The organism is Pseudogemmobacter bohemicus (assembly GCF_003290025.1).
In the GTDB taxonomy this organism is placed as follows: Bacteria; Pseudomonadota; Alphaproteobacteria; order Rhodobacterales; family Rhodobacteraceae; genus Pseudogemmobacter; species Pseudogemmobacter bohemicus.
The window spans coordinates 362,451-417,864 of record NZ_QNHG01000001.1; the positions used below are offsets into that span (position 1 = coordinate 362,451).

57 protein-coding genes (2 of these 57 only partly in view) are annotated in these 55,414 nt (G+C 63.6%); 45 read left to right on the top strand and 12 right to left on the bottom strand.

Translation table 11 applies throughout. The features are described from left to right. Positions 1-376 carry the 3' end of an aspartate kinase gene (locus DRF71_RS01630; RefSeq protein WP_112309913.1) on the top strand. The gene continues 884 nt to the left of window position 1, outside the view, so 376 of the gene's 1,260 nt are visible here — the last part of the coding sequence; its start codon lies off the left edge, out of view; it ends in the stop codon at positions 374-376. Between the two features lie 119 nt (positions 377-495). Here the strand turns inward: DRF71_RS01630 and DRF71_RS01635 are convergent, their stop codons facing one another. Together DRF71_RS01635 and DRF71_RS27100 are read right to left on the bottom strand one after the other, a co-directional pair. Continuing rightward, positions 496-1,410, bottom strand: a complete 915-nt coding sequence (locus tag DRF71_RS01635) for a class I SAM-dependent methyltransferase (protein ID WP_112308883.1) — start codon at positions 1,408-1,410, stop codon at positions 496-498. A gap of 323 nt (positions 1,411-1,733) precedes the next feature. After that, positions 1,734-2,000, bottom strand: a complete 267-nt coding sequence (locus DRF71_RS27100) for a hypothetical protein (protein ID WP_157970867.1) — start codon at positions 1,998-2,000, stop codon at positions 1,734-1,736. 473 nt (positions 2,001-2,473) lie between these two features. Here DRF71_RS27100 and ptsP point away from each other — a divergent pair, with 473 nt between their 5' ends. After that, entirely contained in the window at positions 2,474-4,717 is a 2,244-nt protein-coding gene (gene ptsP / locus DRF71_RS01645; protein ID WP_112308885.1) for a phosphoenolpyruvate--protein phosphotransferase, read from the top strand. Between the two features lie 117 nt (positions 4,718-4,834). On the opposite strand, the gene DRF71_RS01650 is transcribed toward ptsP, so the two are convergent. Continuing rightward, a complete protein-coding gene (locus DRF71_RS01650) occupies positions 4,835-5,191 on the bottom strand; it encodes a hypothetical protein (protein ID WP_157970868.1) in 357 nt (118 codons plus the stop codon). 170 nt (positions 5,192-5,361) lie between these two features. Between DRF71_RS01650 and DRF71_RS01655 the strand changes: the two genes are divergently transcribed. Genes DRF71_RS01655 through DRF71_RS01665 form a run of 3 tightly spaced genes read left to right on the top strand, consistent with a single transcriptional unit; the run spans position 5,362 to position 8,398 of the window. Continuing rightward, positions 5,362-6,606: a TCR/Tet family MFS transporter gene (locus DRF71_RS01655; RefSeq protein ID WP_112308887.1), complete on the top strand. Its 1,245-nt coding sequence runs from the start codon at positions 5,362-5,364 to the stop codon at positions 6,604-6,606. After that, positions 6,606-7,838: a DegT/DnrJ/EryC1/StrS family aminotransferase gene (locus tag DRF71_RS01660; protein WP_112308888.1), complete on the top strand. Its 1,233-nt coding sequence runs from the start codon at positions 6,606-6,608 to the stop codon at positions 7,836-7,838. The genes DRF71_RS01655 and DRF71_RS01660 overlap by 1 nt, the downstream gene beginning before the upstream one ends. A 59-nt stretch (positions 7,839-7,897) precedes the next feature. Beyond that, the gene (locus tag DRF71_RS01665; protein ID WP_157970869.1) at positions 7,898-8,398 is read left to right on the top strand and encodes a lysozyme inhibitor LprI family protein; all 501 of its coding nucleotides are present in this window, start codon (positions 7,898-7,900) and stop codon (positions 8,396-8,398) included. A gap of 162 nt (positions 8,399-8,560) precedes the next feature. On the opposite strand, the gene DRF71_RS01670 is transcribed toward DRF71_RS01665, so the two are convergent. Then, positions 8,561-9,292, bottom strand: a complete 732-nt coding sequence (locus DRF71_RS01670) for a lysozyme inhibitor LprI family protein (RefSeq protein WP_157970870.1) — start codon at positions 9,290-9,292, stop codon at positions 8,561-8,563. A 198-nt stretch (positions 9,293-9,490) separates the two neighbouring features. On the opposite strand from DRF71_RS01670, the gene DRF71_RS01675 reads away from it, so the two are divergent. The 28 genes from DRF71_RS01675 (at position 9,491) to DRF71_RS01810 (ending at position 33,031) form a co-directional block, all read left to right on the top strand. Further along, the gene (locus tag DRF71_RS01675; RefSeq protein ID WP_092896257.1) at positions 9,491-9,856 is read left to right on the top strand and encodes an NADH-quinone oxidoreductase subunit A; all 366 of its coding nucleotides are present in this window, start codon (positions 9,491-9,493) and stop codon (positions 9,854-9,856) included. After that, the gene (locus DRF71_RS01680) at positions 9,847-10,380 is read left to right on the top strand and encodes a NuoB/complex I 20 kDa subunit family protein (RefSeq protein WP_092896259.1); all 534 of its coding nucleotides are present in this window, start codon (positions 9,847-9,849) and stop codon (positions 10,378-10,380) included. The genes DRF71_RS01675 and DRF71_RS01680 overlap by 10 nt, the downstream gene beginning before the upstream one ends. Before the next feature lie 5 nt (positions 10,381-10,385). After that, complete coding sequence (locus DRF71_RS01685; RefSeq protein WP_112308891.1) at positions 10,386-10,994, top strand: NADH-quinone oxidoreductase subunit C; 609 nt, start codon at positions 10,386-10,388, stop codon at positions 10,992-10,994. Further along, on the top strand, positions 10,991-12,247 hold the full coding sequence (locus DRF71_RS01690; protein WP_112308892.1) for an NADH-quinone oxidoreductase subunit D: 1,257 nt from the start codon (positions 10,991-10,993) through the stop codon (positions 12,245-12,247). Before DRF71_RS01685 ends, DRF71_RS01690 begins: the two co-directional genes overlap by 4 nt. Further along, a complete protein-coding gene (locus DRF71_RS01695) occupies positions 12,244-12,519 on the top strand; it encodes a hypothetical protein (protein ID WP_112308893.1) in 276 nt (91 codons plus the stop codon). Before DRF71_RS01690 ends, DRF71_RS01695 begins: the two co-directional genes overlap by 4 nt. Continuing rightward, complete coding sequence (locus DRF71_RS01700) at positions 12,519-12,800, top strand: hypothetical protein (RefSeq protein ID WP_112308894.1); 282 nt, start codon at positions 12,519-12,521, stop codon at positions 12,798-12,800. The genes DRF71_RS01695 and DRF71_RS01700 overlap by 1 nt, the downstream gene beginning before the upstream one ends. A gap of 111 nt (positions 12,801-12,911) precedes the next feature. Then, positions 12,912-14,060, top strand: a complete 1,149-nt coding sequence (locus tag DRF71_RS01705) for an NADH-quinone oxidoreductase subunit E (RefSeq protein WP_112308895.1) — start codon at positions 12,912-12,914, stop codon at positions 14,058-14,060. Positions 14,061-14,070: 10 nt separating this feature from the next. Further along, on the top strand, positions 14,071-14,304 hold the full coding sequence (locus DRF71_RS01710) for a DUF5337 domain-containing protein (RefSeq protein WP_112308896.1): 234 nt from the start codon (positions 14,071-14,073) through the stop codon (positions 14,302-14,304). Positions 14,305-14,315: 11 nt separating this feature from the next. Next, positions 14,316-15,614 carry an NADH-quinone oxidoreductase subunit NuoF gene (gene nuoF / locus DRF71_RS01715; RefSeq protein WP_112308897.1) on the top strand — a complete coding sequence of 433 codons (1,299 nt, stop codon included), beginning with the start codon at positions 14,316-14,318 and terminating at the stop codon, positions 15,612-15,614. A 2-nt stretch (positions 15,615-15,616) separates the two neighbouring features. Then, on the top strand, positions 15,617-16,009 hold the full coding sequence (locus tag DRF71_RS01720) for a hypothetical protein (protein WP_112308898.1): 393 nt from the start codon (positions 15,617-15,619) through the stop codon (positions 16,007-16,009). A 125-nt stretch (positions 16,010-16,134) separates the two neighbouring features. Further along, complete coding sequence (locus tag DRF71_RS01725; protein ID WP_157970871.1) at positions 16,135-16,545, top strand: DUF5333 domain-containing protein; 411 nt, start codon at positions 16,135-16,137, stop codon at positions 16,543-16,545. Next, the gene (locus tag DRF71_RS01730; RefSeq protein WP_112308900.1) at positions 16,542-17,327 is read left to right on the top strand and encodes a class I SAM-dependent methyltransferase; all 786 of its coding nucleotides are present in this window, start codon (positions 16,542-16,544) and stop codon (positions 17,325-17,327) included. Before DRF71_RS01725 ends, DRF71_RS01730 begins: the two co-directional genes overlap by 4 nt. Continuing rightward, a complete protein-coding gene (gene nuoG, locus DRF71_RS01735; protein ID WP_112308901.1) occupies positions 17,327-19,369 on the top strand; it encodes an NADH-quinone oxidoreductase subunit NuoG in 2,043 nt (680 codons plus the stop codon). Before DRF71_RS01730 ends, nuoG begins: the two co-directional genes overlap by 1 nt. Before the next feature lie 7 nt (positions 19,370-19,376). Continuing rightward, entirely contained in the window at positions 19,377-19,778 is a 402-nt protein-coding gene (locus DRF71_RS01740; protein ID WP_112308902.1) for a hypothetical protein, read from the top strand. A 67-nt stretch (positions 19,779-19,845) separates the two neighbouring features. Further along, entirely contained in the window at positions 19,846-20,883 is a 1,038-nt protein-coding gene (gene nuoH / locus DRF71_RS01745; RefSeq protein ID WP_112308903.1) for an NADH-quinone oxidoreductase subunit NuoH, read from the top strand. 5 nt (positions 20,884-20,888) lie between these two features. Further along, positions 20,889-21,383 (top strand): NADH-quinone oxidoreductase subunit NuoI, encoded by a 495-nt coding sequence (nuoI, locus tag DRF71_RS01750; protein WP_112309914.1) that lies wholly within the window; start codon positions 20,889-20,891, stop codon positions 21,381-21,383. Positions 21,384-21,418: 35 nt separating this feature from the next. Continuing rightward, positions 21,419-21,967 (top strand): hypothetical protein, encoded by a 549-nt coding sequence (locus tag DRF71_RS28940; protein ID WP_157970872.1) that lies wholly within the window; start codon positions 21,419-21,421, stop codon positions 21,965-21,967. After that, the gene (locus DRF71_RS01760; protein WP_112308905.1) at positions 21,964-22,434 is read left to right on the top strand and encodes a carboxymuconolactone decarboxylase family protein; all 471 of its coding nucleotides are present in this window, start codon (positions 21,964-21,966) and stop codon (positions 22,432-22,434) included. Before DRF71_RS28940 ends, DRF71_RS01760 begins: the two co-directional genes overlap by 4 nt. Next, positions 22,431-23,033 (top strand): NADH-quinone oxidoreductase subunit J, encoded by a 603-nt coding sequence (locus DRF71_RS01765; protein WP_112308906.1) that lies wholly within the window; start codon positions 22,431-22,433, stop codon positions 23,031-23,033. Before DRF71_RS01760 ends, DRF71_RS01765 begins: the two co-directional genes overlap by 4 nt. A gap of 3 nt (positions 23,034-23,036) precedes the next feature. Next, positions 23,037-23,567 (top strand): hypothetical protein, encoded by a 531-nt coding sequence (locus DRF71_RS01770; protein ID WP_112308907.1) that lies wholly within the window; start codon positions 23,037-23,039, stop codon positions 23,565-23,567. Further along, on the top strand, positions 23,564-24,076 hold the full coding sequence (locus tag DRF71_RS01775; protein WP_112308908.1) for a hypothetical protein: 513 nt from the start codon (positions 23,564-23,566) through the stop codon (positions 24,074-24,076). Before DRF71_RS01770 ends, DRF71_RS01775 begins: the two co-directional genes overlap by 4 nt. A 29-nt stretch (positions 24,077-24,105) precedes the next feature. Next, a complete protein-coding gene (gene nuoK, locus DRF71_RS01780) occupies positions 24,106-24,411 on the top strand; it encodes an NADH-quinone oxidoreductase subunit NuoK (protein WP_112308909.1) in 306 nt (101 codons plus the stop codon). 4 nt (positions 24,412-24,415) lie between these two features. Beyond that, on the top strand, positions 24,416-26,785 hold the full coding sequence (gene nuoL, locus DRF71_RS01785; protein ID WP_112308910.1) for an NADH-quinone oxidoreductase subunit L: 2,370 nt from the start codon (positions 24,416-24,418) through the stop codon (positions 26,783-26,785). 15 nt (positions 26,786-26,800) lie between these two features. Then, positions 26,801-28,360 (top strand): NADH-quinone oxidoreductase subunit M, encoded by a 1,560-nt coding sequence (locus DRF71_RS01790; protein ID WP_112308911.1) that lies wholly within the window; start codon positions 26,801-26,803, stop codon positions 28,358-28,360. Between the two features lie 12 nt (positions 28,361-28,372). Beyond that, entirely contained in the window at positions 28,373-29,830 is a 1,458-nt protein-coding gene (gene nuoN, locus DRF71_RS01795; protein WP_112308912.1) for an NADH-quinone oxidoreductase subunit NuoN, read from the top strand. Continuing rightward, positions 29,820-30,548 carry a biotin--[acetyl-CoA-carboxylase] ligase gene (locus DRF71_RS01800; RefSeq protein ID WP_232831246.1) on the top strand — a complete coding sequence of 243 codons (729 nt, stop codon included), beginning with the start codon at positions 29,820-29,822 and terminating at the stop codon, positions 30,546-30,548. Before nuoN ends, DRF71_RS01800 begins: the two co-directional genes overlap by 11 nt. 21 nt (positions 30,549-30,569) lie before the next feature. Beyond that, positions 30,570-31,358, top strand: a complete 789-nt coding sequence (locus DRF71_RS01805) for a type III pantothenate kinase (protein ID WP_112308913.1) — start codon at positions 30,570-30,572, stop codon at positions 31,356-31,358. Beyond that, a complete protein-coding gene (locus tag DRF71_RS01810; protein ID WP_112308914.1) occupies positions 31,355-33,031 on the top strand; it encodes a ribonuclease J in 1,677 nt (558 codons plus the stop codon). Before DRF71_RS01805 ends, DRF71_RS01810 begins: the two co-directional genes overlap by 4 nt. 514 nt (positions 33,032-33,545) lie before the next feature. On the opposite strand, the gene DRF71_RS01815 is transcribed toward DRF71_RS01810, so the two are convergent. The 3 genes from DRF71_RS01815 to DRF71_RS01825 form a co-directional block, all read right to left on the bottom strand. Continuing rightward, positions 33,546-35,372: a DEAD/DEAH box helicase gene (locus DRF71_RS01815; protein WP_112309916.1), complete on the bottom strand. Its 1,827-nt coding sequence runs from the start codon at positions 35,370-35,372 to the stop codon at positions 33,546-33,548. Positions 35,373-35,591: 219 nt separating this feature from the next. Beyond that, a complete protein-coding gene (locus DRF71_RS28335) occupies positions 35,592-36,746 on the bottom strand; it encodes a Hint domain-containing protein (protein ID WP_232831247.1) in 1,155 nt (384 codons plus the stop codon). Between the two features lie 165 nt (positions 36,747-36,911). Further along, the gene (locus tag DRF71_RS01825) at positions 36,912-38,510 is read right to left on the bottom strand and encodes a peptide chain release factor 3 (RefSeq protein ID WP_112308915.1); all 1,599 of its coding nucleotides are present in this window, start codon (positions 38,508-38,510) and stop codon (positions 36,912-36,914) included. A 164-nt stretch (positions 38,511-38,674) separates the two neighbouring features. Here DRF71_RS01825 and DRF71_RS01830 point away from each other — a divergent pair, with 164 nt between their 5' ends. Continuing rightward, the gene (locus DRF71_RS01830; protein ID WP_157970873.1) at positions 38,675-39,619 is read left to right on the top strand and encodes a hypothetical protein; all 945 of its coding nucleotides are present in this window, start codon (positions 38,675-38,677) and stop codon (positions 39,617-39,619) included. 59 nt (positions 39,620-39,678) lie between these two features. Here the strand turns inward: DRF71_RS01830 and DRF71_RS01835 are convergent, their stop codons facing one another. After that, the gene (locus tag DRF71_RS01835) at positions 39,679-40,749 is read right to left on the bottom strand and encodes a Hint domain-containing protein (protein ID WP_112308917.1); all 1,071 of its coding nucleotides are present in this window, start codon (positions 40,747-40,749) and stop codon (positions 39,679-39,681) included. A 344-nt stretch (positions 40,750-41,093) separates the two neighbouring features. On the opposite strand from DRF71_RS01835, the gene DRF71_RS01840 reads away from it, so the two are divergent. After that, a complete protein-coding gene (locus DRF71_RS01840) occupies positions 41,094-41,873 on the top strand; it encodes an SDR family oxidoreductase (protein WP_112308918.1) in 780 nt (259 codons plus the stop codon). Here the strand turns inward: DRF71_RS01840 and DRF71_RS01845 are convergent, their stop codons facing one another. Next, a complete protein-coding gene (locus DRF71_RS01845; protein ID WP_112308919.1) occupies positions 41,874-42,230 on the bottom strand; it encodes a helix-turn-helix transcriptional regulator in 357 nt (118 codons plus the stop codon). A 261-nt stretch (positions 42,231-42,491) separates the two neighbouring features. Here DRF71_RS01845 and DRF71_RS01850 point away from each other — a divergent pair, with 261 nt between their 5' ends. The 6 genes from DRF71_RS01850 to DRF71_RS01880 all read left to right on the top strand — a co-directional run bounded on the left by DRF71_RS01850 (position 42,492) and on the right by DRF71_RS01880 (position 47,783). Beyond that, positions 42,492-42,713, top strand: coding sequence for a twin-arginine translocase TatA/TatE family subunit (locus DRF71_RS01850; protein WP_112309918.1), 222 nt, complete (start codon positions 42,492-42,494; stop codon positions 42,711-42,713). Positions 42,714-42,824: 111 nt separating this feature from the next. Continuing rightward, positions 42,825-43,694, top strand: a complete 870-nt coding sequence (tatB, locus tag DRF71_RS29290) for a Sec-independent protein translocase protein TatB (protein ID WP_198672037.1) — start codon at positions 42,825-42,827, stop codon at positions 43,692-43,694. Then, entirely contained in the window at positions 43,691-44,596 is a 906-nt protein-coding gene (tatC, locus tag DRF71_RS01860) for a twin-arginine translocase subunit TatC (RefSeq protein ID WP_112308920.1), read from the top strand. Before tatB ends, tatC begins: the two co-directional genes overlap by 4 nt. Next, positions 44,593-45,465 (top strand): ATP-binding protein, encoded by an 873-nt coding sequence (locus DRF71_RS01865; RefSeq protein WP_408634511.1) that lies wholly within the window; start codon positions 44,593-44,595, stop codon positions 45,463-45,465. The genes tatC and DRF71_RS01865 overlap by 4 nt, the downstream gene beginning before the upstream one ends. Positions 45,466-45,520: 55 nt before the next feature. Beyond that, complete coding sequence (locus DRF71_RS01870; RefSeq protein ID WP_112308921.1) at positions 45,521-46,804, top strand: hemolysin family protein; 1,284 nt, start codon at positions 45,521-45,523, stop codon at positions 46,802-46,804. A 763-nt stretch (positions 46,805-47,567) separates the two neighbouring features. Further along, entirely contained in the window at positions 47,568-47,783 is a 216-nt protein-coding gene (locus tag DRF71_RS01880) for a hypothetical protein (RefSeq protein WP_112308923.1), read from the top strand. Between the two features lie 745 nt (positions 47,784-48,528). Here DRF71_RS01880 and DRF71_RS01885 read toward each other — a convergent pair. The 3 genes from DRF71_RS01885 to surE form a co-directional block, all read right to left on the bottom strand. Next, positions 48,529-49,674 carry a LysM peptidoglycan-binding domain-containing protein gene (locus DRF71_RS01885; protein WP_112308924.1) on the bottom strand — a complete coding sequence of 382 codons (1,146 nt, stop codon included), beginning with the start codon at positions 49,672-49,674 and terminating at the stop codon, positions 48,529-48,531. Between the two features lie 140 nt (positions 49,675-49,814). Next, complete coding sequence (locus tag DRF71_RS01890; protein ID WP_112308925.1) at positions 49,815-50,495, bottom strand: protein-L-isoaspartate(D-aspartate) O-methyltransferase; 681 nt, start codon at positions 50,493-50,495, stop codon at positions 49,815-49,817. Then, on the bottom strand, positions 50,492-51,277 hold the full coding sequence (surE, locus tag DRF71_RS01895; protein WP_112308926.1) for a 5'/3'-nucleotidase SurE: 786 nt from the start codon (positions 51,275-51,277) through the stop codon (positions 50,492-50,494). Before surE ends, DRF71_RS01890 begins: the two co-directional genes overlap by 4 nt. Before the next feature lie 199 nt (positions 51,278-51,476). On the opposite strand from surE, the gene DRF71_RS01900 reads away from it, so the two are divergent. From DRF71_RS01900 to uvrC, 4 genes are all read left to right on the top strand, one after another. Further along, positions 51,477-52,274 carry a S49 family peptidase gene (locus DRF71_RS01900; RefSeq protein ID WP_112308927.1) on the top strand — a complete coding sequence of 266 codons (798 nt, stop codon included), beginning with the start codon at positions 51,477-51,479 and terminating at the stop codon, positions 52,272-52,274. Between the two features lies 1 nt (position 52,275). Beyond that, complete coding sequence (locus DRF71_RS01905; RefSeq protein ID WP_112308928.1) at positions 52,276-52,458, top strand: hypothetical protein; 183 nt, start codon at positions 52,276-52,278, stop codon at positions 52,456-52,458. Further along, positions 52,455-53,303 carry an SDR family oxidoreductase gene (locus tag DRF71_RS01910; RefSeq protein ID WP_112308929.1) on the top strand — a complete coding sequence of 283 codons (849 nt, stop codon included), beginning with the start codon at positions 52,455-52,457 and terminating at the stop codon, positions 53,301-53,303. Before DRF71_RS01905 ends, DRF71_RS01910 begins: the two co-directional genes overlap by 4 nt. Positions 53,304-53,606: 303 nt before the next feature. Then, positions 53,607-55,414, top strand: partial view of an excinuclease ABC subunit UvrC gene (uvrC, locus tag DRF71_RS01915; RefSeq protein WP_112308930.1) — the 5' portion only. Its footprint extends 46 nt past the window's final position; only the first 1,808 of its 1,854 coding nucleotides appear in the window; its start codon is at positions 53,607-53,609; its stop codon lies off the right edge, out of view.

A 55,414-nucleotide genomic window follows, 5' to 3' on the forward strand; every position in this document is an offset into this window, starting at 1 on the left:
TATGATCGTCCAGAACATCTCGGAAAAGGATTATGACGAGCGCCACTCGGGTGCCGTCACCGACATGACCTTCTCCTGCCCGATCAACCAGGTCGAGCGCGCCAAAAAGGCGATGGAAGAGGCGAAGGCGCGCGGCGAGATCGCCTATGACGAGCTGATCATTGACACCGATGTGGCCAAGGTCTCGGTTGTGGGGATCGGCATGCGCTCCCATGCCGGGGTTGCGGCGCGCACCTTCAGGGCGCTGGCCGCCGAGAATATCAATATCAAGGTCATCGCGACCTCCGAGATCAAGATCTCGGTGCTGATCGACCGCAAATATATGGAGCTGGCCGTGCAGGCGCTGCATGACGCGTTCGAGCTGGAAAAGGCCTGAACAATATCTCGTTTCCTCAGAACGCCCCGCCTGTCGCGGGGCGTTTTGCATTTCGGGAAAGGTGATGCGGCGATGTCTGCTTTGCGGGACGGAGCAGTCATTCGACATGCACGGCAAAGTCACTGCCGGCGCAAGACGACAATGTCCTGATAATCCAGAATCGCCCCGGCTCGGTATTCCAGTACCTCGAATAGCGCCCCCCAGTGCATTTCGGTGTAGGCGCGGCTTTGGTATGTCGTCCGATAGTAGCCAGCAGGTGCGACGTTTTGCAAAGTCACATCCGGGATTTCGTCAATAATGCCTTCCTTCGATAGTCGCGTGGCCAGCCCATTGCGTGCGGCGGCCGCTTCGCCATGAACGGTCAGGGCAAGGACTGCGCCGGGCGCTGTCAGGCGGCGCAGCTCGGTCAGCCACCGAAGCTGAAGATGGCGTTCCAGATGGGTCATAACAGAGTAACCGATGACTGCGGTGAATGTCCCGGCTGCCAGAGCAACCGGTGGCTCCGGCGGGATCGTCAGAAATGTGCCGCCAGCCAGATGCGCGCGGCACCACTCTACGGCCTCGGTGTCAATGTCGCAGCCGGTATAGGTGGTGAAGCGCGGATCCCCGATAAGATGACGTGCCAGCCGCCCACAGCCGCAGCCCCAGTCCAGAAGATGCTGCACAGGCAAGATGAGATGCGGTGTCAACACCGGAAGCATCTCGAACAGATTGACCAGGCCACTGCCGATGAACTGATAGCCTGTGCGGGTATGCGCCACCCGATACATCAGGTCATGTGACGGCACACAGTCACGAGACCGCAGGGCATTGATGACGGCTTCAACTTCGCGATTTTCATCCACCAGCTCCAGCAGCGTTATCCTGTCACGGAGTTCGGTGGTGGTGCATTCCGGCTGTGTCGGGCATGTCTGGCAGGGCCGAGGCAGGGCGCCGGTCAGAAGGTTCCGACGCAAGGCGCGCAAACCGGCATCGCACTGAGGCAGGTCCTCTGCTGGCCATCCTTGCTCAAAATGCCTGCAGGGGGCGATCATCGGCGCCCCATCATTCCTGAGAACAAAGGTCTCCCATGGAAGGGAGCACAGTCGGGTAGTCTCTGGACCGGACGTCAATGATCAGCCCCCCGCACGAATGGCCAGCTTATATGGGGCAGACAGATACCATCTGCCCTTATCACGTCACCATAAATATGAAGGCGCGCAATGGGCTTTCTGTGTCGATCCCGGCGCGCGCGGTTTCTCCCCTGGCGCCGGACCGTGCCGGGGGTGGCGGCTATGTGGGATGCAGCGGACATTCACTCGCAATCAAATGCTCTCTCGTTACGGATGAGGCAGACGTGGCATGCCGGTGCCTTGCGCTATTTCAGCACCACTTCATAACCGTCGCCATTGCGAACGAACCTGACATCCAGGGCCGAACCGCGACCAGCAAGGGCAGCAGCGGTAACGGATTGCAAAGTCTGGACCTCAATCGGGTAGATCGGAGTGGTTCTGACGCGACAATCGCCTCTGCGGTCAATCCCGACCGAAACCGAGGAATCCCCGGCAAAGATCAGCGGATTGTCGATAGCAGCCCGATACCCGCCGCGCCACGCGACGAAGCCTTGCGCGGCAAGGCGTGACAAAGGCGCTCCTGTGGTCCTGGCATCGGCACAGGCGGCAACCGCCGTATGCGTTGCCCTCCGGAGCTCGGCCGTCATCAGGGGGGGCTGGCCGGGCGGTCCCGAGGCCACGCTGCCATCGGAACTGACGGTTCCACAGGATGCCGATCCGAAAAGCAGAAATACAAGACCGGACTTCCTGAACATCTTATACCCTTCTTTGTTGCTGAAACCCTGGCTGCGGCTTTTGCATGACCGGCGGCGCAGATCCCGGCGGGTAGCTGGTTCCTGAGGCAGCGGGGGGTTCAAAGCGTTGCCGCAAGTGCTCCGTCTTCACACTGATCCTGCTTCGTTATGACAATGACTGCCCAGGATCCGGGCATTGTGCCCGATTGCCGCGCTGCGGCGTGAGCGGGACGTTTCCCTCGTCGTCAAGCTGTGGTCTAAGGGGCGAAACATCCTCTGAGACGCCCATTGACGGAGGCCATACCGCGATCATGCCCGAACGGACCGAGAGTGAGAGCCGAAGGCTGCTACGGCGGTTGCGCGATGTGCTGGCCATGCCCGGCAAGGGCCAGGACCGGCTGGACCGCATCACCCATCTGATCGCCGATTCCATGGCGACCGAGGTTTGTTCGATCTATCTCTTCCGCGATGAGGAAACGCTTGAGCTGTTCGCCACCGAGGGGCTGAAGAAATCGGCTGTCCACAAGACCCGCATGCGGCTGGGCGAGGGGCTTGTCGGGCGGGTCGCGCGCACCGGTCTGCCGGTGAACACCGCCGATGCGCCCTCGGAAAAAGGGTTCCGCTTTATGCCCGAGACGGGGGAGGAGATTTTTTCTTCCTTCCTTGGGGTGCCTTTGCAGCGGGTGGGCGAGAAGCTGGGTGTGCTGGTCGTGCAGTCGAAAGAGGCGCGGGTCTTCTCCGAGGATGAGCTGGACGCGCTGGAAGTCGTGGCGATGGTGCTGGCCGAGATGACCGAGCTGGGCGCTTTTGCCGGCGATGACGGCACCGGGCGCCCGATCCACCGCCAGGCGCTGATGTTTCGCGGCACCTCGGGCCAGGAGGGGGCCTCGGAGGGCAAGGTCTGGCTGCATGAGCCGCGCGTCGTCGTCACCAACCCGGTCGCCGATGACCCGCTGACCGAGATCGACCGCATTCGCGATGCGGTGGGGCAGCTCAGGATCTCGATCGACGATCTGCTGGCGGCAGAGCAGCTGGACAAGGATCAGAAACAGGTCCTCGAAGCCTATCGCATGTTCGCCCATTCGCGCGGCTGGCTGAAGCGGATGGAGGAAGATATCCAGCTGGGCCTTTCGGCCGAGGCGGCGGTGGAGAAAGAGCAATCGGCGGCGCGGGCGCGGCTGGAACAGGTGCCGGATGCCTATCTGCGCGAGAGGCTGCAGGATCTGGACGATCTGTCGAACCGGCTCTTGCGGATCCTGACCGGGCAGGGCGCCGATACCGGCGCGGCGATGCCGGAAAACCCGATCCTGATTGCGAGGAATATCGGCCCGGCGGAGCTTTTGGAATATGGCCGCCGGCTGAAAGGCGTGGTGCTGGAGGAGGGGTCGGTCGGGTCGCATGCCGCAATTGTGGCGCGGGCGCTGGCGATCCCGCTGGTGATCCATGCCGAGCGGATTACGGCCGAGGCGCTGAACGGCGACAATATCCTTGTGGATGGCGATCAGGGCATCGTGCATCTGCGCCCCGATGAGACCGTCTCGCGCGCCTTTCGCGACAAGATCGCGATGCAGGCCGAAGCCCAGAAACGCTATGCCTCGCTGAAAGGGCTGCCGGCGCAGTCGAAATGCGGCGCGGTGATCTCATTGCATATGAATGCGGGGCTGATGGCCGATCTGCCAAGCCTTGAGGGATCGGGCGCCGAAGGGGTGGGGCTGTTCCGCACGGAACTGCAATTCCTGATCCGCAACAAGATGCCGAAACGGGCCGAGCTGGCCTCGCTTTATACCCGTGTGCTGGAGGCGGCGGGCGGGCGCAGAGTGGCGTTCCGCACGCTTGATATCGGGTCGGACAAGGTGCTGCCCTATATGAAACCGAATGACGAGCCGAACCCGGCGATGGGCTGGCGCGCCATCCGGGTGGGGCTCGACAAGCCGGGTGTGCTGCGCATGCAGATGCAGGCGCTGATCCGGGCGGCGGCAGGGCGGCCTTTGACGGTGATGTTCCCCTTTGTCGCGGAATATGGCGAATTCATCGAGGCGCGGTCACAGGCGCTGCGCGAGATCCATCGCGAGAAATCGCTGGGCCATCCGGTGCCGGCGACGCTGGAGATCGGCGCCATGTGCGAGACGCCCTCGCTGGCCTTCGCGCCCCAGGCATTTTTCGATGCGGTGGATTTCGTCTCGGTCGGCGGCAATGACCTGAAGCAGTTCTTCTTTGCGGCGGATCGCGAGAATGAACGGGTCAGGCGGCGCTATGATACGCTGAATGTCAGCTTTCTGAGTTTTCTGGAGCAGATCATCGCGCGGTGTGCGGCCTCGGGGACACCTTTGTCGTTTTGCGGCGAGGATGCCGGGCGGCCCATCGAGGCGCTGGTGCTGGCGGCGCTTGGGTTTCGGGCGCTGTCGATGCGGCCGGCCTCGGTCGGGCCGGTGAAGGCGCTGATCCGCAATGTGGATCTGACCGAGGTGCGGGCGGTGATCGAAGAGGGACGCGCGGCGGGGGATGAGACGGTCCGGCCGCGGCTGATGGAATGGCTTGCCCGCCTGCCGGGCTGAGGTGAACCGGCGGTGCGGGGCGCGCGGTCAAAGCCCGGGAAGGTGAGGGGGGCCAGCCCCCCTCGCGGCCAAAGCCGCTCACCCCCCGGGATATTTATGGACAGATGAAAAGGGCTTTCAGAGGAAAGTCTTGCCGCACCAGGGCGCGGTTTCGTCGAATTCCTGCATCAAAGCGGGCAGGGATTTGCGGCTGAGGAGCTTTTCAAAGCGCTGGCCCATGGCCTGGATTTTCTGGTTTTTGGTGCCGGGAACATAATCGAGCATCCGGACCGAGGCCGACTGGGCGCCATTGTAATCGGCGCGGCTGATATAGCCGGCCTGGTAGAGTTCTTCCGAGGCGATGAAGAGCAGTGCGGCGCAATGCAGCGCCTGGGCGGCGCGGCCCTGGATCACCAGATCGGCCTTGACCGGCAGGGCGAAGCCGAGGGTCAGCGAGGCGGCGGTGGCAAGGGCAAGGAGACGGGGGAAGCGCATCGGGGGGAACCTTTCGTGATCCGTTGCCACAGGTTTCGCATGCAGGGCGGCCAGCGGTCCAATGACGAAAGCTGTCATCTTGCGGTGATTTGACAACGGCCTGGCGGGAATGCAGGTTGCCGCCTCCGGAGGAGGCTTCGCTTCCCCACCCTTCATGCTTCTGGTGCGATATGGCAGCCGACAGCCCGCCCGCCCCGGCCTCGCGCCATGCGGTGACCTTTGTTCTGATCACGGTTTTTCTGGATATGGTGGGCTTTGGCATCATCATGCCGGTGCTGCCCGCGCTGATAGAGGAGGTTGGCCATGTCGGGCTGGACCGAGCCTCCGAGATCGGCGGCTGGATGTTCGCGGCCTTTGCGGTGTCGCAGTTTCTGTGCGCGCCGCTGGCGGGGAACCTGTCGGACCGCTTTGGCCGGCGGCCGCTGTTGCTGCTGGCGATTTTCGGGTTGGGGGCGGATTTCCTGCTTTCGGCCTGGGCGCCGACTTTGTTCTGGCTGTTTGTCGGGCGGGTGCTGGCCGGGATCTGCGGATCGAGCTGGGTGATCGCCAATGCCTATATCGCCGATGTCACCGCCCCCGAAGACCGCGCCCGCGCTTTCGCCCTGATGGGGGCGGCTTTTGGCGTCGGTTTCGTGATCGGGCCGGCGATTGGCGGCCTTCTGGGCGAGATCGGCACCCGCATCCCCTTTATCGTGGCGGCCTGCGTCTCATTCTTGAATTTCATCTATGGCTGGTTCGTGCTGCCCGAAAGCCTGAGCCCCGGAAGCCGGCGCCGCTTTGAGCTGGCCCGCGCCAATCCCTTCGGCGCGTTCCGCGTCTTTCGCAGCTATCCCGGCGTGTTGCCGCTTTGCCTTGTGCTGTTTGTCTTCTTCTTCGCCTCATCGGTCTATCCTGCGATCTGGACCTTCTGGGGCATGGCGAAATTCGGCTGGTCCGAGGGCATGGTCGGGCTGACGCTGGCGGTGTTCGGCCTGGTGATGGCCGGGTTCCAGGGCGGGCTGACCGGGATTTTCGTCACCCGCTTTGGTGAGCATCGCACCGCGCTGATCGGCCTGGTCTGCGCCACCATCGCCGCGACCGGCTATGGGCTGGCGGGCGGGCTCTGGCTGGTGGTTATCCTCATGTTCATCCATGGGCCCGAGGGATTTATCCATCCGATGATCATGGCGATCATGTCGCGATCAGTCCCGGAGAATGCGCAGGGCGAGCTGCAGGGCGGCATCTCGGCCATCACCAATGTCGCCATGCTGTTCGGCACCGTCTTTTTCTCGCAGATCTTCGGGTATTTCATGGCCGCGGGGCGCGCCTGGCAATCGCCGGATGTGGCCTATTGGGTCGCGGGCGGCTGCCTCGCGCTTGCGCTCGTGCTGTTCCTGTGGCTGACAGGGGGAGACAACAGGAAGGCGGCAGAGTGATGAGCGAGCGGTTCGGCGGCAGTTTCACCCAGCAGGAGCCGATCCCCGAAGCAGGGATCGAGGCGGCGCTGGCGGTTTTGCGCCATGGAAGGCTGCATCGCTACAATACGCAAGGCGATGAGATCGCCGAGGCGGCGGCCCTGGAAGAGGAATTCGCCGGTTTTACCGGCGCGCGCTATTGCCTTGGGGTTGCCTCGGGCGGCTATGCGATGGGCTGCGCGCTCAGGGCGGTGGGGGTGCAGCCCGGCGATCCGGTGCTGACCAATGCCTTCACGCTTGCGCCGGTGCCGGGCGCCATTGCGGCGCTTGGCGGGCGGCCGGTCTTTGTCGAGATCACCGACGACCTCGTGCTGGATTTCGACGATCTGGCGGCAAAGGCGGCGGCCAGTGGCGCGCGGGTGCTTTTGCTGTCGCATATGCGCGGCCATAGCTGCGATATGGAGGCGCTGATGGCGCTCTGCACCCGCCTGGGCCTCACGGTGATCGAGGATTGCGCCCATACGATGGGGGCGGAATGGAACGGGGTTGCCTCGGGCCGGCATGGGCTGGTGGGCTGCTATTCGACCCAGACCTATAAGCATATGAATTCGGGCGAGGGTGGGCTCCTGGTCACCGATGATGCGGTGATGGCTGCGAAAATGATCCTGCTTTCCGGGAGTTACATGCTTTATACCCGCCACCGCGCGGCGCCCGCTCCCGAGGTGTTCCGGGATCTGCGGCTGGATATCCCGAATGTCTCGGGGCGGATGGACAATCTGCGCGCGGCGATCCTGAGGCCGCAGGTTGCGCTTTTGGCCGAGCGCCGCGCCCGCTGGAGCGCGCTTTATCAGGCGATGGAGGCGGGCCTTGCCGCTACGCCCGGTCTGCGGCTGATCGCCCGCCCGGTCCAGGAACGCCATGTCGGATCCTCGTTCCAGTTCGCGCTGCCGGGATGGGAGCCTGCCCGCATCGGCATGCTGCTGTCGCGCTGCATCGCGCGGGGGGTCGAGCTGAAATGGTTCGGGGTGGAAGAGCCGGTCGCCTTCACCTCGCGTTATCCGCATTGGCGCTATGCCGGCGAACAGCATTGCCCGAATACCGACCGCATTCTGGCTGAACTGACCGATATGCGGCTGCCGCTGACCTTCTCGGTGGCCGATGCCGCGCTGATCGCCCGCATTATCCGCGAAGAGGTGCTGATCACCGCCCAGGCCGGGGTGGTGGAAACCGCGCTTGCGCCCGAGATCGAATAGGCCGGGCCTTGCTTTTGATGGTTCAACGAGAGTGGAGTGTGTGAATGCAGGGGTCTGTCATGGCAAAACGCAATCCCGAGGCGGGATCTGGCCGCTGGCTTTTGCTGTCCGGGATCGGCATGGCCGTTTTCCTTTCGCTGGCGGCCCTTGTGCCCGGGGCGGCGCAGGCCGGGCCAGAGGATTGGGCGCGTGCGATGGAGAATTGTCAGACAGAGGCCTATGGCAGCCAGACCTACCCGGGTTGTGACGGGGTGATTGCCGAGGCCTGTGCCAAAGAGACCGGGAATTCCGACAGTCTGAAGACAAGGACATTCTGCATCGGGGCCGAGAGGGACTGGTGGGTCGCAGAGATGCGCAGGATCCTGGAAGGGATGCAGGACGAGGATGGCCAGCTTGCCGCGGTTCAGCGCGACTGGGAGGCTTACCGTGATGCCGATTGCGCCTATGCCGTGGCCAAAGAGGGGCCTGACTTTAAATCCCTTTACGCCCCGCTTTGTGAATTGGAGCTGACACGCGAACGGGCGCTGAGATTGCATCTTCACGATGTGGGTATTCCGTGACCGGCACCCCGCTGCGCCCGGATCCGAGACCATGAGAACGGGCGCCGCAATGGACGCCCGTCTGCATAATCCGGTTATGGGATTGCCGCTGCGGCTGCCTGAACCCCGTTGCGCCCCCTGATCCGTTGCGGTGCAGGGGTGCCGTTGGGCAACGGCATCCGGCTATTGCGGATAGGGGCTTTCACCGCCGAGCGAGCCATTGGTGCGCTCGATGAAGGTGCCGCAGATACAGCCGGTATCTTCCGGCCCGCAGGTCGCGAGCCTGTCGAGATGCGACTGATCAGCCTGCGGCTTCGCGTGATCCTGCTCGGTTCCGGTCGCGTTCTCGATCGCATAGACCCAGGCCATGTCATCGAGGCGCATCATCCGCGACAGCTCCGGGTCAGCGCAGATCGCCTTCTGCGTGGCCTCGGTGGTCTGCGCGCAATCGAAGGATGGCGCGACTTCACCGTAACTCCTGTCCAGCCGGGTGATCTGCGCCTCTACCGCATCCAGGTCGACCGCGCAGACCGCGTTGTTGCCCGCTGCGGAAGCGCCGGCTGAAAGGGCGAAAATCAGCGACGCGCCGGCGGTTTTAAGGGCCGGTTTAAGGCCGCGCCCGAACAGGTTCGGGGCGCCTGACAGGACGCTGCCGGAGGGGTGGGGAAGGGACATCTCTAACCTCACTGAAGTCATGGAAAACCTGGCCGATGCAGCGGGTGATACGGTGTGACCGCAAATGTCTTCCGGCGCGCCGGACGGATGCCCAGAAAAGCGGCGCGGCGGAATTTGGTCAAGGTCGGGAATGCCACCGAATAATTTCTTACTGTTTTTCATGGTAATACAGGCGCCGGCGGCTTTCGTGATTCCTTTGGCACCGGCTTTCTGGCACTTGCCCGCAAGCCGGTGCCGCATTGCAGCACCAGGTCATATTTTTTTTGTATGCAACCGTATGCAAGACAGCAAAACAAGGGCTCTCCCCCTGCTTGCGGGTGGGAAAAGCCCTCTCCCTCGGTTGACCCCGGGCGGGGGCAGGGGTAAAGCGAACCAATGAGTGCAAGCGGGTCGAAAAAGGGTCCGCAGGCTCGCTGACGCCAGCTGAAGGAGCATCTCGTGGACACGCTTCTCCGAGAGTATCTTCCGATTGTCATTCTGCTTGTGATCGCGGTGGGGCTTGGCCTCGTCCTGATCCTTGCTGCTGCGGTGATTGCAATCCGGAACCCGGACCCCGAAAAGGTCTCTGCCTATGAATGCGGCTTTAACGCATTCGATGACGCCAGGATGAAATTCGACGTCCGGTTCTATCTCGTTTCGATCCTGTTCATCATCTTCGACCTTGAGGTTGCCTTCCTCTTCCCCTGGGCGCTTGCGTTCAGCGAGATCTCGATGACCGCATTCTGGTCGATGATGGTTTTCCTTGGCGTGCTGACCATCGGCTTCGCCTATGAGTGGAAGAAGGGGGCTCTCGAATGGGAGTGATGACCGGTTCCAACACGGTCGGGCTGGACCGCGACGGCGATGTCGCGGCCTTCTCGCGTGATCTGCAGGATAAGGGTTTCCTGCTGACCTCGACCGAGGATGTGATCAACTGGGCCCGGATCGGGTCTTTGCACTGGATGACCTTTGGTCTGGCCTGCTGCGCGGTCGAGATGATCCAGATGTCGATGCCGCATTACGATGTTGAGCGTTTCGGCATGGCGCCGCGCGCCTCGCCCCGGCAGTCGGATCTGATGATCGTCGCGGGCACGCTGACGAACAAGATGGCGCCCGCTTTGCGCAAGGTCTATGACCAGATGCCCGAGCCGCGCTATGTGGTGTCGATGGGCAGCTGCGCCAATGGCGGCGGCTACTATCATTACAGCTATTCGGTGGTGCGCGGCTGTGACCGCGTGGTGCCGGTGGATGTCTATGTGCCCGGCTGCCCGCCCACCGCCGAGGCGCTGCTTTACGGTCTGTTGCAATTGCAGCGGAAGATCCGCCGCACCGGCACCCTGGTGAGGTAAGCGAGATGTCTGACGCCCTGAACGAACTCGGAGCCACCATCGCCCTGCGCCAGCCCGATGCGGTGCTGTCGCATGCCATCGCCCATGGCGAGCTGACGCTGCTGGCGACGCCGGCGCATCTTCTGGCGCTGATGGAATATCTGCGCGATGACGCGACCTGCCGCTTTTCGACGCTGATCGACATCACGGCGGTCGATTACCCCGAGCGTCCGGCGCGCTTTGACGTGGTCTACCACCTGCTGTCGATGTATCGGAACCAGCGCATCCGCGTGAAGGTCGCGCTGCGCGAGGAGGAGATGATCCCCTCGCTGGTCAGCCTGCATCCCGGCGCCAACTGGTACGAGCGCGAAACCTTTGATATGTTCGGGATCATCTTCCAGGGCCATCCGGACCTGCGCCGCCTGCTGACCGATTACGGTTTCCGGGGCCATCCGCTTCGGAAAGACTTCCCCACCACCGGCTATGTCGAGGTGCGCTATGACGAAGTGCAGAAACGCGTCGTCTATGAGCCGGTGAAGCTGGTGCAGGAATACCGCCAGTTCGACTTCATGTCCCCCTGGGAGGGCGCGGAATACATCCTTCCGGGCGACCAGAAAGCGGAGGCACCGAAATGATGGACGGTTCGCAAAACCAGGACATGCGCCGCAACCATTACGACGATGGCTCGATGGATATCGAGACGTCCGAGCAGCGCATCCGCAATTTCAACATCAACTTCGGCCCGCAGCACCCTGCGGCGCACGGTGTGCTGCGTCTGGTGCTGGAGCTGGATGGCGAGATCGTCGAACGCGCCGACCCGCATATCGGGCTTTTGCATCGCGGCACCGAAAAGCTGATGGAAAGCAGGACCTTCCTGCAGAACCTGCCCTATTTCGACCGGCTCGACTATGTCGCGCCGATGAACCAGGAACATGCCTGGTGTCTGGTGATCGAGAAACTGACCGGCACCGTGGTGCCGCGTCGCGCAAGCCTGATCCGGGTGCTCTACTCGGAAATCGGCCGCATCCTGAACCATCTGATGAACGTCACCACCGGTGCGATGGATGTCGGCGCGCTGACGCCGCCGCTCTGGGGCTTTACCGCCCGCGAAGAGCTGATGCAGTTCTACGAGCGCGCCTGTGGCGCCCGTCTGCACGCGGCCTATTTCCGCCCGGGAGGCGTCCACCAGGACCTGCCGCCAAAACTGATCGACGATATAGAGGCCTGGGCCGAGACTTTCCCGAAACTGGTCGATGACCTTGACGGGCTGATCACCGAGAACCGCATCTTCAAACAGCGCACCGTCGATATCGCGACCGTATCGGAACAGGACGCGCTGGACTGGGGTTTCTCGGGGGTGATGGTGCGCGGATCGGGTCTCGCCTGGGATCTGCGTCGCGCGCAGCCCTATGAATGCTATGACGAATTCACCTTCCAGGTGCCGATCGGCAAGAATGGCGACTGCTATGACCGCTATCTCTGCCGGATGCTGGAGATGCGCGAATCCGTCAAGATCATCCAGCAGGCGATCAAAAAGCTGCGTGAGCCCGCCGGCCAGGGCGATGTCCTGGCGCGTGGTAAACTGACGCCGCCGAAACGCGGCGAGATGAAGACCTCGATGGAGGCGCTTATCCACCATTTCAAACTCTATACCGAAGGCTTCCATGTGCCGGCGGGCGAGGTCTATGCTGCGGTCGAGGCGCCCAAGGGCGAATTCGGTGTCTATCTGGTGGCAGATGGCAGCAACAAGCCCTACCGCGCCAAGATCCGCGCGCCGGGCTATGCCCATCTCCAGGCGATGGATTACCTCGGCAAGGGGCATCAGCTTGCGGATGTCTCGGCGATCATTGCGACCATTGATATTGTTTTCGGTGAGGTGGACAGATGACCGGACGGATTTTCGCGCTTGCAGTGGCTCTGGCGATGCCGGTTGCCGGCCATGCTCAGGAAAGCAAGATCGGACCCGAGGCGGAAAAGCTCGCCGCTGCGCTTGCCGCCGAGGGCTGCGTTCTGAACAGTGAAAGCAATGCCCGCATCGAAAAGCATCTCACGGGCATGACCGAGGACGAAGTTATGACCGCTGCGGCGCAGCTGATGCTGGTGGGGGCTCTGGTAGAGGAATCCGCCGAGGCTTACCGCCTGAAAGGATATGGTTGCTGATGGCCCGTCTTCTCGCCCCCCTCGCGGTGCTCTTGCTGGCCGGCCCGGCCCTTGCCCAGGAGATGCCGCCCGCCGGCACCGACTGGAAGGCGCTGCTGATCGAGACCATCGAGGCCAATGGCTGTTCGATGTCCGAGGAACAGGCCTCAAACATGCTGCCGCCGCTGGGCTTCAGCGAGGACTGGACTGCGGTGATCGTCGAGGAAATGGTCACCGAAGGCAGTGCCAGGCTGGACGAGACCACCTGGTCGCTCACCGTGAAAACGGAGAAGTGCCCCTGATGTTGCTGGTTGGGCTCCTCCCCAGTCTGCTTCTGGCCCCTGTCTTCGTGCATGGCCCGTTCGGGGTTCTGTACATAAACGCCGTTCTTTCTATCGTCGGGATCATCTGACATGCTGCGCCGCCTCTATCACGAGCAACCCGCGAGTTTCGCCTTCACGCCCGCCAATCTGGAATGGGCGCAGGGACAGATCACCAAATATCCCGAAGGCCGCCAGGCCTCGGCGGTGATCCCGCTTTTGTGGCGGGCGCAGGAACAGGAAGGCTGGCTGACAAAGCCCGCCATTGAATATATCGCCTCGATGCTGGGCATGGCGAATATCCGCGTGCTTGAGGTCGCGACCTTCTACTTTATGTTCCAGCTGCAACCGGTTGGATCCATTGCGAATATCCAGATCTGCGGCACCACCTCCTGCATGATCTGCGGCGCCGAAGAGCTGATCGCCATCTGCAAAGAGCTGATCGCGCCGACGCCGCATACGGTGTCCGCCGATGGCAAATTCAGCTGGGAAGAGGTCGAATGCCTTGGTGCCTGCGCCAATGCGCCGATGGCCCAGATCGGCAAGGATTACTATGAGGATCTGACGCCCGAGGTGCTGCGGGGGTTGATCACGCGCTTCCGCGAGGGCGAGGTGCCGCGTCCGGGCTCGCAAAACGGCCGCTATTCCTCTGAACCGGTGACCGGCCTGACCTCTCTTGCCGACCATAAGGGCAAGGGCGCGGGTCATAACGGCTCGGTCCAGCGCGCGCTGGATATCGGCGAGACGGTCAAGCGGATCGACGGCACCGAAGTGGCGCTGAACCTGTCCTGGATCCGCAACCACGAGGGCGGTGCGGCGCTGGCGGAAAAGCCGGCCGCAAAAACCGCGAAGCCCACCGCTGAAAAGACTGCCGCTGAAAAATCCGTCGCTGAAAAGCCCGCCGCGAAAATGGTCGAGGCGACGCCGGTTCCGCTGGCCGCGCTGCCTGTGGGTGAGGGCAAAAAGCCCGAAAGCCTGCGCGGCCCGCGCGACGGCGAGGCGGATAACCTCAAGGAAATCGAGGGGATCGGCCCGGTGCTGGAGCGGCTCTGCCATGAGCTGGGCTTCTACCATTTCGACCAGATCGCCAAATGGAGCGATGAGGAAGTGGCCTGGGTTGATCAGAACCTCAAAGGCTTCAAGGGCCGTGTCTCCCGCGATAAATGGGTGGCGCAGGCGAAACTGATTGTGGCTGAAGGTCTGGACGCGTTCCGCATCCGGGCAAAGACCAACGATTACTGAGGGCAGGCGGATGACAGGGCCATCGAAGGGGCCATCGGCAGATGACATCCAGCGCGGGCGCCAGGTGCGCCTCGTTGCGATTGTTATCGCGGCCACGATGATCCTGTGGATGGGCGGGCAGTTTCTGGGCGGTCAGCTTGGATGGGAGACGCGTTATGTCTTCCTTTTTGACCTCGCAGCGATTGCCGGTTTCATCTGGGCGCTGGCCGTGACGTATCAGATCTGGCGCAGGCGCCGGGATTAGGAGAGCGAGCGATGCTCAAGGATCAGGACCGCATCTTCACGAACCTCTACGGGATGCATGACCGCAGCCTGAAAGGCGCGATGGCACGCGGCCATTGGGATGGCACGGCGGATATCATCGCCAAAGGCCGTGACTGGATCGTGGACGAGGTGAAGAAATCCGCTTTGCGCGGCCGCGGCGGCGCGGGCTTCCCCACCGGCCTGAAATGGTCCTTCATGCCGAAAGTCCCGGACGGGCGCCCGGCCTATCTGGTGGTGAATGCTGACGAATCCGAGCCCGCGACCTGCAAAGACCGCGAGATCATGCGCCATGATCCGCATACGCTGATCGAGGGCTGCCTGCTGGCGGGCTTCGCGATGAATGCGGTCGCCGCCTATATCTATATTCGCGGCGAATATATCCGCGAGCGCGAGGCGCTGCAGGCCGCGATCGACGAGGCCTATGATGCCGGTCTGATCGGCCGCAATGCCTGCAAATCGGGCTATGATTTCGACGTCTATCTGCATCACGGGGCAGGGGCTTATATCTGCGGCGAGGAAACTGCGCTGCTGGAGTCCCTCGAAGGCCGCAAGGGCATGCCCCGGATGAAGCCGCCTTTCCCGGCCGGTGCTGGCCTTTATGGCTGCCCGACCACGGTGAACAATGTGGAATCCATCGCGGTGGCGCCGACCATCCTGCGCCGTGGCGGCGAGTGGTTTGCGGGCTTTGGCCGCCCCAACAATGCGGGCGTCAAGCTCTTTGCGATGTCGGGCCATGTGAACGCGCCCTGCGTCATCGAGGAATCGATGTCGATCCCGATGAAAGAGCTCATCGAGAAACATGGCGGCGGCGTGCGCGGTGGCTGGAAGAACCTGAAAGCGGTGATCCCGGGCGGTGCAAGCTGCCCCATCCTGACCGCCGATATGTGCGAAAATGCCATCATGGATTATGACGGCATGCGCGAGCTGAAATCCTCGTTCGGCACCGCCTGCATGATCGTGATGGACCAGTCGACCGATGTGATCAAAGCGATCTGGCGGCTGTCCAAGTTCTTCAAGCACGAAAGCTGCGGCCAGTGCACGCCGTGTCGCGAAGGCACCGGCTGGATGATGCGCGTGATGGACCGCCTCGTGACGGGCGATGCCGAGATCGAAGAAATCGACATGCTGTTCGAGGTCACCAAGCAGGTCGAAGGCCATACGATTTGCGCCCTTGGCGATGCAGCAGCATGGCCGATCCAGGGGCTGATCCGCAATTTCCGTGAGGAAATCGAAGATCGCATCAAGGCAAAACGCACCGGCCGCATCTCGGCCGCGCTGGCGGCGGAGTGATCATGGCCCGGCGCGCAATCCTTCTGACGGCTCCCGCCCGTGGTCTTTCGGCCATGGCGCTGGCGCTTGTCCTGTCGGGCTGCGCGGTGATCCATACGCCGCTGCCGGAAACGGTGACGCCCGGCCTGCATCAGGTTCAGGTCGATGGTCAGGCGCTGCAGGGCGAGATCCACCCGGGTCCGGCTGGCCTGCAACTGACCGTGGTTGGCGCCCGCCCGATTGGCGGCCAGGAGATCCGGGTCACGACGTCCGGGGGGCTGCGCAACGATCAGGGCGCGCTTGCGAAGAAAGCTGCCCGCGCCACCTGTGCGGCAGCCGGCGGCCAGTTCCGCGAAAAGGCCATCGGAAAATATGATCGGGCAGGCAGCTGGCTCTTTGCCGGAGGCTGCGCATGATCACGGGGTATTTCAGCCAAACCGCATCACGCAAACGCCACGAAGCCGTGCGTTCCGCAGCGCCCACCGCTCTGGCAGGATCGGGCGCCGGTCAGCCGACCGGAGCAACCTGTGGAGTGAACGTGATGAAATCCGTGAAGATGATCGCCCTGGCGCTTTATGTTGCCGGTTTTGCAGGCGCTGCCGATGCGCGCATTCCGATCAACCAGGAAAAGCATATCAACAACACGCTGCTCCAGGGCTTTATCGCCGATGCGATTGCGGACAATTGCCCGACCATGCGGCCGAGGAAGCTGCGCGCGCTCAATGAGCTGACGAAGCTCAGGGATTATGCGCTGAAACAGGGCTATACCCGCCAGGAAATCACCGCCTTTGTCGAGAGCAAGGCCGAGAAAAAGCGCGGCAAGGCCGAGGCGGCAGACTGGCTGAAGGCGCGCGGCGCCGCGCCGGGCAAGACTGCGGCCTATTGCGAGATCGGGAAGGCGGAAATTGCCGCAAAAAGCCTGATCGGCAGTTTGTTGAGGGTTGGTGGATGAAGCGGCGTTACCGTATCTCGAAAGATGCCGATATCCGTGCGGATATCCTTGCGCGCACCCCGGAAGTCGGGGATCTGCTGGATATCTATGTCGGCAATGAAGGGCCGGTGGTGAATAAATGGCACCATTATCTCGCCCTTTACGAGCGTTACTTCGCCAAATGGCGTGGTGGTCCGGTGCGCTTTCTTGAGATCGGTGTTTCCAAAGGCGGCAGCCTTGATATCTGGCGCAGGTTTCTGGGCCCCGAGGCGGTGATCTTCGGGATTGATATTGATCCTGCCTGTGCGCAGTTCAACGGCAAATCCGGTCAGGTCCGCATCGGCTCGCAGGATAATCCGGCCTTTCTGAAAAAGGTTGTCGATGAAATGGGCGGGCTTGATCTCGTGCTCGATGATGGCTCGCATGTGATGAAGCACATCAAGACCTCGCTGGCGGCGCTGTTTCCGCGCCTGTCGCCGGGCGGCACCTATGTGATCGAGGATCTGCACACTGCCTATTGGGAAGAATATGGCGGCGGGCTGGAGAATACGGATAATTTCTTCGCCATGATCCGCCCGCTGATTGACGACATGCATCGCTGGTACCATGAGGGCGCGCTGAACCGCCGCGACCTGCGCGATCAGATCACCGGGATCCATATTCACGATTCACTCGTCGTGCTCGACAAGGGGAAGGTCACAAAGCCTGTCCATTCCTTTGTCGGCGCCGAAGCGACGGAAAAACGCCGGAAAAGCCAGGAGCAGGCCATTGCGGCCGGCCATGAAGGAGAGGGAGGGCGCTGATGTCGAACCTCAGAAAAGTCAATATCGACGGCACCGAGCTGGAGCTTGACGGCTCGATGACGATCATCCAGGCGGCTGAGGCTGCCGGGATCGAGATCCCGCGCTTTTGCTACCATGAGCGGCTCTCGATTGCCGGCAATTGCCGCATGTGTCTGGTCGAGGTTGTGGGCGGCCCGCCGAAGCCGGCGGCCTCCTGCGCGATGCAGCTGAAAGACCTGCGCCCCGGCCCGAATGGCGAGGCGCCGGTGGTCAAGACCAAATCGCCGATGGTCAAGAAGGCGCGCGAAGGGGTGATGGAGTTCCTCCTGATCAACCATCCGCTGGACTGCCCGATCTGCGACCAGGGCGGCGAATGCGATTTGCAAGACCAGGCAATGGCTTATGGCGTGGACTTCTCTCGCTACCGCGAGCCGAAACGCGCCTCGGATGAGCTGAATCTCGGCCCGCTGGTCAAGACCGCGATGACGCGCTGCATCTCCTGCACCCGCTGCGTGCGCTTCACCTCCGAGGTCGCCGGTATCACCCAGATGGGCCAGACCGGCCGGGGTGAGGACAGCGAGATCACCTCGTATCTGAACATGACGCTGGACAGTAACCTCCAGGGCAATATCATCGACCTCTGCCCGGTCGGTGCCCTGACCTCGAAACCCTATGCCTTTACCGCCCGCCCCTGGGAATTGACCAAGACAGAGACCATCGACGTGATGGATGCGCTTGGCTCGAATATCCGCGTCGACACCAAGGGCCGCGAAGTGATGCGCATTCTGCCGCGCAACAATGATGCGGTGAATGAGGAATGGATCTCGGACAAGACCCGCTTCATCTGGGACGGTCTGCGCCGCCAGCGCCTCGATACGCCCTATGTGCGGGTTGATGGCAAGCTGCGCAAAGCCAGCTGGGGCGAGGCGCTGACCGCCGCCGCCGCGGCGATGAAGGGCAGGAAAATTGCCGGTCTGATCGGTGATCTCGCTCCGACCGAGGCGATTTACAGCCTGAAGAAACTGATCGAAGGTCTTGGCGGCAAAGTGGAATCCCGCACCGACGGCACCCGGCTGCCGGCTGGGAACCGCTCGGCCTATGTCGGTACGGCGACGATTGAAGACATCGACTCCGCGAAGATGATCCAGCTGATCGGCACCAATCCGCGCGTCGAGAGCCCGGTTCTGAATGCCCGCATCCGCAGGGCCTGGGCGGCTGGCGCAACCGTCGGCCTTGTCGGTGAGGCGGTCGATCTGACCTATGACTATGTCCATGTCGGCACCGACCGGGCGGCTCTGGTCGAGCTGTCAGGCAAGGAAATCTCTGATGCGACCCGCGAGGCGCCATCGATCGTGATCGTCGGCCAGGGCGCGATCAATGAGGCCGATGGCGAGGCGGTTCTGGCCCATGCGATGAAGCTGGCCGGGAACTCGAATTCGAAACTCCTGATCCTGCACACGGCGGCAAGCCGCGTCGGCGCGCTGGATGTCGGCGCCGTGACCGAAGGCGGCATGACGGCGGTGGTGATGGGGGCCGAGGTGATCTTCAACCTTGGCGCCGATGAAATCGAGATCGCGCGCGAATGGACCGATGCCGGTGCGCCGCCCTTCGTGATCTATCAGGGCAGCCATGGGGATCGGGGCGCGAACCGCGCGGATATCATCCTGCCGGCCGCTGCCTTTACCGAGGAAAACGGCCTCTTCGTCAATACCGAGGGCCGGCCGCAACTGGCCTTCCGCGCGGGCTTTGCCCCGGGCGAGGCGCGTGAGAACTGGGCGATCCTGCGGGCGCTTTCGGCCGAGCTGGGGGCGAAACTGCCCTGGGACAGCCTGGCGGGGCTGCGCGCCGCGCTGGTGGCCGATCACCCGCATCTGGGCCTTTTGAACGAGGTTGTCGGGAATGAGTGGCAGCCGCTGGAACTCAGGATGCCGGCCCGCGCCGGTTTCCGCAACGCGATCCGGGATTTTTACCTGACCAACCCGATTGCGCGGGCAAGCCAGGTGATGGCCGAGCTTTCCGCCCAGGCGCTTGCCCGGGCCAATGCGCCGATGGCGGCGGAGTAAACCCGGGATGCGCCAGCTCGCCACCCTCACGCTGTTCCCGGTCGCCCTGGCGGCTCTGGGGGCCTGCGCGGGCGGTGGGGATGTGTCGGCAAGCCCCGGGAAAAAGGAATATCTCGGCATCCAGACCGTGCTGCTGGATGGCGATATGGTCAGCTTCCGCGTCGCGATGAAGGGCACCCAGGATGGCAAGGATATCGAGGATTACGCCCGTTGCGCGGCCGCGCAATATGCGCTGATCCGCGGCGCCGGTTTCGCCCGCCATGTGCGGACGAATGTTGCAAAATCCGGCGATACAGTGCGGGGGGACTCGGCCTGGCTGGTCTCGGCCGCGCTGCCCCGGGGCGTGAAAACGATTGACGCCGAAGTGACGGTGCAGGATTGCGGCGCATTGAGGATACCGACGGTCTGAGGGGCGACCCAGGGGCACAAGGCATAAGAGAACGGTTCGGAAAACGGACTGAGAGGACGGTAGGAAGATGGACGGATTTTTCTCGACGGGGCTGGGCACGGCGGTCATTCTGATCGCCCAGTGTCTTGCGGTGGTCGCCTTCGTCATGATCTCGCTGATCTTCATGGTCTATGGCGACCGGAAGATCTGGGCGGCGGTGCAGGTGCGGCGCGGCCCGAATGTGGTCGGCCCCTGGGGGATCCTGCAAACCTTTGCCGATGCACTGAAATATGTGCTGAAGGAAATCGTCGTCCCGGCGGGTGTTGACCGCCCGGTCTATTTCCTCGCGCCGATCCTCTCCTTCGTGCTGGCGCTCCTGGCCTTCGCGGTGATCCCGTTTGATTACGGCTGGGTGCTGGCCGATATCAATGTCGCGATCCTTTTTGTCTTCGCCGTCTCCTCGCTTGAGGTCTACGGCGTGATCATGGGCGGCTGGGCTTCGAACTCGAAATACGCCTTCCTCGGGGGCTTGCGCTCTGCCGCGCAGATGATCTCTTACGAGGTCTCGCTGGGGCTGATCATCATCGGCCTGATCATCTCGTCCGGCTCGATGAACATGTCGGATATCGTGCGGGCCCAGGATACCGGCTACGGCTTCCTCGGCTGGTACTGGCTGCCGCATTTCCCGATGCTGGTGCTGTTTTTCGTCTCGTCGCTGGCCGAGACCAACCGCCCGCCCTTTGACCTTCCCGAAGCGGAATCCGAACTCGTCGCCGGCTTCATGGTCGAATATTCCTCGACGCCGTATCTTCTGTTCATGGCCGGCGAATATATCGCCATCTTCCTGATGTGCGCCCTGATCAGCCTCTTCTTCTTCGGTGGCTGGCTGTCGCCGATCCCGGGCATCGCGGATGGCTGGTGGTGGATGGTCGCCAAGATGTGGATGTGGTTCTTCATGTTCGCGATGGTGAAGGCCATCGTGCCGCGCTACCGCTATGACCAGCTGATGCGGATCGGCTGGAAGGTCTTCCTGCCGCTCTCGCTTGGCTGGGTCGTTCTGGTGGCATTCCTTGCAAAATTCGAAGTGCTTGGCGGCTTTTGGGCCCGCTGGGCGGTTGGGGGCTGAGCCAAATGGCCAATATCGACTGGAACCGCGCCACGCGCTATTTCCTGATGATGGATTTCATCAAGGGCTTCGCGCTCGGGATGCGCTATTTCTTCAAGCCGAAGCCCACCATCAACTACCCGCATGAAAAGGGGCCGCTTTCGCCGCGCTTCCGTGGCGAACATGCGCTGCGCCGCTACCCGAATGGCGAAGAGCGCTGCATTGCGTGCAAGCTTTGCGAAGCGATCTGCCCGGCCCAGGCCATCACCATCGACGCCGAGCCGCGCGAGGACGGCTCGCGCCGCACCACGCGCTACGATATCGACATGACGAAATGCATCTATTGCGGCTTCTGTCAGGAAGCCTGCCCGGTGGATGCCATCGTCGAAGGTCCGAATTTCGAATTCTCGACCGAGACCCGTGAAGAGCTGTTCTACACCAAGGAGAAACTCCTTGAGAACGGCGCGCGGTGGGAGGCCGAGATCGCCCGCAATCTCGAACTCGACGCGCCTTACCGTTAAGCCAATCCCATCCCAACCGGAGACCCGGCCAGGCCATGAGCAAGTTACAGTCAGCAGCATTCGGAGCGGCAGGCGGGGCGATAGTCTTCGCCCTTGCCGCTTTGTTTGCCGGCGACCTGCTCAAAGGCGGGCCGGGACCTCAGGGGCCGGAGGGGCCTGCCGGCCTCCAGGGTCAGGCCGGTCCGCAGGGCGAGGCCGGGCCGCAGGGACCTGGCGGGGTGCAGGGCGCCATCGGCCCCGCCGGGCCACAGGGCAGTGTCGGCGTTGCCGGCCCGCAGGGGCCGCAGGGCGAGATCGGCCTGCAGGGGGAGACCGGGCCTGCCGGTCCGCAAGGGGTTGCAGGTCTGGGCGATCCGGGCCAGGACGCCGTTCTGCTGGTGCGTCGCGCCGGAGGCTGCCCGTCCGGCTGGTCTCCTGCCGGGGAGGCTGTGCTGAACAGTTCGCCGGATTATACCGCCAGTGCGGATCAGGAGCGTTCGGACCCGCTGATGATGACCAGTGCGACGGCGGGTTTTGCGAATGTGAATTTCTTCCTCTGCCTGCAGGGGAAGGCCGGTGCGGCCGGCGGGGAGGGCGCGGAATGAATGAAGCCTATGCCAGAATGCTGAGCCAGATGATGGAAAGCAGCCAGGAGATGCTGAAAAGCTTCAACCCGGCGCTGGCCTCGGTGACGGAAAGCATGGCCGGAACCATGGGCGGCATGGCCGAGGGCATGAAGGTGGGCGGTTTCGACAAGCTGTTCCCGACCATGCCGGCCGATCTGATGGAGATGTGGTTCGGCAAGACCTTCAACCGCGAGGGGCTGGATGCCCGCAGCCGGCTGTTGGTGACACTGGCCGGGCTGTGTGTCCAGGGCGCCGCGCTGCCCTCGGGCCTTGCCGAGCCGCAGATCAAGGTGACCATCCGCCACGCGCTGGAAGCGGGTGCCACGGAACGCGAGATCGCCGAGGTGATCTGGCAGATGAGCATGTTCGGCGGGCTGCCCGCCATGAGACAGGCGCTGGATATTGCCCAGTCCGTCTTTGACGAGAAGAAGGATGCCGGAAAATGACCGTCGCGGTTTTTGCCTTTTATATCTTTGCGCTGGTGGTGATCGGCTCGGGGCTGATGGTCACGATCAGCCGCAACCCGGTTCATGCGGTGCTGTGGCTGATCTCGGCCTTCGTGGGCGCGACCGGGCTGTTCGTGCTTTTGGGCGCGGAATTCGTCGCCATGCTCTTGCTGATCGTCTATGTCGGCGCGGTGGCGGTGCTGTTCCTCTTCGTCGTGATGATGCTCGACGTTGATTTCGCGGCGCTGAAGGGCGAGATGGCGCGGGCCATGCCGCTGGCGCTGCTGATCGGGGTCGTTTTGCTGATGCAGATCGGCCTTGCCTTTGGCAGCTGGCGGATATCGTCGGGCGCGACCCAGGCCAATCCGACGCCCGCCGATATCGACAATGCGCGCGCCATCGGTCTGCTGATCTATGACCGCTATATCTACCTCTTCCAGGCGGCGGGGCTTGTATTGCTGGTCGCGATGATCGGGGCGATCCTGCTGACTTTGCGCCACCGCACCGGCATCAAACGCCAGAATGTGCTGCATCAGATGTGGCGCGACCCGGCCGAGACCATCGAGATGAAAGATATCAAACCGGGGCAGGGGCTCTGATCCATGATCCGCGCAGGGTTCATCATCGCAGGGTTTGCAGCCACGCTGGCGGTTTCGCCGGCGCTGGCCTGTTCGCCTGCGCCGATGAAACCGTCTTCGAAAGCGATCCGGGGCGAGAATTGTGCGGTCTCCTGGCAGGTTTCGGAATATGGCACTGTGGGGATCAGCGCAGCAAGGCCGGTCGCCCCCGGTTTCGTCTGGCAGGAAACCTATGAGGGCAATGCCTGCAACGGCGTTGTCACGGTGGTGGTGCAGGATTGCCGCTCGGGCCAGGTGCTGCTGCTGGGCGAGGCCTTTTACGACCTGATGCAGCCCGAGACCTCGAAACGGCTCGACGAGCTGCTGGCGCAGGTCGAAAAGGCCGGGGCAAAGCCGGGTTTCGGCCTTTCGGGCGCGCAGGCTCTGGCGGAAAAGCGCGGGCTGACGCGGGTGCGCGCAGTCACGACGGCTGACCGGATCCACATGTCGGGCAAGTCGGTGCGGCTGGATTGCGGCTGCAAGACCTTGTTCCCCGAGATGGAGGGCAAGGGATGAAGCTGCATCTTTCGCTTTTCCTGACGCTGACCGCGACCGGCGCCCAGGCGCTGACGCCGCTGCCGCCCTGCGGCGGGGTCGAGGCCGGGATGCGCACCGAATGGCCGGCCGTAATCGCCGGCACCGGCATCGTGGTCGAGGAATACCGCCATAACATTGTGAGCCATGGCACCCTGGCCGAGGCGGATACGCCGCCGGTCGATGCGCTGTCGGGCTTCGACGGGCTGCGCGTCACCCATTGCGCCAGCGGCCACATGGTCGCGGTGTCGGGCCGGAGGAACAGCTATGAAGCCGCCGACGCGCTGGCCGCGACGGTTTTCCTGCGCGATGCGGTGACACAAGAACAAACCGCGACGGCGGCGCGGATGAAACAGGCGGTGAGAGCCGCTTTCGGCAAGGGGATCGAGCTGCGTGAAGACGCCGAGACCTGCGCCTGCAATGTGTACTTTCCGGAGCTGCGCGCCAAAGGGATGACCCCTTACGACCAGCGCGACGATCTGGGGCAATAACGGGCGAGAGCGCCTGAGGGACGGATGAGATGGTAGGAATTGAACATTACATCATGGTGGCGGCGACACTCTTCGTCATCGGCATCTTCGGTCTCTTCCTCAACCGGAAGAATGTGATCGTCATTCTGATGTCGATCGAGCTGATCCTCTTGTCTGCGAATATCAGCTTCGTGGCCTTTTCGTCCTTCAACGACGATCTGACCGGGCAGATCTTCACGCTCTTCGTGCTGACGGTCGCCGCAGCCGAGGCCGCCATCGGCCTCGCCATCCTCGTCGTCTTCTTCCGCAACCGCGGAACGATCGACGTCGAAGACGTGAACGTGATGAAGGGCTGAGAGAATGGTTCAGATCGTCTTTTTTGCTCCGCTGATCGGGGCCATTCTGTGCGGCTTTGGCTGGAAGGTGATCGGTGAGAAACCGGCCCAGATCCTGACCACTGCCGCCGTCTTCCTTGCGGCTGTGCTGAGCTGGGTCATCTTCCTTGGCTTTGACGGCGAGACCTATAAGGTGCCGCTGCTGCGCTGGATCGAATCCGGTTCGCTTGAGACCTCCTGGGGGATCCGCGTCGACCGCATGACCGCGATCATGCTGGTGGTGGTGAACTCGGTCTCGGCGCTCGTGCATCTTTATAGCTTTGGCTATATGGCACATGACGAGAACTGGACCGATGACGAGCCCTACCGGGCGCGTTTCTTCGCCTATCTCTCGTTCTTCACCTTCACCATGCTGACGCTGGTGACCGCCGACAATCTCTTGCAGATGTTCTTCGGCTGGGAAGGGGTGGGGGTCGCCTCTTACCTGCTGATCGGCTTCTACTGGAAGAAACAATCGGCCGGTGCTGCCGCGATGAAGGCTTTCATCGCCAACCGGGTCGGCGATTTCGGCTTCATCCTCGGGATTGCCGGGCTTTACCTGCTGACGGATTCGATCCAGTTCGACCAGGTTTTCGCCGCCATTCCGGCCCAGAGCGAAACCACGGTCCGCTTCCTCTGGGCGGACTGGAATGCGGTCAACCTGATCGCCTTCCTCTTGTTTGTCGGCGCGATGGGGAAATCGGCGCAGCTTTTCCTGCATACATGGCTGCCGGACGCGATGGAGGGGCCGACCCCGGTTTCCGCGCTGATCCATGCGGCAACCATGGTGACCGCAGGCGTCTTTCTTGTCTGCCGCATGTCGCCGGTGTTTGAATATGCGCCCTATGCAACCGGTTTCATCACCGTGCTGGGCGCGACGACCGCCTTCTTTGCCGCGACCGTCGGTCTGGTGCAGAATGACATCAAGCGCGTGATCGCCTATTCGACCTGTTCGCAGCTGGGCTATATGTTCGTGGCGGCAGGCGTCGGGGCCTATCCGGTCGCGATGTTCCACCTCTTCACCCACGCCTTCTTCAAGGCGATGCTGTTCCTTGGCGCCGGTTCGGTGATCCATGCCACCCATCACGAGCAGGATATGCGCTGGTATGGTGGGCTCAGGAAGAAGATCCCCTTCACCTTCTGGATGATGATGATCGGCACGCTGGCGATTACCGGTGTGGGGATCCCGCTGACCTATTACGGTTTTGCCGGCTTCCTGTCGAAAGACGCGGTGATCGAGAGCGCTTATGTCGGCTCCTCCTACGCCTTCTGGATGCTTATTATCGCCGCTGGCATGACCAGCTTCTATTCCTGGCGCCTGATGTTCCTGACCTTCTACGGCACCAACCGCGCCGATCAGAAACCGCATGAGGATCACGCGCATGGCCATGATCACGGCCATGCCGCACATGGTCACGACGACCACGGCCATGACGATCACGGCCACGGGCACCACCACGAGCCGCATGAAAGCCCTGCAGTCATGCTGATCCCGCTGGCGGTTCTGTCGCTGGGCGCGATCTTCTCGGGGATGCTGTGGTACAAGGTCTTTTTCGGCGACGAGGAGAAGATGCGCTCCTGGTTCGGGATGGAGCAGCTGGCTGCGCATGAGGTCGAAGAAGGGAGTGCCGGGCCCGCCGCTGATTATGCGGCAGCCGGAGAGACTGCTGGCGCTGAAACGGCGCTTGCCGAAGCGGCAGGCGATGCGCCGACTGCTGAGGAAGCGGCGAACGCTGCGGCCCAGGCCGAAGCCCTTGCGGCGGCCGATGCCGGCGTTACCGATCCGGGCGAAGCGGTTGAAGCCGCTGACCCCGGCGCGGAACATGGCGTCGCTCCGAAAGGCGCGCTCCTGATGCTGCCTTACGGCGCGGAGGAACAGGCCGTGGTCGAAACCCGCGTCGATGCGAAAAAGGTCGAGGCCTCGGGCCATGCGCCGAACACCATCATCGCGGCGGCCCATATGGTGCCGTCCTGGGTCAGGGTCTCGCCCTTTATCGCGATGCTGATCGGTCTGGTCCTGTCCTGGCTCTTCTATATCAAAAACCCGTCCTGGCCGCGCCGGCTGGCAGAGCAGCAACGCCCGCTTTATCTGTTCCTTCTGAACAAGTGGTATTTCGACGAGATCTATACCTTCGTCTTCGTCAAAGGCTCGAAAGCCCTTGGCCGGCTGTTCTGGAAGAATGACGTCAAGGTGATTGACGGAACCATCAACGGGGTGGCGATGGGGATTGTCCCCTTCTTCACCCGCCTCGCCAATCGTGCCCAGTCGGGCTTTGTCTTCCACTATGCCTTCGCCATGGTGCTCGGGATTGTTGCCCTGGTCACCTGGATGACGCTTTTCGGTGGCGCCAGGTAAGGGGGCCCGGGATCCATGGCACAACAACTTCTCAATATCATTCTCTTCCTGCCGCTGGTTGCGGCGCTGATCATGGCGCTTTTCCTGCGCGGCGATGACGAGGCCGCACGGGGCAACGCGAAATATCTGGCGCTGTTTGCGACGATCGCGACCTTCCTCGCCTCGCTGTTCCTGCTGGCCGAGTTCGACCCGTCGAATCCGGATTTCCAGTTCGTCAGCGAAAGCAACTGGATTCTCGGCCTGAAATGGCGGCTGGGCGTTGACGGGATCTCGATCCTCTTCGTCCTGCTGACCACCTTCCTGATGCCGCTGGTGATCTGGTCGGCCTGGGATGTCACCAAACGCGTCAAGGAATATATGATCGCGTTCCTGATCCTTGAGACGCTGATGATCGGCGTGTTCGGTGCGCTGGATCTGGTGATGTTCTACCTCTTCTTCGAGGCGGGGCTGATCCCGATGTTCCTGATCATCGGGGTCTGGGGCGGCGTGAACCGCATCTATGCGGCGTTCAAATTCTTCCTCTACACCTTCCTCGGCTCGGTGCTGATGCTGGTGGCGATGATCTTCATGTATATGGATGCCGGCACCACCTGTATCGGCGCCTGTGGCGAGGGGCAGGTTTCGCTCCTGACCCATACATTCAGCTTCGAGGCCTTTGATCTCCTGGGGGTCCAGGTGGTCGGCGGCGTGCAGACGCTGTTGTTCCTTGCCTTCTTTGCCTCTTTCGCGGTGAAGATGCCGATGTGGCCGTTCCACACCTGGCTGCCTGATGCCCACGTTCAGGCGCCGACCGCCGGTTCGGTCATTCTGGCGGCGATCATGCTGAAGATGGGGGGCTATGGTTTCCTCAGGTTCTCGATCCCGATGTTCCCGGTGGCATCCGATCTGCTGGCGCCGCTGGTGTTCTGGATGTCGGCGATTGCGGTGGTCTATACCTCGCTGGTCGCCATCGTGCAGTCGGACATGAAGAAGCTGATCGCCTATTCCTCGGTCGCCCATATGGGCTATGTGACCATGGGGATTTTCGCGATCAACCAGCAAGGTCTTGACGGCGCGATCTTCCAGATGATTTCGCACGGTTTCATCTCTGGCGCGCTCTTCCTTTGCGTCGGCGTGATCTATGACCGCATGCATACCCGCGAGATCGACGCCTATGGCGGTCTGGTGAACAGGATGCCGGCCTATGCGATGGTCTTCATGTTCTTCACCATGGCCAATGTGGGCCTTCCCGGCACATCGGGTTTCGTGGGTGAGTTCCTGACGATCATGGGCATCTATCAGGTCAATACCTGGATCGCCTTCTTCGCGGCTTCGGGCGTGATCTTCTCGGCCTCTTATGCGCTCTGGCTTTACCGCCGGGTGATCTTTGGAACATTGACCAAAGACAGCCTTAAGCTGATCAGCGACATGACCACGCGCGAGAAACTGATCTTCGCGCCGCTGGTGGCGATGACGCTGTTCCTGGGGGTCTATCCGAGCGCCGTGACCGATATCATCGGCCCGTCCGTGACCCATCTGATCGAGAATTACCTTGCCGCTCTGCCCGCCGTGGCAGAGCAGGCGGCGATGCACTGAGGAAGCGCGACAATGACCGCAGTTGATTTCAACACCGTTCTGCCCGAGGTGATCCTCGCGCTTTACGCGATGGCCGCGCTCATGTTCGGCGTCTATACCGGCAAGGACAGGGTGGCGGTGCCGCTGGTCTGGGCCACGGCGGGGCTTTTCGTGGCGCTGGCGCTGTGGATCGGCCTTGCGGGCGAGGGCGACCGCACCGCCTTCCACGGCATGTTCAACGATGACCCCTTCTCGCGTTTCTCGAAAGTGGTGATCCTGTTGTCCACCGCGGCGGTGCTGGTGATGAGCCAGGACTATATGTCCCGCTGGAACCTTTTGCGGTTCGAGTTCCCGGTGATCGTGACGCTTGCCGTGACCGGCATGATGATGATGGTCTCGGCCGGCGATCTGATGGCGCTCTATATGGGGCTGGAGCTGCAATCGCTGGCGCTTTATGTCACCGCCGCGATCCGCCGCGACTCGGCGAAATCCTCCGAGGCCGGGCTGAAATATTTCGTCCTCGGCTCGCTGTCCTCTGGGATGCTGCTGTTTGGCGCCTCGCTGGTTTACGGCTTTACCGGCACGACGCAATTCGACGGCATCTTCGTAGCAGTTCAGGCCGATGTCTCGCTGGGGCTGCTGTTCGGTCTGGTCTTCATGCTGGCAGGTCTGGCCTTCAAGATCTCGGCCGCACCCTTCCATATGTGGACGCCCGACGTCTATGAGGGCTCGCCCACGCCCGTCACGGCCTTCTTCGCCACCGCGCCGAAAGTGGCCGCGATGGCGCTGATCGCGCGGCTGGCCTGGGATGCTTTCGGCTCGATCCCGGCGCAATGGGGCCAGGTGCTGGCGGCGATGTCGGTGCTGTCGATGTATCTCGGGGCGATTGCCGCGATTGGCCAGAAAGACATCAAGCGTCTGATGGCCTATTCCTCGATTGCCCATATGGGCTATGCGCTGATCGGTCTGGCCGCTGCGACCACAGGCACGCCGGATCAGGCGGTGCAGGGCGTCCAGGCGATGCTGATCTATATGGCGATCTATGTCACCATGGGTGTGGGGTCTTTCGCCTTCATCCTCGGGATGGAGCGCGATGGCCGCCCGGTCACCGATATCGCGAGCCTCAAGATGCTCTCGAAGTCTGAGCCCCTGAAGGCGCTGGCGCTGCTGGCTTTGTTCTTCAGCCTTGCCGGTGTGCCGCCCTTTATCGGCTTCTATGCCAAATTCGCGGTGCTGAAGGCGGCGGTCGATGCCGGCATGGTCTGGCTGGCGGTGGCGGGCGGTATCGCTTCGGTGATCGGTGCCTTCTACTATCTGCGCGTCGTCTATTTCATCTATTTCGGCGATACCGAAGACCCGGCCGAAAGCCGGATGTCGGCGGTGCAATGGGTTCTGATGATGGCGGTGGCGGCGATCCTGGTGCTGGGCGCGATCAATCTCTTCGGGATCGAAGGGCCGGCTCTGACGGCGGCAAAATCACTTGTGCTCTGACCGCATCGAACGGGTGGAGCTGGCCTCGGTCGACTCCACCAATATTGAGGCCTTCCGGAGGGCCCCCGATCTTCGGGGGCCTCTGTGGATTCTGGCGGGCGAGCAAACGGCGGGGAAGGGACGACGGGCGCGTCCCTGGACCAGCCCGCCGGGGAATTTCTATGGCAGCCTCGCGCAACGCCTTGATGAACCGGCGGCAAGGCTTGGTCTGCGCAGTTTCGTCGCGGCGCTGGCGCTTTACGACGCCTTTGTCGCCGTGGTCGGCGCTGGCACCGGTTTCGCGCTGAAATGGCCCAATGATGTGCTGCTGAATGGCGGCAAGCTGACCGGGATCCTGCTGGAAGCCTCGGGGCCGGTGCTGGTGATCGGCATGGGGGTGAACCTTTTGCATGCGCCCCCGGCAAGCGCGGTAGACCCTGGTGCTGTGGCCCCGGTCTCGCTGCTGGCAGAGACGGGTGTGCGGGTGACGCCCGCGCGCTTTCTGGACGCTCTGGCGCCGGCCATGGCGCATTGGGAGGCGGTGCTGCGCGATGAGGGTTTTGCACCCATACGCGCCGCCTGGCTCGCCCGTGCCGCGCGGATCGGCGAAAAGATCACCGCCCGCACCGGATCCGAGACCCGCGAGGGCATATTCGAGACCATCGACCAGGACGGCAATCTGGTTCTGCGCATGGCCTTCGCGACCGTCGCCATCCCGGCGGCGGATGTGTTTTTCTGACCGAAACCGAAGGGGGAGCCGATGCTTCTCGCCATCGACTGCGGCAATACCAATACTGTCTTTGCGATCTGGGATGACAGCGCTGCGGATGGGGCGCGGTTCATCGCCACCTGGCGCATCGCCACCGATCACAGGCGGACGGCGGATGAATATTACGTCTGGCTTTCCTCGCTGATGCTACTGAACCGGCTTGAGGTGAGGATCGCCGAGGTGATCATCTCATCCACCGTGCCAAGGGTGGTGTTCAATCTCAGGGTGCTGTCGAACCGCTATTTCGATTGCCGCCCGCTGGTGGTGGGAAAGCCCGAATGCCTGTTGCCGCATCAGCCGCGCGTCGATCAGGGCACCACCGTGGGGCCGGACCGGCTGGTCAATACCGCCGGTGCCTTTGACCGCCATGGCGGCAATCTGATCGTGGTCGATTTCGGCACCGCCACCACCTTTGACGTGGTCGATATCGATGGCGCCTATATTGGCGGCGTGATTGCGCCCGGGGTGAACCTGTCGCTTGAGGCACTGCATATGGCGGCGGCGGCGCTGCCGCATGTCGATGTGACGCGCCCCCAGCAGGCGATTGGCACGAATACGGTAGCCTGTATGCAATCGGGCGTGTATTGGGGCTATATCGGCCTTGTCGAAGGCATCGTGCGCGCGATCCGTCAGGAGAGGGATCGCCCGATGAAGGTGATCGGCACCGGCGGCCTTGCGTCGCTCTTCGCCCAGGACACAGAAATATTCGAATCGATCGAGGATGATCTGACCATGCATGGCCTTGTCCTGATCCATGACTACAACAAGGAAAACGCATGAAGAGTGAACGGCTGATCTACCTTCCGCTGGGTGGTGCCGGCGAAATCGGGATGAATGCCTATGTCTATGGCTATGGCGCCCCCGGGAAGGAGAGGCTGATCCTTGTCGATATGGGGGTGACTTTCCCTGATATGGACGGGGCGCCGGGGGTCGAGGTGATCATGCCCGACATCACCTGGCTGGAAGAGCGGGTGGGGCGGCTTGAGGCGATTTTCATCACCCATGCCCATGAAGACCATATCGGCGCGCTTGGGCATCTTTGGCCAAAGCTGAAGGCGAAGGTCTATGCGCGGAAGTTCACCTCGGCGATTGGCCGGCTGAAACTGGATGAGCTGGGCCATCCGACCGATGCGATTGTGACGGTGGGGGCGCGGCCCGATGTGGTCGAGGCGGGGCCGTTCAGGGTGCAATTCGTGCCGCTTTCGCATTCGATCCCGGAATCGGCGGCTTTGATCATCGACACGCCTGCGGGGCGGATCGTGCATTCCGGGGATTTCAAGCTCGACCGCTCGCCCGTGGTGGGGGAGGCCTGGGATGATGCGCTCTGGCAAGGGGTGGCCGATGAGGCGCCCGTGAAGGCGCTGATGTGCGATTCCACGAATGTGTTCTCGACCCATCCGGGCCGGTCCGAGGCGACCCTGGCGGAACCGCTGACCGGGCTGATAAAGGCGTCGGAGGGCATGTTTGTCGCGACGACCTTTGGCTCGAACGTGGCGCGGCTGAAGACTTTGGCCGAGGCCGCTGTGGCGGCGGATCGCACCATCTGCGTCATGGGGCGCTCGATGAAGCGGATGCTTTCGGTCGCGCAGGAGACCGGGGTGCTTGCCTCTTTCCCGCGCGTCGTCTCGACAGAGGATGCGCTGGAAGTGCCGCGCCGCAATCTGATGCTGCTGGTCACCGGCAGCCAGGGCGAGCGGCGGGCGGCGGCGGCGGCTTTGTCGCGCGGGCGTTATCTGGGCCATGAGCTGAAACGCGGCGATACCTTCCTGTTTTCTTCGCGCACGATCCCGGGGAATGAGAAAGACGTCTACAAGATCTGGAACGCCTATTCGGAAATGGGCGTGCGGGTGGTGGATGATGCCGGCGGGCTTTACCATGTTTCTGGCCATGCGAACCGGCCGGATCTGGAACATGTGCACCGGCTGTTGCTGCCGGATATGCTGATCCCGATGCATGGCGAGCACCGGCATCTGACCGAACATGCGCGGATCGGATCTGAGGGTGGCATTGCCACTCAGGTGGCGGTGAACGGGATGATGGTCGATCTGACCGGCGAACACCCCAAAGTTGTCGAATATATCGAGACCGGGCGGCTTTACCTGGATGGAACTGTGCTGATCGGGGCGCTGGACGGGGTGATCCGCAACCGGATCCGCATGGCGCTGAACGGGCATGTTCTGGCCACCGTGATCCTTGACGAGGCCGGGGAGCCTTTGGGCGAGCCCTGGGTCGAGATTATGGGGCTGACGCCGATCGGCAAGGGCGGGCGCGAGCTTGCCGGGACCATGGAGGCAGAGCTTGACGACTGGATGGGCCGCGCCGGTCGCAAGGTTTTGAAAAATGACGACAAGGTCGAGGATGACATCCGCCGGATCATCCGCCAGGTCGCGGTCGAAGAGATCGGCAAGAAACCGGAAGTGACAGTGGTGGTCTCGCGGCTGTTGCCCGAATAAGCGCAGCCGGAACTGGCTGCGGCTGAGTGCGGCGGTTTCTCTCCACGCGGAACCGGGCCAGAGGCCCGGCCTCGCATGGGGAGCGGGGGGCACGGCCTGCGGCCGTGCGGCAGCGCTTCATTCCGGGCCGTGGGTTTTTTGCTGGCCGCCCGGTCTGGGCGGGCCTCTGGACGGGCCTGGGGAACAGCGATTGCGTGACGGGCTGCGTCCTGTATTTCTGGTCAGGGGAGGTCAATGGCCCGCCTGGCCTCGGTTAATTCGGGGCGAGAATTCGGTCGGGCTGGTCAGGCTGGTCGGAGGCTGGCAGTAGCACAGTCACTGACTGTGGCGGGGCCAATTTACTGTGACGGGGCCTGTGCAGTGCCTTTGGGATATGGCTGGCAGTCCGTCGCTGAACTGCCGCCTCTTGCCCCAGGGAGGCTCGCCGCACCTGACTGACCTTACAGAATGCGCCGCAGGTGGTGTTCTGCCGGCTTGGCGGCAGAACAATCATTCATGCTGACGGGTTCAGCCGTCAGTCTTCGGTGCCGTCGGCCGTGGTCACCAGAGCCGGCGCGCTTTCGTGCACGGGCAGGCTGGCTTCCGGTGCGGGGGTATCCTCTGCGCTGCCTTCCTCGGTGGCATTGTCGTCGGCGACCGGGCGTGTGGTGATCCGGAAGCTGCGCAGGAGGAAATCAGGAACATGGTCCCCCATGCCGATGACGGCGGGGCCGTCATCGCGGCGGTCGCGGCGGTCATTGCGGCGGTCGGAATAGCGGCTGCCCGCTTCACGGCCGGAAGAGTCGCGTGTGCCGGCATCACGGGAGCCAGAGTCGCGAGCCCCCGGATCACGAGACCCGGAATCGCGGCCGGCAGTGTCGCGGCTGTTTTCACGATTGCCGTCGCGCGGGGCCTGGTCACGCCGGTTTTCGCCATGGGAATGGCTGCGGGCGCTGCCTTCGCGCGGGGAGGTTTCCTTGGCGGAGGCCTCTTTCTGGGAGGCCTCTTTCCGGGGGGCCTCGCTGCGCTCGGGCTGCGCCTTCGGCGCGGCCTCGGTCAGGGAGGGCTGGCTGCGATCTTCGTCCTGGGCGCGCTCGCGCCCGCCGCGGGAGCGTTCGCGTCCCTTGCCGCCACGCGACCGCTCGCCACGCTCGGGGCGCTCGCCACGCGGTTCGCTGCGCGTGCGCGAGGAGCCGGCGCTTTCGAGATCCAGCCCTTCGGGCAATCCGACGCGCGGGACTTCCTGTTTCACGAGGCTTTCCACCGCCGCCAGTTGCTTGGCATCGGAGGGCGTCGCGAGGGTGAAGGCGCGGCCATGGCGGCCGGCGCGGCCGGTCCGGCCGATGCGGTGAACGTAATCCTCGGGATGGCCGGGCACGTCGAAATTGAACACATGGCTGACGGCCGGAATATCAAGGCCGCGCGCCGCCACATCCGAGGCCACAAGGATATGCAGCGAGCCGTCGCGGAAGGCATCCAGCGTCTTGGTCCGCTGCGACTGATCGAGGTCGCCATGGATCGGCGCTGCGTTGAAACCATGCGATTTCAGCGATTTCGCCACGACATCGACATCCATCTTGCGGTTGCAGAAGACGATACCATTGGTGCAGGCCTCGCCCTCGGCGGCGATCAGCGCACGCAGAACGGCGCGTTTCTCGGTAAAGGAGCGGTCTTTGCGTGACGGCGTGAAGAAGACCAGTTTCTGGTCGATATTGGTGTTGGTGGTGGCCTGGCGGGCAACCTCGATCCGGGCCGGAGCGGTCAGGAAAGTATTGGTGATCCGCTCGATCTCGGGGGCCATGGTGGCCGAGTAGAACATGGTCTGGCGCGTGAAGGGCGTCAGCTGGAAGATGCGTTCGATATCGGGGATGAAGCCCATGTCGAGCATCCGGTCGGCCTCGTCGACCACCATGATCTGCACGCCGGTCAGCAAGAGCTTGCCGCGCTCGAAATGGTCAAGAAGCCGGCCCGGAGTTGCAATCAGCACATCGACACCGCGGTCGATCAGCTTGTCCTGTTCGCCAAAGGCGACGCCCCCGATCAGGAGCGCTTTGGTCAGTTTGGTGTGTTTGGCATAGATGTCGAAATTCTCGGCCACCTGAGCGGCAAGCTCGCGCGTCGGCGCCAGAACAAGGCTGCGCGGCATCCGCGCCCGCGCCCGGCCCTGACCCAGCAGCGTGATCATCGGCAGCGTGAAGCTGGCGGTCTTGCCGGTGCCGGTCTGGGCGATCCCCAGCACGTCACGCCCCTTCAGGGCCTCGGGGATGGCTTCGGCCTGGATCGGCGTAGGCGTCTCATACCCGGCTTCGGAAACAGCTTGCAGAACCCGGGGATCAAGGGCGAGGTCGGAAAATTTGGTCATATGCGTCCAGTGGTGGCGGTGCGGATCATTCAGGATCGGCCGCGAGTGGGGCGGGACGCAGGTTCTCAGGCGCCCCATCGGTCAACCCGCCGGATTGCGGGTATCAGCGCGCGCATATCGAAATTTACGCAGCGGGTCAATGATTGCTCCTGTGATGGCCTGTATTCAGGGCAAAGCGTCACGCAATTGCACCGCTGGCGCGACCACGGTGCACTGCTTTCAGAGCGTATGTTCCAGCAATTGCAGATTATGTGCGATGGTGCGGCGCACCATGCTGCGCGAGCGCCGGCCATTGGCCAGCTGGCGGGCCGGAGCGGCAAGGGCCCGTTCGATGCAGTCGGGGAAGAGGGTGAGGATCTCTTCACGCTGCCCGGCGCTCATGGCGCGCATCGCTTCGGGGCCGGTAAAGAGCGTCTCGGTCGGCGCACCATTCGAGAACACCACTTCATGCTGGTCGAGCAGCAGGTGCCAGTAAGTGACCGGCGCGCCATCGGTGACCACTTCGATCCCGGGGATCCCTACGAGGTGTTTCGCGGCCACCAGCACCTCATGCCCGTCAAACATCCGTATCGCGAGACGCGAGCGCACCAGCACACGGTGTTGCGGCGAAACGATCAGGTCTTCGGTCGGCAGCCCGCCGCCAAGCGCTCCGGCGCGGATGCGGATCGGGGCAAGCGACGGCTTGCGCAGCAAGGTAGCGCTGTCAACCTGGCGGCAGGCGATCCATTCGATGCGGCGGCTGCCGTGATCCATCGTCAGCACCGTATCACCGATCTGCAGATCCTCGATCCGGCGCTGTCCGTGTTCGGTGGCAAGCAGGGTGCCCGAGGTGAAGCAGGGCGCCGGCGGATCGGTCGGATCGTAATAATGCGGGTAGGGGCCCGGGGCTGACTGTGTCGTATAGGTGCCGGTGAATTTGTAGGATGTGCCCGGAACCAGGCCCTGGCTGACCATGACGCCCTGCACCGGGCCGGTATCGGGCCCGTTGCCGCCAAGCCGGTAGGTCACAAGGCTCAGCGGTTCGCCATTCCAGGCGGTGGCGCCGGTATAGGTATAGGCCGCGTTGATGCTGGAGCCGGGATGGTAGCTGCCGCCCAGAATATGCTGGCTGGTCGAAACCTCGTCGAAACGCAGGTTGCTGTTCACCCAGTTCTGGTTGTTGACCCGGACGTTGCCGGTATCAGTGTCGCGGATGGTGATCGCGATGGGGCGCGCGCCCTCCAGCAGCCTGACCGTGATCGGGTTCGCTGCCGTCACATTGACCGCAGAAACGCCGCCGCTGGCCTCGGCCGGGAGGCCGCTGAATGTCTGGCCGGATGCGGTCGTATAGGTGAACATATCGGCCGTGTAGACGTAAACAACATAATCGGACATCGGTTACTCGGAAATAACGAAGGAGGTGGGTTCGGTCTCCTTATATTGGCCTGCGATGCCGGGCGCGGGTGGGACGAAATTGTGTCAAATTTTGACGAAACTGCGCCCGTGACGTGCAAGAGGGGCGGTAACCCCCTGAATTTGCACGCCACGGGCGAGTGGGGGTCAGAGTGCTACTTCCCTGGTCGCGGTCAGATTCAGCCCCGGATAATCGCGCAGCACCCGGTCAATATCCCATTGCAGCCGGGTCAGGAAAACCAGTGCACCGTCATTATCGGTGGCGATATGCTGCTTGTTGACGTTCACCATCTTTTCGATCCCGGCCTTGTCGCCGGAAATCCAGCGGGCCGAGGTGAACTGCGACGGCTCGAACCGCACCGGGATCGAATATTCCAGACCGATCCGCGAGGCGAGCACGTCGAATTGCAGCGCGCCCACGACGCCTACGATGAAGCCAGAGCCGATGGCGGGCTTGAAGACGCGGGCCGCGCCCTCTTCGGCGAATTGCATCAGCGCCTTTTCCAGGTGCTTGGCCTTCATCGGGTCGGTGGCGCGGATGTTTTGCAGGAGTTCCGGCGCGAAAGAGGGGATGCCGGTGAAGCGCAGCGTCTCGCCCTCGGTCAGCGCATCGCCGATCCTCAGCTGGCCGTGATTCGGGATGCCGATAATGTCGCCGGCCCAGGCCTCATCGGCCAGTTCGCGGTCAGCGGCCAGGAACAGCACCGGGTTGGTCACCGCCATCAGTTTTTTAGAGCGCACATGCGTCAGTTTCATGCCGCGCTCGAAATGGCCCGAGGCGAGGCGCACGAAGGCCACCCGGTCACGGTGTTTCGGGTCCATATTGGCCTGGACCTTGAAGACGAAGCCGGTGACCTTCGGCTCTTCCGCGCCGACCTCACGCTCGACGGCCTTTTGCGGCTGCGGCTCGGGGCCGTAAGTGCCGATGCCCTCCATCAGCTCTTTGACGCCGAAAGAGTTGATCGCCGAGCCGAACCAGATCGGCGTCATGGCACCGTGCAAAAACGCCTCGCGGTCGAAAGCCGGCAGCAGTTCGCGCGCCATTGCGACTTCCTCGCGCAGTTTCGCCAGCTGACCCTCGGGAATGTGATCGGCAAGGCGCGGATCATCCAGCCCGTTCAGCTTGACCGATTCCGCCACCTTGTTGCGGTCGGCGCGGTCCATCAGCTCAAGCCGGTCATTCAGAAGATCATAGGCGCCCAGGAAGTCGCGCCCCGAGCCAATGGGCCAGGAGGCCGGGCTGACATCTATCGCCAGGTTTTCCTGGATTTCGTCGATGATCTCGAAAGTGTCGCGCGCCTCGCGGTCCATCTTGTTGCAAAAGGTCAGGATCGGCAGATCGCGCAGCCGGCAGACCTCGAACAGCTTGCGTGTCTGGCTTTCCACGCCTTTCGCGCCGTCGATCACCATGATCGCGGCATCCACCGCCGTCAGGGTGCGATAGGTGTCTTCCGAGAAATCCGAGTGGCCGGGCGTATCGACCAGATTGTAGCGGAACTCGCGATATTCAAACGACATCGCCGAGGCGGAAACCGAAATGCCCCGGTCCTGCTCCATCTTGAGAAAATCCGAGCGGGTGCGCCGCGCCTCGCCCTTGGCGCGGACCTGGCCCGCCATCTGGATCGCGCCCCCGAACAGCAGGAACTTTTCTGTAAGCGTGGTTTTGCCGGCATCCGGATGCGCGATGATCGCGAAGGTCCGGCGGCGGGCGATTTCGGGCGGAAGGGTGGGGGCGTTATCGAGCATGGCCGGGCTTTTAGCGCGCGCCGGTGCCGCCGTCTATCGTGCAGAGCATGGGCTGCGCCGAAACCACCCGGCTTTGGCAGCCTTCCCTTGCCGGCTGGACAAAGCCGGGCCTGCATGCTTGCCTCGGGTCGGTTTTGGGGCGGCAGGTATCAAGGATCCGGGTGATGCGTTTTCTGGTTGTTCTCTTGGGTGTTCTTCAGGGTCTCGTCGCAGCGCCGCCGGCTTTGGCGGCCTGGTTCACCGATAATGGCGACCGCGAGGCGCTGTCGGTGCTGCGGGCGAAGCCGCAAGACAGCCTGACCGCGCCCGAGCGCGAGATCCTGACGGCAGCGAACCGCATCGGCTGGATCGAGATCGGGGAGTGCGGCTGGGGCTCGAATGCGGTGCTGGTCACGGTCGAGGGCCAGGATTACGCGGTGACCTCGCTGCATCTGCTGACCGGCAGGGCGCCGGGAGAGGTGCATTGCGACCCCGCTGCCGGGGCGGTCTTTCTGCCCAACGCCTCTTACATCCATGACGGGAATTCCGCGGATGGCGGTGCAGAAATGGCCCGCGAACTGACCTTCGCGCGTGAAAGGGTCGCGCTGGAGCCCAATCCGGTGAATTTCACCCGCTCGGGTGCCGGCATGCCCTGGGTGCAGGATTGGGTGGCTTACCGGCTGAGCGAGAACGTCTCGGACCAGATCATGCCGGATTTCGCCTGGGGAGCCGGCGCACCGCGCGGCTCGATGCCCTGGTCTGAACGGCAAAACCCGGCCGGGCCGGTCTGGGTGATCGGCTATGACGGCCGGTTCGACGATGAAAACGGCTGGGGATTCTCGTGGCAGGGCTGCGAGCAGCGCAAGACGCGCCCCCGCAATGGGCTGATCTATTTCACCTGCGATGCCTCGCCGGGGGCCAGCTCGTCGCTGATCGCGGTGATGGAGGAGGGGCGGCTGACATTCCAGGGCATCGTGACCGCGATCATGGATCCGATGGTTGGCACCGATATTCCGGTGCCGGACAGCGCGCTGATGTGGAATATCGGCACGGAAAGCAGCGGGATGCAGGAGAAGCTTGATCCCGGATCGCTGCCCGAGGCCGGCGGCTGGCTGTCGCTTTTGCCCTGATTGCCCGCTGTCCCCGGTCTGGCGGCCTTTGCCATCCGGCACCCGGCAGGCAAGGCAGTTCAGCCTCGCTTGCTGCCTTTGCCCCGCCAATGGGTCGGCCCGCCAATGGAGTCGAGGAATTGCCGCCCCGCCTCGGTGCCGAAATGCTGCACCTGCGCAAGGCCGGGGAATTGCGCCCGTACCTCTGAGGCGAATTGCGGCGGCAGACGCGAGATGGTCGCATCATTGACCATCAGGCTTTCGACCGGGATTCCTTCGGCATAGATGATCTCGTGATGGTCGAAGATCAGGCTGAACCAGTCGGTCACGCCGCCCTCCCGGATGAAAACATGTTCCTCATCAACCAGATGGCGGGCCTGGACCAGAAGTTCCGATGTCGCCAGCCCCGCCAGTTTGCGGCGCTGATACAGGAACATGCGGTGATGCTGGCTGACGATCAGGTCGCCGGAATTCCCCAAAGTGCCGGCCAGGATCACCACCGGCGCAAAGGCGCCCACCGCGCGCAGGCTGGCCCGGCCGATATGGCGCAGCTCTTGCGGGCCGTGATCGCGGGTCAGGAGTTTCATCCCCGGCTCCAGCGTTTCGATCGCGACCATCTGGCCGCTGGCCAGCGAGATGCGGGTGCCGCGCGCGAAGGAAAGGCTCATCATCTCGGCAAGGCGCGCATTGCGGGGCGAGACCTCGACCGCCAGCAGCGCATATTCCGCCCGGTCCGAGATCGGCGAAAGCGGCAGCGCCCAGAGTTCGCCCCCCACCTGAATCAGCAACAGCTCCACCCGGTCGCCGTCATCGGCCATCAGCGTATAGCGCGCAATCAGCCGCACCGTATCGCCCGGCTGACCCACCGCCGAGCCGGTCGCAACCTGCTGCGCCCCATCGTCTGCCCCGCCAGGCGCCCCGCCAGGCGCATGAATGAGCAAAAGCCGCGCGGCCCGCGCGTCGGGTTCCAGCTGGTAGATATCGCCGCTTTCCACCTCATCGGGCAGGCCAAGCCCGTCGCCGCTGTTGACACCCGAAGAGACGAAAATATCGCTCGCTGCGAAGACCTGGCAGGCATGACCGGGGGGCGCTCCAGCCGCCGCCGGCAAGGCGGCTGCGGGATCTCTGCCTTGGTTGAGGGGGGCGGTCATTGTGCTGGATATTTCCCGAAACGATGCCGGCTTTGCAGCCGGTGAGAGAAGGCTGGCCGGACAGGACCGGGCCGATTATGGTCTTCGCCAGTATGAAGGGCCAGTATGGGAGAGAGGTCTTTCCGACTGGTTATTGCACTGCTGTATATCAGTCGGGCCGGGGCGGGGTCAAATACGGGCTGGCACGAAAGCGGCGATTATGGAAGCAGTTAACCCCCGGCGCGGGCCGGTGGTCGGGGCCGGAACTCCCTCAGGCAGACCATGCCTGCCCCGCTGCAACGGGGGCTTGCAACCGGCCTGGACCATTGCCAGGCTGGCGGCGGAAAACCGCGAAAGGAAGCGACATGGATCTGGGCATCAGGGGCAGGACCGCTCTGGTCACGGCGGCGTCAAAGGGGCTGGGGCGTGGCTGTGCCGAGGCTCTGGCGCAGGCCGGTGTCGATCTGGTGATCTGCGCGCGCGGCGAAGAGGCGCTGGCCGCGACCGCCGGAGATCTGGCGGCGCGATACGGCGTCAGGGTGACGCCGGTGGTTGCCGATATCACCGATGAGGCTGCCCGGGCGCGGGTGCTGCAGGCGGCCGGCGCGGTGGATATCCTGGTGACCAATGCCGGCGGCCCGCCTCCGGGTGTCTGGACCGACTGGACGCGCGAGGATTTCCTCCGCGCCATTGACGGCAATATGCTGACCCCCATCGCGCTGATGCAGGCGCTGGTTCCGGGGATGATGGCACGCGGCTGGGGCCGGGTGGTCAATATCACCTCCGGCTCGGTAAAGGCGCCGATCGACGTGTTGGGGCTTTCGAACACCGCGCGCACCGGGCTGACCGGATTTGTCGCCGGCACGGCGCGCCAGGTGGCGGGGAAGGGCGTTGCGATCAACAACCTTCTGCCCGGCATCCATGCCACCGACCGCGCCGTGGCACTGGACCAGGGCGTCTCGGCAAAAACCGGCAAAACGGTCGAAGAGGCAAAGCGGATGCGCGAGGCCTCGATCCCGGCCGGACGTTATGGCACGGCGGCGGAATTCGGCGCCGCCTGCGCCTTTCTCTGCTCGGCCCATGCCGGTTTCATCATCGGGCAGAATATCCTGGTCGATGGCGGGGCGATCAATCTGACGATGTGATCAGCCCTCTTCCGGGTCGATCCCCGCCTGGGGCAACAGTGTCGAGATCTTGTAAAGCAGGGTGCGGGCCGCCCGTGACAAAGCGGGATCATGCGCTTCGACATGTCTGAGCCCGCTGGCCAGCGCCTCCAGCTCGTCCGGCGTCAGCACGGTCGGCGGCAGCATCAAGGGCGAGCGCAGGATATAGCCCAGGCCGCGCTCGCCGGTCACCGGCAGGCCGGTCGCGGCCATCATCGCCATGTCGCGCCAGACCGTGCGGGTCGAGACGCCAAGGCTGGCCGCCAGCTCTTCGGCGGTATGCAGCTTGCCGTCGCGCAGGATCTGCACGAGGTCGTAAAGGCGGGCATCGCGTTTCATCGGCCTGGTTTCACCTGGTTGTTTCCCCCTGGCTGGTTCCGGTGATGGTTCCGGGGCTGGTTCCGCCTGGTTCCCCGCAACCGGAGGGGGAGGGCAACTGACAAAATACTGTCAGTAGACCATTTCACGCAAGCGGAATGGCCCTTTTATCCACCCTCCAATTGGCCCTAGCCTTGCGGAAGATCGTGGCCGTTCAGACCACGAACGCGTGAATCACGCCCCGTGCCATGAGATCGGGGCCCCGTTTGGATGGAGATTTCCATGCTTCAGAATATCGGCCTTCCCGGCATCCTGCTGATCGCCGTCGTTGTCCTTGTGCTTTTCGGCAAGGGCAAGGTCTCCTCGCTGATGGGCGAGGTCGGCAAGGGCATCACCGCCTTCAAGAAAGGCGTGAGCGATGGCACCGCCGAGATCGAGAAAGAGCGCGCCGATGTCGCCAAAGACGTGACCCCGGCCGAGACCGCGGCGAAAGACAAGGTCTGAACCGCGATGGGGCCCGGCCCTTTCGCCCACCGCTATCGGGTGGGGCGGAGGGGGCGGGGCAGCCCGGTTCCCGGGCCTCGTGGAAGACAAGCAGCTTAAGGAGAGGCGCGGATGGAAGTCGGTTGGTCCGAGCTTCTGGTCATTGGCGTGGTGGCGCTTGTCATCATCGGCCCGAAAGACCTGCCCGAGATGTTCCGCACTTTGGGGCGGTTCACGGCGAAACTCAGATCCATGGCGCGGGAATTCTCGCGCGCGATGGAGGATGCCGCAAAGGAAAGCGGCGTTCAGGATGTGGCCAATGATCTGCGCAAGGTGGCCAGCCCGAAAAGCATGGGGCTGGATGCGGTGAAATCGGCGGCGGATAAATTCGAGAAATGGGATCCGCTCAAGACCGCGCGGGGCAGCACGGCGGCGACAACCGCAGCCGTCGGCGGCGCGGTGCAGCCCGCTGCCGCAGCTGCGGCGGGGCTTGGATCGGCCGTTGCGACCGAGGCTTCCCCGATGGGCTCCCCGGCGGGCGAAAGCGCGATTCCCGATCCGAATGCGCCCGCAATCTCTGAACCGGCAGGCCCGGCGCGCGGGCCGCATACGACCGATCTGGCGATGAAACGGGCCGAGCGCGAGGCGATTGCCCGCGAGGCCGCCGCGCGCTTGCGCAAAACGCAGCCCCCGGCGCAAAGCACCGCGAGCGCCTTTGAGGATGCGCCCGCGACGGTCATCGCGCCGGCGGTCACCAGCACGCCGCTTGACGCAGCGAAACCGGAGGCTGCGAAGCCGGCCGCAAAACGCAAACCGGCAGCGCCGAAAGCCGAGACCGCCAAAGCCGAGACCGCGAAAGCTGAGGCGAAGCCGGCGGCAAAGCCCGCGACCCGCAAAGCGGCCGACAAAACGGCGGCAAAACCCGAAGCGGCAAAACCCGCCGCGAAACGGCGCGCGCCGGCGAAGAAGACCGCACAGGATAAGACCGGGGATCAGGCATGAGCAGCGATATTGATGAAAGCTCGGCTCCGCTGATCGAACATCTGATCGAACTGCGAAACCGCATCCTGTGGTCGCTGGCGGCTTTCCTTGTCGCGATGGTGATCTGCTTCACGGTCTGGAATCCGATCTTCAACTTCCTGACCCGCCCGATCTGTGACGCGCTGGCGTCCCGGCAGCAGGATTGCGGTCTGGTGCTGATCAAACTGCAGGAGGGCTTCTTTGTCGCCATCCGGATCTCGGTGATCGGCGGCATCGCGCTGTCCTTCCCGATCATCGGCTACCAGATGTGGCGCTTTGTGGCGCCTGGCCTTTACCGCAATGAAAAACAGGCGTTTTTGCCCTTTCTGGTCGCCAGCCCGGTGATGTTCATCATTGGCGCGGCGTTTTCCTACTATGTCGTGCTGCCGATTGCCTTCAACTTCTTCCTCTCATTCCAGCAGGGGATGGGGGCCGGGGTCGAGCCGGTGGTGGACAGCGTCACCGGCGCCGTCACCCAGGGCGCCAGCCAGGTCGCGACCGGCACAGCCAAAGTCGCCGAGGAGGCGAATCGCGCAGTGGGCGTGGTCTTCCAGGGCTCGATGGAAAGCTATCTGGCGCTGACCACCAGCTTCGTGCTGGCCTTCGGCCTGTGCTTCCAGCTGCCGGTGCTGCTTACGCTGATGGGGCGGGCCGGGCTCGTCACCGCCAGGGGGCTTGCCGGTGTGCGCCGCTATGCCATCGTGATCATCCTGATCGTCGCCGCCGTGGTGACGCCACCGGATTTCATGTCACAGATCATTCTTTTCGCCGCCGTCTATCCGCTTTATGAGATCTCGATCTTCCTCGTGCGCCGGTTTGAGAAGAAACAGGAAGCCGAGGCACGCGCCAATGGCACCTGGGATGAGGACGCGGACGAAGCATGACTGATCTGACGAATGCCGGGCTGGCGCGCCCCGAACTGGCGCGTATCGCGAGCGCGCTGGAACGCATGGCGCCGCCGCCGGTGCCGGATCCCGATTTCAGCGCGGCCGAGGCTTTTGTCTGGGCCACCGGACCCGAGCGGCTTGAGCCCGTGCCCCATGTCTCCCGCGTGGATATCTCGCTTTTGGTCGGCGTTGACCGCGCGCGCGATACGCTCTTGGAAAACACCCGCCATTTCGCGCGCGGCCTGCCGGCGAATAACGCGCTTTTGTGGGGCGCGCGGGGAATGGGGAAATCGAGCCTCGTCAAGGCCGCCCATGCGCAGATCCTGGCGGAAGGGCTTAGCCTCAAGATCGTCGAACTGGCACGCGAGGATCTGCCCACGGTCGCCCGGCTGCTGTCGCATCTGCGCGCCGCGCCGGAGCAGCGGTTTTTGCTGTTCTGTGACGATCTCTCCTTCAGCCATGACGATCAGCATTACAAATCGCTGAAAGCGGTGCTGGATGGCGGTATCTCGGGCCGGCCCGAAAATGTGCTTTTCTACGCCACTTCGAACCGTCGCCACCTGATGCCGCGCGATATGATCGAGAATGAACGCTCCTCGGCGATCAATCCGGGCGAAGCGGTCGAGGAAAAGGTGTCGCTTTCCGACCGGTTCGGGCTCTGGCTGGGCTTCCATCCCTGCAGCCAGGACGAATATCTTGCCATGATCCAGGGCTATTGCGACGCCCATGGTGTCACTGTCACGCCCGAGCGCCTGCGCGCCGGGGCGATTGAGTGGCAGGCGACGCGGGGCTCGCGTTCGGGCCGCGTCGCCTGGCAATTCTTCTGCGATCTGGCGGCGCGCGAAGGCGTGAGGCTGGAGGCATGAGCGAAGGCCGAAGTCCTGGCGGGCCCGTCATTGATCATAATGAAAGGCGGGCCCGATGCTGACGGAAATCCTGGTCATCCTGGCGCTGATCGTGCTGAACGGCGTTTTTGCAATGTCGGAACTGGCGGTGGTCTCCTCACGCCCGGCGCGCCTGAAATCCATGGCCGTCACCTCGCGCGGCGCGGCCCAGGCGCTGCGCCTGTCTGAAAATCCGGGGCGGTTTCTGTCAACGGTGCAGATCGGCATCACCGGCGTCGGCGTGCTTTCGGGCGCGCTGGCGGGGGATACTCTGGGCGGTCGCATCGCGGCGGCGCTGATCGAGGGCGGCATGAGCGAGGCCTGGGCCTCGCGCATCGGGGTCGGTGGCGCTGTGATCGCGATCACCTATGTTTCGCTGATCGTGGGCGAACTGGTCCCGAAACAGGTGGCGCTGCGCAATCCCGAAGCGGTGGCGGCAAAAGTCGCCCCGATGATGGCGACCCTGTCCGTGATCGCGGCGCCGGTGGTCTGGTTTCTGGAACGCTCCGGCCGGCTGATGCTGCTCCTTCTTGGCCAGCATGGCGAGAGTGAGAACCGGGTGACCGAGGAAGAGGTCAATGTGCTGCTGACCGAGGCGCAGCAGGGGGGTGTGCTGGAGGACGAGGAACGCGTGATGATCTCCGGGGTGATGCGCCTCTCGGATCGTACGGTGCGCGCGCTGATGACGCCGCGCCAGGCGGTCGAGGCGATCCCGGTCGATCTGCCGCCCGCCGAGCTTGCGGCGCGGGTATGCGCGATCGGCCATAGCCGGATCCCGGTTTCCGACAGTGCGGGGGATGTGCTGGGCGTGGTGCGGGTGGCCGATCTTTATACCTCTGCCAGCCGGGGCGAGACCGCCGATCTGCGCCGGCTTTTGCGCCAGGTGCCGGTGATCTCGGACCGGATGGAGGCGCTGGACGTGGTGGCGGTGCTGCAGCAATCGGGTGAGAACCTGGCGCTGGTCTATGATGAATATGGCGATTTCGAAGGGATCATCACCCAGAGCGATCTGCTGGAGGCGATCACCGGCGCCGAGGCCGCCGCCGATCAGAACGAGCCCGCAGTCTTTGAACGCGCCGATGGCTCGCTGCTGGTGGCGGGCTGGATGCCGGCGGATGAGTTCTGCGACCGCATGGAACTGCCGCGCGAGGCGGCTGGCGATTATGACACGGTGGCGGGGCTGGTGCTGCATCAGCTGGGCCATATGGCGAGCCTTGGTGAGCGCTTTGCGCTGCAAACCGCCCGGGGCACCGGGCTTGGTTTCGAAGTGATGGATCTTGACGGGCTGAGGATCGACAAGGTGCTGGTGACACCGCTCTGACCGCCTTTGTCTTCGGCGGGCGCCCCTGGCTGGTGGCGGAAGCCTCCGGCGGGGATATTTAAGAGACAGATGAAAGGGGGGCGGGCTTTGATGCCCGGTGTTTCCGGGTGCCGTTCTGTTTGCTTTGGCTGTTGCCTCCATGACTTGCCCGGGCCGTTTTTTGCCGCGACCATGGGCTTGAGATGGCCCCGCCACTGGCGGTGCGCGGCTATCTGGCTGCACGGTCCTGGCAGGGGCAGGGGCAGGGGCAGGGGCAGGGGTAACCGGCCGCTCTGTCCCCGGAAGCGTAAACCGGGGGCGGCTTAAGACGACGCGGGCGGGATGCAGGGATCGGGCGGCTGCGACGCGAACCGGCACGGATAGCGGATTGGGTACACGGCCTTCTGAACTGGCCAGGGCAGGAAAAGGTCACGAGGGCTGCTTTCCCGGCCGGGACAGCTTGCCCATCCCTTCGCGCAGGCGTGGGGAACCCGGGACAGGAGGGGAAGCGGCAGGGGCGCGGCCTCACCCGCGCAACCCGGCATGCCGCGACAGTTGCGGTGGATGCGGCATCCCGCGATGCGATGCGGTATCTGCGCGGGCTCCTTCGCGGCAGGATTTGTAGAAAGCGCGGAGAGGCAAGGCTGGGGGATACGACCGTCCCGTCCGACGTGCCTGACGGCGATATCCGGGCTCCCCGGGGAAGGGGCTGGCTGGCGCTGGCTCCCGGCGATCTGCCCGGCCTTACCCCTGACCTTTTCCTGTTCGGGCGCTGACCAGCCCGATGGGGGAGAAGATGCGGACCTTCCGGCGGCAGTGTTCGAAGGCCCGGATGCGGGGGGCGGCTGCGACATCGGGCTTTCCGGTGCCCAGGTTGCTGATTGGCAGGCTGTTCTGCGCAGGGTTCCTGTTCGAGCCTGTCGTCACCGGTCCGGGACTGTTGCCGATGGCCGCGATGCAGGCTCCGGACAATGGACAGTTTGGTGACGTCGATGCCTGAGGGGGCCTTGCAGCTCGCGCGCCATCTATGGAGCTTATGCTGTTGGTTTCGCCGCCGCTTCGGGACAGCGGAGGCATGGGGTTCGGGGCCGGTGGCGGTGGTGTGGCCTTTATGTGATGGTCGCACAGCGCAGAAGGGCCTGCGTTGCGATGGCCCTAAATGCGCGATCTGTGGCTTCGTGGGCTCCCAAAACCGGAAGGCAAATCCTTGTTCCGGTTGAACAGGAAGGCCGCGTCCGGTGAGAAAGAGCGGAGCAATCGGGCCGCGCACCAGGGTCTGTTGCTCGCAACGGCGCTCCGCCGGCTCCTGGCAAAGGCTGCAACCCGATTGCAGGAGTGGGTGGAGCGAGCTTTGCGCAGGTCTGCGAGCAGCCTTCGGCCTATGCCAGTGCCTGCGCGATCTCCCGGCGCGGGTCGTCAGTCTGCCCGCCAAAGTGGCGGCGAAAGGGCAGGCTTTCCCGCGCGCTCCGGTCTGGCGACGGCAGGCCTGATCCGTCCCGCCTTCAGGTGTTTTCTGGCCCTGTTGCGAGGCAGCCCGGCCGGTCTGGCACAGTTGCGGACCGGAAGCCGGGGGCGCGGCGGGGTCTTCCCGATGGTCTGAAAAATCCCATATGGATCAAACCGTTGATCGCCGCCCGGGGCAGGTGGGGAAGTCAATATGCGCGGGGATTGCACCGATTGAAAGCGGCGGCGGACGAGGCGCCACCCCCTTCCGCTTGCGATGCAGAAAGGGGGCAGGAGGGACGTCACTGGAGGTAAGGCATCGGATCCAGGCTGTCGACGCCCTTACGGACCTCGAAATGCAGGAAGGAGGGGCTGCCCGCGCGCACCACGCCGATCTGCTGGCCCCGGCTGACGGAATCGCCTTTTTTCACCTTCAGCTGGTCGACGCCGGCATAGACCGTCATCAGCCCGCCCGAATGCCGGATCACCACGATCTGCACCTGATCGGTGTCGCGGGTGATTGCAGCCACGGTGCCACCATCGGCCGCCTTGACCGCCGAGCCGGCAGCAGCGCCTATATTGATGCCCTGGTTCGATTTCTTGTCATAGCCTTTGATGATGCTGCCCGAGGCCGGCATCGCCATTTTCGAGGCCGAGGCGCCGGTGCGGCTGGTGCCCATATCGGGCGAATCCGGGGTGCCGGCGGGTTTGGTGCCGGTGGGCGTCGTCTTCTCATCGGGCAGCGGTTTCGAGGCCGAGGGAGGCACCGGGGTGGCGCTGCCGGCGCCGGGCGCGGCGGGTTTCGGCTCGGGGTTCGGGGCGGCGCCGGTCGCGACCGGGATGATCAGCGTCTGACCCTCGCGGATCGCCATATCGGCGCCGAGCCCGTTCCATTCCGCCAGCGATTTTGCCGAGATGTTATAGGCGCGCGCGATGATGAAGGCGGTCTCGCCGCGTTTCACCGTATGGCGCGTCGGCTCTTTGCCGCCGCCGGGCGTGGTCGTTGCCACCGGAGCGGAGGAGGTGGGGGGCGGCAGGGCGCTGCTTTCCACCCGGTCCAGCGCCGCATTGGCGCCGGCTGTGATATCGACCGGCGCCGTCGCGATCATCGGCTGCGGGGCGGCGGCGACGCGGCCCGGCAGCAGCAAGAGCTCGCCTTCCCGCAGCGGATCATTGACCTGCAGCGCATTGTTGCGCGCCACATCGGCCGAGTTCATCCCGAGCCGTGCGGAGAGGCTCGCGACGGTGTCGCCGCGCCGCGCCTGGGCCATCTGGTAGCCGGGATAGGAGAGCACGCCATTGCCATCGGGCACCGGGCGCGAGGCTGTTGCCTGGCGCGCCTCTTCCGACGTGCCGCCGGGGCCGCCGCGCAGATCCCAGTCGAATTTGCTGCTATTCACGCAGCCTGCCAGCGCCATTGCCGCGCAGGAGGCGAGAACCAGCCCCATCCGCCTCCGGCCTCTGCCGCCAGGATGCGCGGGACTGCCTGTCACGGGGATATGGGAATGCTGGGTCATCTGCTCCGCCTCTTGCCTTTTCGCCTCATTCTTCCGGGATTTGCCCCCGGTTCTGCGTGTTTCAGGTGATTCTACTCATTCCCGAGCCCTTCGACCAGAGGGACAAACCGCACCGGGCGAAGTTCCTCGTAATCAAAGCCCTCGGGCAGGCGCCGGACGCGGATCAGCTGCTGCACCGTGTCAGATTGCCCGACCGGCAGCACCATGATGCCGCCGGGTTTCAACTGGGCCAGCAGCGGCCCGGGCGGGTCCTCTGCCGCCGCTGTCACCAGGATGCGGTCGAACGGCGCCTGATCGGGCAATCCGAAAGACCCATCCCGCGCCAGCGCCGTCACATTGGTCAGACCCATGGCGGTGAAAATCTCCTGCGCCTCGCGTGAGAGACGCTTCCAGCGGTCGACGGTATAAACCCGCCGGGCCAGCGCCGACAGGATCGCAGCCTGATAGCCCGACCCGGTGCCGATTTCGAGCACGGTATCCCTGGGGCCGACCTGGAGGGCCTGGGTCATCAGCCCCACCACCGAGGGCTGCGAAATGGTCTGGCCGCAGGAAATCGGCAGCGGCATGTCATCATAGGCACGGGAGGAAAAAACGCCCTTCACGAACCGGCCGCGATCGACCTTTTCCATCACCGACAGCACCCGGCTGTCCGTCACCCCATGCGAGCGCAAAGCAAAGAGAAAACGCATCTTCCGTTCGGCAGGACTGCCGGAGGCCTCGTCATCGGTGTCCTCCGGCTGCCATGCGCTCATCCGAGCCGCCCGGCCAGGTCGGCCAGCAGATCATGCGCGGTGAGATCGGCGCGCAAAGGCGTGACCGAGATATGGCCGGCCAGGTTCACTTCGGCATCGGTGCCGGGCAGGGTGGGGCTGTGCTGCGGCCCGCCTTTGATCCACAGGAAGCGCCGCCCATTGGGCGAGACCTGGCCCTCGGCCGAGAATGAGGTATCGCGGCGGAAGCCCTGGGCCGCGACCCGCAAGGGTTTCGTCTGCGCCGCCGGCAGCGGCGGGAAATTCACGTTGTAGAAGATGCGGTAATCATCCTCGGTCCAGAGGCCGTTTTCCAGCAGACGGCGGATCACCCCGGCGCCATGGGCGCGCGCACTTTCGAACTGGTCGGGCAGGCCGTCGGTCTCCGGCCCCATATATTGCGACAACGCGACCGAGGGGATGCCTTGCAGCGCGCCCTCCATCGCGGCGCCGATAGTGCCGGAATAAAGCACATTCTCGGCCGCGTTATTGCCGCGGTTCACGCCCGACAGCACCAGATCGGGTTTCGCGCCCTGCAGCACGTCATAGATCGCCGCCAGCACGCAATCGGCGGGGCTTCCCTCGGCCGCATAGCGGCGATGGCCCAGTTTCGCGATGGCCATGGGCTTGTTATAGCTGATGCAATGGCCCACGCCGGATTGCTCGAAGGCTGGGGCTACGGTCCAGACCTCGCCACCCGGCCCGGCGATGTCGGTGGCAATCTCATGCAGCACCTCCAGCCCCTGAGCGTTGATGCCGTCATCATTGGTGATCAGAATGCGCATGATATCCCCTGGCTGGATTTCTGATTAGACGGTTCGGGCCTTTGCTTCAAGCATTGCCGCCTGTTTCAGCCCCGAATGATGTGGTCGAGGGCGCATCAGACACCGCTGGTTGACGGAATAGTGGCGGCCTCGCGCGAAAGCCGCTCTTGCGGCTCTTGCGGCTCTTGCCGCGCGCGGGAAGAGGCCTTAGCTCTGATCCATGCGCAAATTCATCCCCTTTCTGAAAAAGCCGCCCCTGGTGCCGGTCATCCGTCTTGAAGGCCAGATCGGCCAGGGAGCACGGGCGCTGAATGATGCGGCCCTTGCCCAGGCCATCGAGCGCGCGTTTTCGCGCGGCAAACCCGCAGCCGTGGCGCTGGCGATCAATTCGCCCGGCGGCTCGCCGGTGCAGTCGAGCCTGATCGCCGCCCGCATCCGGCGGCTGGCCGATGAAAAGAAGATCCCCGTCCATGCCTTTGTCGAAGATGTGGCGGCCTCGGGCGGCTATTGGCTGGCCACAGCCGCCGATGACATCTTTGTCGATGCAAGTTCGATTGTCGGATCAATCGGCGTGATCATGGCGGGGTTCGGGCTGAGTGATCTGATCACCCGCCACGGGATCGAGCGGCGCGTTCATACTGCCGGTCGCTCGAAAAGCTTCGCCGATCCGTTCCGCGCCGAGACCGAAGCGGATGTGGCCCGCATCCGCGCGCTGCTGACGCCGCTGCATGAGAATTTCATCGCCCATGTGAAGGCGCGGCGCGGGGCGCGGCTGGATGCGGCGGCCGATCTGTTCAACGCCGATATCTGGCTGGGCCGGCAGGCGGTGGATCTGGGGCTGGCCGATGGGGTCGCCCATCTGAAACCGAAGCTGCGTGAGATCTATGGCGACAAGGTCCGGCTGGTGCCGGTCGCGACCCGCAAACGCGGGCTGCTCAGCCGGTTTGGCCTGAATATCGGTGAGGCGGCGCTGGCCGCGGCAGAGGAGCGGGCGATGTTCGCGCGTTACGGGCTGTAAGATGATCTGGAAAATCATTCTGATCTTCCTTTGTGCCATGGCACTGGTCGGCATGATCGGCAAGGTGATGTTCCCCAATGCGCGGATGCTGCGCGGGCGGCCCGCCAGGGGCGGCAAATGCCAGAATTGCGGACGGCCGCTGATCGGGCGCGGCCCCTGTGATTGTCGCAAGGCGCGAAAGTGAAGGCGGCTCTCGTCACCGGGGCAGGGCGTCGGCTGGGCCGCGCCATGGCTTTGTATCTGGCCGGGCGCGGCTGGGATGTGGCGGTGCATTACTCGAATTCCGGGGATGAGGCGGCCGGGGTGGTGGCGGAGATTACCGCCATGGGGCGCCGCGCGGTGGTGCTTGGTGCCGATCTCTTGGATGAGGCGGCCTGTGCCGCGCTGATTCCGCGCGCCGCAGAGGCGCTGGGGCCATTGCGGCTTTTGGTCAACAACGCCTCGATTTTTGAGCCGGACACGATGCTGAGCGCCACCAAAGCCAGCTGGGACCGCCATATCGGCTCGAATCTGCGGGCGCCCTTCCTGCTGATCCAGCAATTCGCCCGGCAATGCCCGCCCGCCCTGACCGATGCGGCGGGAGAGCGGCTGGCCCAGGGGCTGGTGGTGAATATGATCGACCAGCGGGTGCTGAATCCGGGGCCGGATTTCACGACCTATACGCTGGCGAAAATGGCGCTCTGGGGGCTGACGCAGACGGCGGCCCAGGGGCTGGCGCCCGCTATCCGCGTCAATGCGATCGGTCCGGGGCCGACGCTGATCGGGCCCGGCCAGTCGGTGCAGGAGTTCCAGACCGAGCGCGGTGGCACCCTGCTGCAGCGCGGTGTCGGTACCGGGGATCTGACCGCAGCGCTTGGCTTCCTGATCGACAGCCCCGGCGTGACCGGCCAGTTGATCGCGGTCGATGGCGGCCAGCATTTCGGCCCGCGCCAGGGGGCAGCCACAGGCGGCGCTGTGGGCGGCCCGCAAAGCGCCGGCGGGCCCGGGGCCGGGGCGGCGACCGGCCCCCGAACGGCTCAGGGGCTTTGACTTGTCCACGTCCGACAGTTCTTTCACAAGCCTGTTACGAAAAGGCCTGATTTCTCAACGTCTTGCCAGATGTTGGAAAATCTTTTGCTGTTTTTCAATGGTTTATGAAAATGCCCAAAATTTAGGCAAATCGGCGAGGCCCGCCGAAAACAAGGAAAATTCCGGCTTCGCGAAAGTTTCTCCGCAAACTTATCCACAGAAACGGTGGACTTCTTCTCTCTTGCCCCCGGCTCTGGTTCATTGCAGCGGCGAAGGCAGAATCGTGATCTCTTACATCTGTGATTTGCTGCCAGAGGCAGAAGCATGACCAGCGCTGCGCGAAACGGATATGAGGTGATCCAGGACTATCTGCGGCTCCTGGACAGCAGCCCGGGGGTCTATCGGATGCTGAATGCGGCTTCCGAGGTGCTTTATGTCGGAAAAGCGCGCAATCTGAAGGCGCGGGTGTCGAATTACGCGCGGCCCACCGGGAATTCGAACCGCATCCAGCGGATGATCGCGGAAACCCATTCGATGATGTTTCTGACGACCCGCACCGAGGTCGAGGCGCTGCTGCTGGAGCAGAACCTGATCAAGCAGCTGAAGCCGCGCTATAATGTGCTGATGCGGGACGACAAGTCCTTCCCCTATATCCTGATCGGCGGCGCGCATGACTTTCCGCAGCTGAAAAAGCACCGCGGCGCGCGCAAGGAGAAGGGGAGTTACTTCGGGCCTTTCGCCAGCGCCGGTGCGGTGAACCGGACCCTGAACCAGTTGCAAAAGGTGTTCCTGCTGCGCAACTGCACCGACAGCGTTTTCGCCAGCCGCACGCGGCCCTGTCTGCAATATCAGATCAAGCGCTGCGCCGCGCCCTGTGTCGGCAAGGTCTCCGAGGCGGATTATGACGCGCTGGTGCAGGATGCCGGGCGGTTTCTGTCGGGGAAATCATCGGCCATCCAGGCCGACCTGGCGGGACAGATGCAGAAGGCGTCAGACGAGTTGGAATTCGAACGTGCGGCGGCGCTGCGCGACCGTATCCAGGCGCTGACGGCCGTGCAGACCTCGCAAGGGATCAATCCGCGCACGGTATCCGAGGCCGATGTGGTGGCGCTGCATCTCGATCATGGTCAGGCCTGCGTGCAGGTGTTTTTCATCCGGGCGCATCAGTCCTGGGGCAACCAGGATTTCTACCCGAGAACCGGCTCCGGCGCCGAGGAGCCCGAGATCCTTGAGGCTTTCCTGACCCAGTTTTACGACAATAAGGAACCGCCGCGCCTGATCCTGCTCTCGCATGGGCCGGAGGATGCCGATCTGGTCAGCGCCGCGCTGAGCGAGCGGGCCGGTCACAGGGTCGAGCTGGCGGTGCCGCAGCGGGGCGAGAAAGCCGAACTGGTCGAGAACGCGGCGAGGAATGCCCGCGAGAGCCTTGCACGGCGGATGTCGGAATCGGCGACGCAGCGGCGGCTTCTTGATGGGCTTGCCGAGGCCTTCGGGCTGGATGCGCCCCCGGAACGCATTGAGATCTATGACAATGCCCATATCCAGGGCGCGCATCCGGTTGGCGGCATGGTGGTGGCCGGGCCGGAAGGGTTTATGAAATCGCAATATCGCAAGTTCAACATCAAGAGTGAGGCGGGCGCGGCCGGAGACGATTTCGGCATGATGCGCGAGGTGATGACGCGGCGGTTTGAACGGCTCGTGCGGGAAGACCCCGACCGGCAGACGGAAAACTGGCCGGATCTGTTGCTGATCGACGGTGGTGCGGGGCAGATTTCGGCGGTGGAGGAGATCCTCGCTGACCTTGGTATCGAGGATATGCAGGTGATCGGTGTGGCGAAGGGGATCGACCGCGATCACGGCAAGGAGGAGTTCCACCGCAAAGGCCAGCGGCCTTTCGCGCTGCAAAGGAATGATCCGGTGCTTTATTTCATCCAGCGCCTGCGCGATGAGGCGCATCGCTGGGCCAATGGGGCGCATCGGGCCAAACGCGCGAAAGTGGTGGGGGCGACGCCGCTTGATGAGATCCCCGGTGTGGGCGCGGCGAGAAAGCGCGCGCTGCTGGCGCATTTCGGATCGGCCAGGGCGGTAAGCCGGGCGGCGTTGCCCGATCTGATGGCGGTCGAGGGGATTTC

Bases quoted from the DNA above. Each gene is read 5' to 3' on its own strand.
- DRF71_RS01635 (WP_112308883.1), bottom strand. From the start codon at position 1,410: ATGATCGCCCCCTGCAGGCATTTTGAGCAAGGATGGCCAGCAGAGGAC.
- ptsP (WP_112308885.1), top strand. From the start codon at position 2,474: ATGCCCGAACGGACCGAGAGTGAGAGCCGAAGGCTGCTACGGCGGTTG.
- DRF71_RS01650 (WP_157970868.1), bottom strand. From the start codon at position 5,191: ATGCGCTTCCCCCGTCTCCTTGCCCTTGCCACCGCCGCCTCGCTGACC.
- DRF71_RS01655 (WP_112308887.1), top strand. From the start codon at position 5,362: ATGGCAGCCGACAGCCCGCCCGCCCCGGCCTCGCGCCATGCGGTGACC.
- DRF71_RS01660 (WP_112308888.1), top strand. From the start codon at position 6,606: ATGAGCGAGCGGTTCGGCGGCAGTTTCACCCAGCAGGAGCCGATCCCC.
- DRF71_RS01665 (WP_157970869.1), top strand. From the start codon at position 7,898: ATGGCAAAACGCAATCCCGAGGCGGGATCTGGCCGCTGGCTTTTGCTG.
- DRF71_RS01670 (WP_157970870.1), bottom strand. From the start codon at position 9,292: ATGCGGCACCGGCTTGCGGGCAAGTGCCAGAAAGCCGGTGCCAAAGGA.
- DRF71_RS01680 (WP_092896259.1), top strand. From the start codon at position 9,847: ATGGGAGTGATGACCGGTTCCAACACGGTCGGGCTGGACCGCGACGGC.
- DRF71_RS01685 (WP_112308891.1), top strand. From the start codon at position 10,386: ATGTCTGACGCCCTGAACGAACTCGGAGCCACCATCGCCCTGCGCCAG.
- DRF71_RS01690 (WP_112308892.1), top strand. From the start codon at position 10,991: ATGATGGACGGTTCGCAAAACCAGGACATGCGCCGCAACCATTACGAC.
- DRF71_RS01695 (WP_112308893.1), top strand. From the start codon at position 12,244: ATGACCGGACGGATTTTCGCGCTTGCAGTGGCTCTGGCGATGCCGGTT.
- DRF71_RS01700 (WP_112308894.1), top strand. From the start codon at position 12,519: ATGGCCCGTCTTCTCGCCCCCCTCGCGGTGCTCTTGCTGGCCGGCCCG.
- DRF71_RS01705 (WP_112308895.1), top strand. From the start codon at position 12,912: ATGCTGCGCCGCCTCTATCACGAGCAACCCGCGAGTTTCGCCTTCACG.
- DRF71_RS01710 (WP_112308896.1), top strand. From the start codon at position 14,071: ATGACAGGGCCATCGAAGGGGCCATCGGCAGATGACATCCAGCGCGGG.
- nuoF (WP_112308897.1), top strand. From the start codon at position 14,316: ATGCTCAAGGATCAGGACCGCATCTTCACGAACCTCTACGGGATGCAT.
- DRF71_RS01720 (WP_112308898.1), top strand. From the start codon at position 15,617: ATGGCCCGGCGCGCAATCCTTCTGACGGCTCCCGCCCGTGGTCTTTCG.
- DRF71_RS01725 (WP_157970871.1), top strand. From the start codon at position 16,135: ATGAAATCCGTGAAGATGATCGCCCTGGCGCTTTATGTTGCCGGTTTT.
- DRF71_RS01730 (WP_112308900.1), top strand. From the start codon at position 16,542: ATGAAGCGGCGTTACCGTATCTCGAAAGATGCCGATATCCGTGCGGAT.
- nuoG (WP_112308901.1), top strand. From the start codon at position 17,327: ATGTCGAACCTCAGAAAAGTCAATATCGACGGCACCGAGCTGGAGCTT.
- DRF71_RS01740 (WP_112308902.1), top strand. From the start codon at position 19,377: ATGCGCCAGCTCGCCACCCTCACGCTGTTCCCGGTCGCCCTGGCGGCT.
- nuoH (WP_112308903.1), top strand. From the start codon at position 19,846: ATGGACGGATTTTTCTCGACGGGGCTGGGCACGGCGGTCATTCTGATC.
- nuoI (WP_112309914.1), top strand. From the start codon at position 20,889: ATGGCCAATATCGACTGGAACCGCGCCACGCGCTATTTCCTGATGATG.
- DRF71_RS28940 (WP_157970872.1), top strand. From the start codon at position 21,419: ATGAGCAAGTTACAGTCAGCAGCATTCGGAGCGGCAGGCGGGGCGATA.
- DRF71_RS01760 (WP_112308905.1), top strand. From the start codon at position 21,964: ATGAATGAAGCCTATGCCAGAATGCTGAGCCAGATGATGGAAAGCAGC.
- DRF71_RS01765 (WP_112308906.1), top strand. From the start codon at position 22,431: ATGACCGTCGCGGTTTTTGCCTTTTATATCTTTGCGCTGGTGGTGATC.
- DRF71_RS01770 (WP_112308907.1), top strand. From the start codon at position 23,037: ATGATCCGCGCAGGGTTCATCATCGCAGGGTTTGCAGCCACGCTGGCG.
- DRF71_RS01775 (WP_112308908.1), top strand. From the start codon at position 23,564: ATGAAGCTGCATCTTTCGCTTTTCCTGACGCTGACCGCGACCGGCGCC.
- nuoK (WP_112308909.1), top strand. From the start codon at position 24,106: ATGGTAGGAATTGAACATTACATCATGGTGGCGGCGACACTCTTCGTC.
- nuoL (WP_112308910.1), top strand. From the start codon at position 24,416: ATGGTTCAGATCGTCTTTTTTGCTCCGCTGATCGGGGCCATTCTGTGC.
- DRF71_RS01790 (WP_112308911.1), top strand. From the start codon at position 26,801: ATGGCACAACAACTTCTCAATATCATTCTCTTCCTGCCGCTGGTTGCG.
- nuoN (WP_112308912.1), top strand. From the start codon at position 28,373: ATGACCGCAGTTGATTTCAACACCGTTCTGCCCGAGGTGATCCTCGCG.
- DRF71_RS01805 (WP_112308913.1), top strand. From the start codon at position 30,570: ATGCTTCTCGCCATCGACTGCGGCAATACCAATACTGTCTTTGCGATC.
- DRF71_RS01810 (WP_112308914.1), top strand. From the start codon at position 31,355: ATGAAGAGTGAACGGCTGATCTACCTTCCGCTGGGTGGTGCCGGCGAA.
- DRF71_RS01815 (WP_112309916.1), bottom strand. From the start codon at position 35,372: ATGACCAAATTTTCCGACCTCGCCCTTGATCCCCGGGTTCTGCAAGCT.
- DRF71_RS28335 (WP_232831247.1), bottom strand. From the start codon at position 36,746: ATGTCCGATTATGTTGTTTACGTCTACACGGCCGATATGTTCACCTAT.
- DRF71_RS01825 (WP_112308915.1), bottom strand. From the start codon at position 38,510: ATGCTCGATAACGCCCCCACCCTTCCGCCCGAAATCGCCCGCCGCCGG.
- DRF71_RS01830 (WP_157970873.1), top strand. From the start codon at position 38,675: ATGCGTTTTCTGGTTGTTCTCTTGGGTGTTCTTCAGGGTCTCGTCGCA.
- DRF71_RS01835 (WP_112308917.1), bottom strand. From the start codon at position 40,749: ATGACCGCCCCCCTCAACCAAGGCAGAGATCCCGCAGCCGCCTTGCCG.
- DRF71_RS01840 (WP_112308918.1), top strand. From the start codon at position 41,094: ATGGATCTGGGCATCAGGGGCAGGACCGCTCTGGTCACGGCGGCGTCA.
- DRF71_RS01845 (WP_112308919.1), bottom strand. From the start codon at position 42,230: ATGAAACGCGATGCCCGCCTTTACGACCTCGTGCAGATCCTGCGCGAC.
- DRF71_RS01850 (WP_112309918.1), top strand. From the start codon at position 42,492: ATGCTTCAGAATATCGGCCTTCCCGGCATCCTGCTGATCGCCGTCGTT.
- tatB (WP_198672037.1), top strand. From the start codon at position 42,825: ATGGAAGTCGGTTGGTCCGAGCTTCTGGTCATTGGCGTGGTGGCGCTT.
- tatC (WP_112308920.1), top strand. From the start codon at position 43,691: ATGAGCAGCGATATTGATGAAAGCTCGGCTCCGCTGATCGAACATCTG.
- DRF71_RS01865 (WP_408634511.1), top strand. From the start codon at position 44,593: ATGACTGATCTGACGAATGCCGGGCTGGCGCGCCCCGAACTGGCGCGT.
- DRF71_RS01870 (WP_112308921.1), top strand. From the start codon at position 45,521: ATGCTGACGGAAATCCTGGTCATCCTGGCGCTGATCGTGCTGAACGGC.
- DRF71_RS01880 (WP_112308923.1), top strand. From the start codon at position 47,568: ATGGGGGAGAAGATGCGGACCTTCCGGCGGCAGTGTTCGAAGGCCCGG.
- DRF71_RS01885 (WP_112308924.1), bottom strand. From the start codon at position 49,674: ATGGGGCTGGTTCTCGCCTCCTGCGCGGCAATGGCGCTGGCAGGCTGC.
- DRF71_RS01890 (WP_112308925.1), bottom strand. From the start codon at position 50,495: ATGAGCGCATGGCAGCCGGAGGACACCGATGACGAGGCCTCCGGCAGT.
- surE (WP_112308926.1), bottom strand. From the start codon at position 51,277: ATGCGCATTCTGATCACCAATGATGACGGCATCAACGCTCAGGGGCTG.
- DRF71_RS01900 (WP_112308927.1), top strand. From the start codon at position 51,477: ATGCGCAAATTCATCCCCTTTCTGAAAAAGCCGCCCCTGGTGCCGGTC.
- DRF71_RS01905 (WP_112308928.1), top strand. From the start codon at position 52,276: ATGATCTGGAAAATCATTCTGATCTTCCTTTGTGCCATGGCACTGGTC.